This window comes from Humibacter sp. RRB41, from assembly GCF_022761015.1.
In the GTDB taxonomy this organism is placed as follows: Bacteria; Actinomycetota; Actinomycetes; order Actinomycetales; family Microbacteriaceae; genus Humibacter.
This window is the reverse complement of the sequence record NZ_JAKWJQ010000005.1, coordinates 226,708-282,289: the sequence shown is the minus strand read 5'-3', so window position 1 is coordinate 282,289 and position 55,582 is coordinate 226,708. Positions and strand designations below refer to the sequence as shown.

Below are 55,582 nucleotides of genomic sequence, written 5' to 3'. Positions count from 1 at the left end.
TGAACGGCGGATTCGACGGACGCGGCGAGCGTGGCGTGCAACGCGGGCGACGTGTGAGCGCTCAGCGGCACGTGCCAGGCGACGCACTGTTCGGCGGCATTGCGGAATCCGGTGACGCCGCCGCATCTGGTGGCATCCGCCTGTAAGACGTCGACGGCGCCCGAGCTCAGGAGGGCACGAAAGTCGGCTGGCACGTACCCGTACTCACCTGCGGCGATCTGCATTCGGGCCGGCGCCCGGTCGCGCAGCAACCGAAGCCCGTCGCGGTCATCACTCGTCACCGGCTCCTCGAACCAACTCACGTCGGCAATGCTCGCGAACCGTTCCGCGAGCGCGAGCGCCTGCTTGCGGTCATACGCACCGTTCGCATCCACGAACAGCCCGACGTCGCCGCCGATTGCGTGGCGGGCGGCACGCACACGGGCCGGATCCGATGCGGCATCCGTCCCCACCTTCATCTTGACGGCGCGGATGCCGCGATCGGCCCACCCGCCGAGCTGCCGTGCTAATTGGGTGTCGGTGTACCCGGTGAACCCGCCGCTGCCGTACACCATCACCCGGTCGCGCGCCCGCCCGAGCATGTCGAGCAGAGACACGTTCAGGAGTCGGGCCTTCACGTCGTGTAGGGCGACGTCCATCGCCGAGATGGCGCTGGCAGCGATGCCGCGCCAGCCCATGTTGCGAAGGGAGCGGGCCATCGCCCAGAACAGCTCGGTCGTCGACTTCGCATCAGCGCCCATCACGATTGGCGCGAGGACGTCGCGCACGACGCGCAGCGCGGCAGGGGACGTGTACGCATAGCCGAGGCCTCCGCATCCGCCCGCCTCCAGCTCGACCACGAGAACACCGGTCGAGTCCCACCCCGCGGTGCCGTCGGATTCCGGCACGGGTTCACCGTCGTACGTGGTCGGAATCACGTAGACGGTTGCCCGTACCGAGCGAATGGTGCTGTCACCGGTCATTGATCGCTCACTCGTCTTTGTCGCGGCCGAGGTGCAAGGCACCTTTGACGCGCTCGACACTCTCCGCCGCGAGCGCTGCCGCCGAGTCCTTGATCGCATCGAGCTCGAATGGATCGCCCTTGAGCAGCGAGAGACCGGTGTTCTTCGCATACTCCTTGGTGATGTGCGCTGGAAGTGGCGGGATGTTGCGGCTCACGATCGCGTCGATCAAGGTCACTCCATCGTGTGCAAGAGCGGTCTCGATGGCCGATGCCACGTCATCGTCCTTGTCGACGCGGACACCCTGGAAGCCGAGGAGGCGCGCGTAGCCCGCGTAGTCGACCGATTCGACGTCCTGCGCGGTGCGCCAGACCGGGTTGGCATCTTCGGTGCGCATCTCCCACGAGACCTGGCCGAGGTCGTCGTTGTGCATCACCAGCACAACCAGTTGCTTGTTCTCGAAACGGTCGAGGTACTTCTTCACAGTTATCAGCTCGTTCATGCCCAGCATCTGGAACGCGCCGTCGCCGATCGTGCAGAACACCGGGCGTTCAGGGAAGGCGAACTTCGCCGCCACCGCGTACGGCATCGCTGCGAGCATGGTCGCCAGCCGTCCGGAGAGGTCACCGCGCATGCCGCGCCGCAGCCTGATGTGGTGGGCGTACCAGTCAGCTGTGGTGCCGGCGTCGGCCGTGACGACCGCATCCGGCGGTAGCCGCTTGTTCAGCTCGTGGAAGAAGCGACGCGGGTTCGCACCGTCGTCGTAGGAGACCATCGCCTCGGCCTCCTCCTCCTGCTCCCAACCTGCCATCTCGTCGGCGATGCCACGTTGCCAAGAGAGGTCGTTCTTGCGTTCGAGCATCGGGATGAGAGCCTCCAGCGTCGACTTCACGTCCCCCCATAGGTTCACCTCGGTCGGATACCGCAAGCCGAGTTGCTCCGCCTTCAGGTCGACCTGGATCGCGCGGGCCGTGCCGCTCTTGGGCAGGAACTCGCCGTAGGGATAGTTGGAGCCGAGCATGACGAGGGTGTCGCATCCGTTCACCTGGTGCAGGCTCGGCAACGAGCCGAGCAGCCCGAGTTGCTGCGTGTGGTGCGGAATGTCGCTGGGCACGACATCCTTGCCCCGCAGTGCCGTGACGATTCCCGCGCCCGCGAGTTCGGCGGCCCTGAGCACCTCGTCGGTCGCGCCGCGGGCACCCGCGCCGACCAGGAAGGTCACCTTCTCGCCGGCGTTGATGATGCCGGCTGCCTTGCGCAGATCATTCGCGGGAGGCGTGATGGCCGTGGATGCCGGCACTGTGCTGGAGCGCGACACCCAATGCGCCATCGCGGGAGCGACGGCCTTCATCGCCTGCACGTCGTGCGGAATGATCACGACGGCCGGCTGTAGGCGCAGCCTAGCCGTGCGGAACGCCGTGTCGATGACAGCGTCCACCTGGGCGGGGCTCGCGATCGTGTGCACGTAGCACGCAACGTCCTGGAACACCCGTTCGAGATTGCTCTCCTGCTGAGTGAACGTGCCCATCGCATCGAGCCCCTGCTGACCGACGATCGCCACCACCGGTTGATTGTCCATCTGCGCGTCATACAGGCCGTTCAAGAGATGGAAGCCACCCGGGCTCGACGTCGCGACGCACACACCCACTTCTCCGGTGAACTTCGCGTACGCGGTCGCCATCAGGGCACAGATCTCCTCATGAGTCGGCCGGATGTATTCGATCCCCTCCCCCTCGCTCTCCGCCCTGCCCAGCGCGCCGTCGAAGGCACCGATACCGTCACCGGGGAATCCGAAAACCGGTGCCACACCCCACGTCTTCAGCCGTTGGATGATCGCGTCGCTGACCGTCGTTGCCATGTTGTTCCTCCTGTTGCGCTTTCGTTCTGCTTCGTCGCGCCGATCTCATCGGCGTGCGAGTCCTTGAGCGGCACGCGCCGCGATGGCCATGATCGTCAGCGCCGGGTTCGCACTGCCCTGGGTGGGCAGTACGCTTCCGTCGGCGACGTAGAGATTGGGCACGGCGAATGTGCGGCAATCGGCGTCCACGACGCCGTGCTCCTCATCTGTCGCCATCCGTGCACCACCTACGAGGTGTGCGTACCGCTTGATCGTGATCACCTCGTCGGCGCCCGCAGCCTTGAGCATGCTCTCCATCACCTGTGTCGCGGCTTCCACCAGCTGCTTGTCGTTGTCGCACTGGCTGTAGGAGAAATGCGCGACAGGGAGGCCGTTGCGATCGGTCTCGTGCGCCAACGTCACCCGGTTGTCGGCCAGCGGAAGAAACTCGCACAGCGCGCCAAAGCACGCCCAGTGCACGTAGTCGCTCATGTAGTTGCGGAACTCCGCCCCCCAGCGGCCCTGGGCCATGACATGCTCCGCCCAAGTGATCGGCAGCGGCGACACGGTCTGAATCGAGAATCCCCGCTTGTACGGCTTAGTCGGATCGGTCTCGTAGAACTCCTCGGTGCTCACCTCGGGCGGTGGCGCCTTGTACATGCGGATCTCTTCGTCGAACCTGCCGGCCGTCTGCGGAGCGCCCTGCACCATGAGGTAGCGGCCGACCTGGTCGAAGTCGTTGCACAGACCGTCGGGAAACCGCGCCGACGCGGAATTCAGCAGCAATCTCGGCGTTTCGATCGAGTACCCCGCGACGATCACGACGGAGGCCCGCTGGAAACGTTCGCGCCCGTCGCGCACGTACCGCACACCCGTGGCACGACCGGTGAAGGCATCCACCTCGATGCCCGTCACCATGCAGTCCGGGCGTACCTCGGCACCGTGCGCGAGGGCATCCGGAATATGCGTGATGAGCGGCGACGCCTTCGCGTTCACCTTGCAGCCCTGCAGACAGAACCCCCTATAGATGCAGTGCGGGCGATTCCCGAAGCGGCCGTTCGTGATGGCGACCGGTCCGACCTTGGCACGGATGCCTGCGCTCTCGGCCCCGCGCAGAAACACCTCGCCGTTGCCGCCGACGGGATGCGGCCGGTAGGGGTAAACGTGTGGGTCGCCCCATGGCCAGTCCTCACCGGCGACCGGCAGCTCCCCCTCGATTCGCTCGTAATACGGCTTCAGGTCGTCGTAGCCGATCGGCCAGTCAGCCCCGACACCGTCGTCGCGCAGGGTGTGGAAGTCGCTGGGGTGGAAACGTGGCGTGTAGCCGGCGTAGTGCACCATCGAGCCCCCCACGCCGCGCCCCGAGTTGTTCGAGCCGAGCGGCACCGGGTCCGCACCACCGATCTCTCGCGGTTCGGTCCAATACAGCTGGTGAGACGCCGCCTCGTCGCTGACCCAGTCATCCTCCGGATCCCAGAACGGCCCGACCTCGAGGACTGCCACTCGCCAGCCGTACCTGGCGAGCCGCTGCAGCATGGTCGAGCCGCCCGCGCCCGCGCCGACGATGACGGCGTCGAGTTCGTCGTCATCGTCGAAGCGACGCATTCCCTCACGCAGCCTCGCGTCGAACGCACCACGCTCCGTGAGCAGCCAGGCCGACTCGTTACGCTCGCGAACGGTCACGCTTCGCCCCTGGACTTGCCAGGGCGAAGCGGGTCGTCATTCGAACGAGCATCCGAAACCTCATACGGCTCCCGCTTGTCGACACCGGGCGCCTTGTAGCCCCGCGGATAAGCAGGACCAGGAAAGCCGATCTCGTTCCAGACCGAAGGATGCGCGTAGAACGCGGTCGCGGCATAACGCGTCCACAAACTCCACACTCGCGCAGGCGGCAGGTCGTGCCAACGGTCGCGGTCGTCGGTACGGACCGTCTCCATCAGCTCACATTGGTCGTCGTGATTGCACTCCGCGAAATCGTGGCCGAAACGATCGTGGGCATCCGAATTCAGTGCCGCGAGGGATGCCCGCCACGCGTCCCCGTCAACCGGCATGGAGTCGTAGTGCCAGCCATCGGTCTGATTCTCCGCCAGGCGCGCGTCGACCATGCGCACCACGTCGACGGTCTCGTCCCCTGGCTCCGCACGCTGCCCGACGAGACGGTCGAGCAGACATTTCGCCGTTGCCTCCTCGAGCTGGGTGAAGAAGCGCACCGCCGGCAAGCCGTGCAGACGCACCTGCATTGCTGCACGAGTGGCGGCATCCCAATGCTTCTGCTGCGACATCACGTCGAACCCCGGAAAACGGCCACCGCCGTCCTCGGATGCCAGCGGGAGCGGACGAGAACGCATGCGTTTGCGCGTCATTTCTCCCTCCGCAGCACAGCGGCCAACATGCCCATCCCGCCGACGAGCGTCACGAGAAGCGGCGCCATCAGCGGCGGACCCATCTCCATGTTGTAGCGGAAGTTCTTCCACCCGCCGGGTTTCTGATGGATGCCCCGCGCATGCAGCCACACACCCTGAATCCCGTTAGCGACAATGATCGCCGCCGCGATAGGCAACGCCGTCTTCGCCAGTCGATGGCTCGCAAAACCAGCGACACCCGCCGCGACACCGATCGGCCCGGTCACCATCGGCGCCCACATCCAAGGACTACCGAAGCTCGCCTTGTCGTGCTCGAAAAAGATCTCGGCCGTCGTGACGGCCGCCCCACCCGCCGTGAGCGCCGAGAGCGTGCGCTCGAACCTGCCGTGCCGCACGTCGTGCACCAACCGGTCGACCCCATAAACGGCCCCGGCTGCCGGATGCCGTTGAAAGTGACCGACCCGACCCAGGCGAGAAGATGCTGTTTGATTCACCCTTGCATTGTCGGAACCTACAGAAGCACGTGTCGAGTACTTGCGTCTCGGCCCTCAGAGTTGTACGGCCAGACTTCAGGCGCGACAGTTCCTGCTATCGGCCACGGAGTCTGGCCAGTTCGAGGTCGTTGCCGCGCGTCGTCGAATTCTTGGGCATCAGAGCCGTCCCGTCTGCGGTGAAACCTTCGTCAGCGCGGCGGCTCCCGGTTCTCCGCGCTGACCATCCAGGAGTACTGTTCGAGCCGCTCGATGATGGCGTGAAGGACGTCTGCGCTAGTGGGGTCCTCGGCGTCGACTTGATCGTGTACGCCACGGATCGTGCCGACGGCTGCGTCCAGGCGGCCAGTCATCAGATCGGCCACTTCTGCGGTGTCCCTTTCACCGTTCGGGTACGCCGGAAGCGTTGTCGTGGCGGCGACCGTGTCGACGCGACCGTCAGGGACCGCATGCAACGCTCTCAGCCGCTCGGCGATCGTGTCGCTGAATAGGCGGGTGGCGTCGACGATCTCATCGAGTTGCAGGTGAAGGTCGCGGAAATTCTTACCCACGACCGACCAATGCGCCTGCTTACCTTGCAACGACAACTCGAGGAGGTCGACGAGTACGGCCTGCAGACTTTTCGTGAGCTGCGCGGATGCCGCGAAGCCCTTCTCCGCGTTCTCGCGCCGCGCGCTGTGGGCGCCGCCGCCGCGCGGCAACGTCGCAGTGTGTCCTTCGTGACTCATGAGCGTCCCTTCGCTTCGATTTCCGGCTCCGTCGAAGACGTGCCGACCTTGTCACTGAACACGGCAGTGACACCGTCGTAAAGCGCTTGCGATCGGCTTGCCTGCGGCGGACAATGCGATCCTGACCGAGAATTCCAAGACCCGAGAGGGTCGGCGGAAAGACATATAGCCAGGACGAGATGTTCGGACAACCCCTGTACGCCTTGGTGGTCGCGCTCTTACGCTGACCTCGCCCGGGGACAGCGGCCGGGTACTCACGAGGACAGGTCTGAGGAGCGGCGATGTCGAAAAATCTCGAGCGAGAGGTGCAGCTTGACGCCGTGTCCGGTCGGCGGCTGAGTTCGGTGGTGGAGCTTCCGGACCAGATCGGGCGGTTCGCCACGGTCGCAGCCGCATCTGGATCGGAAGCAGGAGTCGGAGTGCTCCTGGCGCTGCTCCCGGGAGCCGAAGATGAGGTTCCCCTCCCTGGCGAGGGCGATACTCTCTTGCGCTTCTCGATCATGGCTTCGGTTGCGAGCATCGACGTGACGGCCGCTCGCGTATTGGAGCCGCACCTGGACGCGATAGCCATCCTCGCGGAGGCCGGTGTTCCACGAACCGGGGCGAACACAACGTGGGGCGTGTTCGCCGCTGAATCCGCCACGGGACGCTTGCGGGCAGATCCGGTGGACGACGGCTGGCGCTTGAGCGGCGTGAAGCCGTGGTGTTCGTTGGGTGAGCGGCTGGACGCTGCCCTTGTGACCGCGCACACAGGGGAATCCACGCGTCGCCTCTTCGCCGTCTCGCTGCAGTCCGGCGACGTTCGGTCCGAGCATCACTCCTGGGTTGCTCGGGGACTGAGTGACGTCGACAGCGGACCGTTGCAGTTCAGCAACACCGAAGCCCAGCCCGTCGGTTCTGACGACTGGTATCTGGCACGACCGGGCTTCGAATGGGGTGGGATCGGGGTCGCGGCAACCTGGTGGGGAGGCGCAGTTCCGCTCTGCGACGCAATCGTCACCTCGGTCAGGAGCAAAGGCCCCAACCCACTGCTGGAAAACCGGGTCGGTGCACTGTGGCAATGCATGCATGCTGCACGAGTGATGATCGAGCGAGCCGCCATGCTGATCGACGACGGCGCCCGTTCTCGCGACGAATGGGCCGCGATCGCACATGCCGTGCGCGGGGCGACTGCGGCAGCCGTTGACGAAGTCCTGGATGCGGTGCGCGACATCCTCGGACCGGCAGCGATCTGCACCGACGAAACAATCGCGAGCAGATCAGCCGACCTCGAGATCTACACAGCCCAGTATCACCGCCTGCGCGACCCGGCATCGATTGGCCGTCGAGTCCTTGCCGACAAGGTGTCATGGTGAAGTTCGACCCCCGGACAACGATCACGGATGCGGCGACCTGGGAGTCGCTGCCCGTGTGGGAACGAGTTCCCGAATCAGACCCAGGCACCGTCTGCGGGAGGGGCCTTCTGGTGTGGTCGGCCCACCCGGACGATGAGACTCTCGGAGTTGGCGGCCTGATTGCCGAGGCGCACCAGCGGTCGCTACCGGTGCACATCGTTGCCGCCACGGGTGACGAAGACAGGGTGCGCGAATTGCATGCGGCACTCTCGCGGACGCACCCCGAAGCGACCGTCTCGAGCCTGGGATTGCCCGACGGCAAACTTCACGAACACCAGAGTGTCTTGGCCGACTCCATCGCCTCGATCCTCGACGCCTACCCCGACCGGGTGATCCTGACACCGTGGAGCGAAGACCGGCACGGAGACCATCGCACACTCGGCCAGCTGGTGCGATCGATGGCGCATGACCGCAAACGACGCGTCTTCAGCTACCCGGTGTGGCTGTGGCAATGGGGTGAGCCGGGCGATGTTCCATGGAGGGACCTCATCGCGGTCCCCCTGAGCGAATACGGCAGTCGTCGAAAGGCTGAAGCCCTTGTCGAGTACGCATCGCAGTTGAAGGGCCAAGACCCTGTTCTGAGCGACAAGTTTCTTCAGCACTCACACTCGCCACGCGAAGTCTTGATCGTGGAGCCGACTCCCGCGGACCTGCATTTCGAACATCTTCACGCGACCCGCGCCGATCCCTGGAATGTGGAAAACAGCTGGTACGAGAGACGTAAGCGACGACTGTTGGTGGCGACGTTACCGCGCGATCGGTACCGGAGCATTCTCGAGCTCGGGTGTTCCACAGGGGTGACCACTCGTGCTCTCGCAAAGCGGGCCGACGTGCTGCTCGCCATCGACGGTTCATTCTCGGCAGTGAGCGCGGCACGCGACCGCACGAGATTCCTGTCGAACACGAGAGTTGAACGGATGCGTCTCCCGCTCCAATGGCCCGAAGGGCACTACGACCTCGTCGTGGTCTCCGAACTGGGGTACTACCTCGACAGTGTGGATTGGCAAGCGCTCTGCACGTGCATGCTCGCCTCGCTTGAACCGGACGGAGAAGTCCTCGCGTGCCACTGGAACGGAATGGCTCCTGACTTTCTGCAGTCCGGTGAACGTGCGCACCAGCTTCTGGCCGAGGCTGTCGGGCACGCCGCTGACATTCGGCATCATGACGACGAGTTTGTGATCGAACTCTTCAGGAAGAAGGCCGCATGAGTACCTGCGGACGATTCGTCGTCGTGATCCCGGCTCACAACGAACAGGACACCCTCGACGATTGCCTGGCGTCGGTGACGAGCGCTGCGCACGCCCTCAGGGAGGCATCGGTCGACATCGTGCTCGTTCTGGACGACTGTGACGACGGGTCAGCTGAAATTGCCCGTCGGCACTCGGAGATCGAGGTTCTGACCATCACGGCTGCCAGGGTCGGCGCCGCTCGCGCCGCGGGAGCCACTTATGCCCTGGTCGGTTGCTCGCCAGACGATCTCACGCGCACGTGGCTGGCGACAACGGATGCCGACTCCGTCGTCCCCGTCGGATGGCTCGTACATCATCAACGCATCGCGCACGCGGGAGCCGACGCTCTGATCGGTGCCGTCGTGCCGCGACTAGACGAGCTCGACCCGGTTCGCGCCGGACGCTGGCGAGCATCTCACCCGCCGGGCGCCACGCTTGGGCATGTCCACGGCGCGAACCTGGGAGTTCGGGCCTCTGCATATCGCGCAGCAGGCGGATTCCCTTCCATTGGGGAGGACGAGGACGTCGATCTCGTGCGCGCACTGCGAGCGGCAGATGCCAGCATCACGGAAACAGAGGACGCCCCCGTCGTCACCTCCGCACGACTGAAAGGTCGAGCACCGCACGGCTACGCCGACTACCTCGCCGCGCTCGCATGACTCGAGTCTCCGACTCGAGCAGGCTCGCCGGCGTTCATCGCGCGAAGCCAGAATCACGATCAGCCTTCGAATGCAACCCGGTGCTTTCTCGATTGGAGCGCGGTAGCAATGACCTATCGCGCCTTCGCTTCTTGACTGGACGAGCGCGGTACCGAGACGAAAGTGAACCCAACCCGAGCGAGGACGGTACTCATGGACGATGCAGCTGGAGACATCAGGCAAGACGCACTGAACTCCGTGGCCGAGCGAGTCCACGACGAAGCGAACAAGGCCGCCTCTGCCGCCGATTCCAACGTGGACAACTCCGCTGAGTCCTGGCGGCAGGGGGCGCCCGACGACGTTCACGCAGTCGTCCAGCCGGTGGGTGATGTCGGTGATCGGGCGACGGTCGCCGTGAACCGACTTCCTCGATGGGTTGTCCCCGTCGTGGCCATGGTCGCCGCGGGTTTGGGCTTCGCCGCAGGCGTGATCAGTTCGAGACGCAGATAGCTCGGCCTCAGATGTCGAAGTGATTGAGAAGCTTCCGAGCAGACTCCCGAAGGAGAGACCATGACGTCGCACGATCCCGTGCATCCAACGACGACTCACTCGACATGGGGTGCCGGGCGTCCACGTCTGCTGGTGTCCGGGCCGAACGAACGATTCGAATTCGAATTGAGTGCTGACATCGTCAAAATCGGCACAGCACCGGACGCGGAGCTCAATCTCGCCGGTACGAAAGCGTTGCACGCCGAGGTCCGCCACGAAGCCGACGATGAATACGTTTTGTTCGTACACGGCAGCGCCGAGACCGAGGTAGAGCCCATCCCCTTGAGCCCCGGCGATGACGGCGCGGTAGTACTCCGCACGGGATCTCATTTCGCCTTCGGAGACTGGTCGCTGGTGTTTCAGCGCGACGAATTCGCCGATCATGGAAGGCCGTACGGCGGCAGAGAGGGTGGCGAGAGCGACGTGCAGCGGAAGCAGCCACCCCGACCGGACTATCGCAAGCAGTAAGGCGATGTCTCACCGCCACCCGCGCCAGGGCCACTGACTCACAAACATCTAAGAGGTAAAGCATGAAGAAGTTCCTCATTGTCGTAGGTATCGTCGTCGCGGTCGCGGCGGGCTATGTCGTGGGCACGAAGGCCGGCCACGGTCGTTATCAAGAAATTGCTGCCGCCGCGAACTCGGTCTGGAAAGACCCTGCCGTCAAGAAGGCACTGACGAAGGCGAAGAAGAGAGCGAGGAAGTCCCTTGACCGTGCAACCAACAAGTTGCAATGAGCAAGCTGGGCAAGGCACACAATGGCTGAAGCGGCATCGCACGCGAGTTCGTCGACCGAACGCGCGTTGATCAGTGCCACCTTCGACGACGAAGAAACCTCCCGCCGCGTATTCGAACGCATTGGGGAGCTGCATCGCGCGGCGCTTCTGAATCTGACTGGCCTCGTCTGGATCGAGGTGGCCAGGGACGGCCACCTCGACATGACGACGGCGCCGCACGACAACACAGCACCCGAGCGCGAAACGGATGCCGCGACCTTCGCCCAGATTCTTGGCTCGTTGCTCACCACCCCCTTGCTAGGCTCCGCGGTCAGCGGAACCGTCGAAGCCGTCGTCGACCGCATCGCAGAAGACGACGACACCCCCGAGGAGGAGCTACGCAAGCAGGCAGCTCGCATCCTCTCGCCAGGCAAATGGGCGGTCGTCGCCTACGCTTCCCAGGTCGCCGAGGCTGCAATACGCACCGATCTACACGATGACGTCCCCGAGCTCATGGTGCGGGTGATTGGCGCCTCTGCCGCGGCCGGACTCGCAGACGATGCAGGCGTCTCACCTTGAACCTGCCCTAAAGACTCGTGACTAAAGGGATCGTCCTGCTGATCATCGCCCCGATCGTCTTCTTGATCCGCTTGCTCACCGGGCGAAAGCGCGTCTAGAGCTACCCGATCGGTCGGAACCACTGTCACGGGGTGCGGACATCGATCTCACGTCGTGCGGCGTGCTGCATGGCATGGGTGGAATCCATGCTGCCCCACCCCGGGGACGCCCTGGAGCGGTTATTGACGGCTCCCACGGATAGCGGCTGTCACATCGTTGGCAGATATGCCAAGCATGTCAACGGGATGTCGTGAGTGGTCGCTGTCGCATAGCTTCGAGGCATGGAAGAAAGAAGAGATCGCACTCGGTCGAATATCGACGGGCTACCGACAAGGACCGTCGCCCAGGTCATTCACTATGGGAAGCGGAGATTCATCCTCGATCAGGGGCTGGGCAACGAGACGCTCACTCGGATTCGAGACCTGTTGCGCGGGGGCGCGAGCGACATTGTCGCTGTTGCGCACAAAGACGGTCTGAGTTGGCTCGTCATTGGCCCGGGCGTACCCCTGACCATTGACGAAATAGCTCCCGAAGAAGATCAGAGCGATCACAAGGCGCTCAAACAACTCGGTCTCGCATAGGGCGTGTTGCTAAACCCTGTTTGCACCCCGGTGGAGGGGAGCGGCGAGGCAGCGGGCGGAGTGGTAGTTGCGGGCGATTTTGTCGGATCGCATCGCGGTGCCGCGCCACTGATTATGCTCACCTCGACATTGCGGACCCCGTTCGGTAACTACAGATTGGCAGTTATGTGTGCGCTCAGCCTTCCGCGCGGGCGGATCTGTCCCGACGGCTGAAGAGCAGCGTGATGCTTACCAACGCGAGCCAGGCTGGAAAGAGAAAGTCGAGTGGACCCGCAAACGCGCCAGTGATGACGAGCAACACACCAAGCACGAATCCGACAAGGGCAAGCCATCTCGGAAGTGCTCCGAAGCGCAGGCCGAGGTTCGACGTCGCAGCCATGAACACGCCGGCGAACCTGGACGCACCGATCCCCCGGAGCCCGTGCCAGAGGCCGTGCGCGAGCGCAACAGTCGAATCGCTGAGGCTCTCCTCGCCGCCAAACTGAACGACCAAGGTCGGAGCGGCCGCGCACACCGCAGCAGTCGTCGCGAGGATTGCGAACACGAGGCCACTGCCGAGAAAGACGGTCGCATAGAACTGGTCTTCGCGCTCAGCAAGCCGTCGACGAATCACCGCCATGAACCACAAGAACCCGACCATGCCGACCACGCCCAAGTCCAGCCCAAATTCCACCAGCGAGCGATTGCGCGCATCACCGTGCCAACTGAGATCAGGACCGGCTGTGCCCACGCCCGGCTGGCGTTCGATCAGATACATCGACGCCGTCATCAGCGCCGCAGCAGCAAGACCCTCAAGAGCCGCCCCCACGTGAGACAGTGACTGACGAGCCCTGCCGAGGGCACGAAAAAGGCCACTTCCGGCTAACCCACGGCCCTCGGCCATGCCGCCTACGCTACTAGAGCGTGTCGCTAACCCATCCGAGTGTTCGTCGGCGACTCTTGAAGGCGCGTCTCGCGATGTGATCTCCGATGAGGTGTGGGCCGTGATCGGCCCGGTGTTCCCGACTGCGGCGACGGGGCGCCCGCCGGTGGATCGACGCCTGGTCGTGGAAGCAACCGCCTGGCATTACCGAACCAGTGCGCCGTGGCGGGATACACCCGAACGGTTCGGGAACTGGAACATCGTCTACAAGAACTTCGACCGATGGTCCAAAGCCGGAGTGTGGGCGGGTGTCCTTGAGCACGCCCAGTCCCTCGCGATGGCGAACGAGGACCTGAACTGGGTAGTCTCGATCGACTCGACGATCGTTCGGGTCCACCAGCATGGCGCGACCCTTCCGCGCACACGGGGGCTCGAGCGAACTACAGGAAATTCGGCCTCGAACCTCCTGATCACGCGATCGGCCGCTCCCGCGGCGGGCTGACGAGCAAGACGCACTTGGTCTGCGACGGCAAGGGGCGAGCATTGGCGCTCGTCATCACGAGTGGGCAAGTCGCCGATACGTCGATGCTGACCGAGACCCTCTCCCAGATCCGCGTCCCCGCATCATTGGCAGGCCGCGCACCCGGCCCGACCGGGTCCTCGCCGACAAGGGCTACCCATCCAAGGCGAACCGGACCTGGCTACGCGGACGCGGCGTCGCTGCGACGATCCCCGAACGCGCCGACCAGATCGCCCACCATCGCAAACGCCCTGGGCGGCCGATCGACTTCGGCCCCGAACAACGACAGCGCTACCGCGGTCGCAACGTCGTCGAACGCTCTTTCAACAAGCTCAAGCAGTGGCGCAGCATTGCGATGCGATCCGACAAGACCGCCCGCAACTACCACTCCGCCCTTTGCCTCGCCACAGCCCTCCACTGGATGCAAACAGGGTTTAGCAACACCGCCTAGAGGAAGAAGGTATAGCACCACGGGCTTCTACGGCGAACTGATAGACGTCGACTATCCCGACGGATTGTCGATGGGTGTCCCGGACGCGTCGGTGTCGTGTTCCCGGTCGACCTCGTCCGGGTCAACCACCCGGTCGTCCGTACCGACATTGCCGTCCGGTGAGACGCCGCCCGATGCGGTGTCTTCGTGGTCTGTTTCGGATCTTGATCCGTCTGGGATGTTCTCAGCATCAGGATGCTTCTCGACATTGGTCATGGCAGAAAAGTACGTCCGGCGCCTGATTTTTCCCACGCCTTGACAAGTGCTGTGGTCGGCTTCACGATGCCCTGCCTGTGGCTATGTCAACCTCAGACGGCGCCACCATGACGGCTACATTCGGCCCGCCTCGGTGCGTGATCGTGCCTTCGGTCGAGCCGTAGCCGTCGAGGCTGGAGAAGAAGTCGACAGTCAAGGTTGCGCTCATGGGTGTTCTCTTCTTCTTGACACCTCAGGAGGCGCCTTCACTACTGCGTCGAACGCGACCGCCCCGATTCGACACGACCCGGGAAATTCTTCTCGGTGATCTACCGTCGGCGGCATGGGTCGCGGCATCCGCTGCCTTCACAAGTCCGGGCCACCGACGACCGAACCGGAAGTACGCGAGGCCGCACTGCAGGTCCGTAAGGTCAGCGGTTCGGGATGCCCCTCCCGCGCGAACGCCGAAGCGTTCGACCGCGCGATCGACGCGACCTCTCGGATCCTGGAGCTACGAGCGGCGTTTCTGCTGTCGGGGTGTCGTCGAGGGCACCGTCCGGTCGGCGGTTTCTTGCATTCGCTCATGTTTTTCCGCCGGCGTGCTTGCCGCGATGATCTGTTCCGCTTCTTCCTCAGTCATCACGATCATGCCGCGAGTGCCGTGAGCGGACATTGCGAGAGCCGCCAACCAATTGCGGTTCAGTGCCGGAGGCTTGTCCGTCGCATAGCGGAACTCCAGCGGGATAGCCGAGGAGAGCCACAGGCTCACCCTGCCCGAACCTGTCGACGCCGGGTCGGTCCAGCTGAGCAGAAAGCACTCCTGGAGCCGAAGCTTCTGAGTGATCGCGATCTTCAGATGAGCGAGCGCTCGGTCATCGAAGCGGTAACGGGCCGAACCGGCGTAGATGAGGTCCCCCATGGAACCATGATGCACCCGCACAAGCGGACTGAAACGGGTCTGTTGCATGGATGGGTGACAGTTTTGGTTAGGCCGCGAGGGCCGAGGTTTGGTTCATGATGGTTTCGAACTCGATGGAACGCCGGTTCAGGACGTTTCTTCTGCAGCAGAGCGAAGAAGGCCTCCATGGCCGCGTTGTCACCGCACGACGCGACTCTGCCCATCGATCCGACCATCCGGTGATGGCGGAATTCGCGCAGGAACTTCCGGCTGCGGAATTAGCCGTATTCAACCGGTCGTCGCAAACGGTTGTTTGTGAGGTCGATCACAGTTGGCCTTCGAGGGCCTCGGCAGGGGTGCGCCAGTCGAGGATCTCTCTCGGGCGTTTGTTTACTGCCGCGCTGCCAAGGACTACTCCTCGAACAGCAAACCGGGAGAAAAACCCTTACCACGCTTCGGACGTACGCGCACCCGATTGCGGCAATCATTTGGAGACGCTCAACTGCGTCACGAATGACCATCAGATGGAGGGGATCACATGCAGCTCAGCGGTAAGACGGCCATCGTCACCGGCGGCAACAGCGGTATCGGTGAGGCGATCGCGCGCACGCTCGCAGAGTCTGGCGCTGCCGTAGTGATCGACTACGTAGCCAGACCTGCCGATACCGCCGACCTGGTGAAGGACATCACAGCAGCGGGCGGTACAGCCGTGGGCGTCGAGGCAGACGTCTCGCGCACCGACGGCATCCAGTCGCTCATCGACGCTGCCGTGCGGGAATTCGGCGGGCTCGACGTCATGGTCAACAATGCCGGTATCGAGAAGCGTCAGAGCCTGCTCGAGACTGATGAGGAGAGCTTCGAGACTGTCATTGCCGTCGATCTCAAGAGCGCGTTCTTCGGAACCCAGCTCGCCGCTAAACAATTCATCGGCCAGGGTCGCGGCGGCGTCGTGGTGAACGTATCGTCGGTGCACGAGGACTGGCCGATGCCCGGAAACATCGCATACTGCGTCGCGAAGGGCGGCATGCGGATGCTCACCCGCACCGCCGGAGTCGAGCTTGGACCCCAGAACGTGCGCGTCGTCAACGTGGCGCCCGGAGCCGTCGCCACTCCGATCAACACGAAAACTCTCGAGGACCCAGAGCAACGCAAGAAGCTCGAGGACGCCATTCCGTTGCGCAAAGTCGCCGATCCGTCGGCCATCGCGGATGCGGTGCTCTTCGTCGCCTCCGACGCCGGCCACTACCTCACGGCCACCACGGTGTTCGTCGACGGCGGCATCATGCAGGCGAGCGTGGGCCTGTAACCATGACACGCATCCAAGACCGCCTGCCGTTAGGGATCCAGAACTCACGGAGGGCATGACTAATGAAAACCCCCATCCACATCGTCATCCTCGGTGGCGGCTACGCCGGCTTCCACGTCGCGAAGAGCCTGCGCAAGGATGTCCTCGCTGGTCGCGTTCGTGTGACGGTTGTGGAGCCGCAGCCCTACCTCACCTACAAGCCCCTTCTCCCGGAGGTCGCCGGCGGCGAGACCGACCCACGAGATGCGACGGTCACGCTCCAGCGGCCGCTGCGCCACGCGAACCTCATCTCGGGCGAAGCGCTCTCGGCCGACTGCGAAACGCGCACGGTCGTCATTCGCACCGAAGACGGGGTCGAACGGCCAATGTCTTACGACCACGTCGTGTTCGCTCTCGGGTCCATCACGAAAGCACTCCCCATTCCCGGCCTTGAAGATTTCGCCGTGGGGTTCAACACACTGGAAGAGGCTGTATACCTGCGAAATCAGGTACTCGACCGCATCCGCTTCGCCGCGACCGCTGCAGACGCGAACCGACGCAAACGCGCGCTCACGTTCGTCTTCGTCGGCGGCGGCTACACCGGCGTCGAGGCGATAGCCGAGCTGCAGGAACTGGCAAGGCAGGAGCACGCCACATTCCCCGAGCTCGCCGACGAGCCCATGACTTGGCTTCTCGTGGAATCGGCCGACCGCATCGCTGCCGAACTCAGCAAAGACCTGTCCCAGTGGACGTTGGACACCCTGCGCAGCCGCGGCATCACAGTAGCCCTCAACACTGAGGTGAAGTCATGCGAAGACGGCGTCGTTGAGCTAAGCGATACGCGAAAGTATCCTGCTGACTCGATCGTCTGGTCGGCCGGAGTCGCACCCAACCCGGTGCTGGACAACATGAAGGTCCCGAAGGGAGCTAAAGGGCACGTCCAAGCGAACGCATGCCTCCAGCTGGTCCGTGACGACGGCACCGTCGTCACGGGTGGATGGGCGCTTGGCGATAACGCCCAAGTGCCGCAACCTCGTTCCGGCGCCGAACCATCGTACTATCCGCCGAATGCGCAGAACGCGTTGCGCCAAGCACGCCTGCTTGCGGGGAACCTCCGTCGGCAATTGAACGGCGAGTCCCTGCTCGAATACCGTCACGAGTCGCTCGGCACGCTCGCAAGCTATGGCGGGCGTGAGGGCGCTGCCGTGATCAAGGGCGTCCACCTGAGCGGCATGCCGGCCTGGGCCGTCGACAAGGTTTACCACGCAATCGCAATCCCAACCCTGAGCAAGCGCATCCGACTGGTTCTCGGCTGGCTCGCCAACGCTCTCACCCGCCGCGACCTCGCTTCAACCTCCGCCGTCCGCACACCACGCCGACCGTTCCAACAAGCGATGGCCGCCGCCCGAGCTCACGCGCACCACTGAAGGGTCGTACTTGTCACCGAATCCTTCGGCCGTTCCGCATGTCAGTCATCAGGCTCCGGGCTGCGTGATTCGGCCACTCTTTCGTTTCCAGGTGCGCCCACTGCGACTCGCGTGACGAAAGTGTGGTCGCCTAGCGAGCGCGTCTTGGTGCCAGATCACTGCGCATGCCCACCCGCCTTGAGCACGGTCCATTGGGAAGCTGCGGCGAAGACGGATTCAGGGCACACCTCTCGCCCCAATTTCCGTTGAAATCTTGGTTGTTCGAGGCTCGTGGCAAAGCCGCCCAGACGGATGTTTCATTCATAGCCGTTGAATAGTGCCCAATCGTACGGTGCGACCGGCACCCGAAACCGGTCGCACCGCGGAGCGGCCCCATCGGCCCAGCGGCAAACAATCTGAGAACGCCTCATCACTCTCGCCCTACGAAGCATCACACCCGTCATTCGCTGATGCAAACGGGTCTGCCTAATTCACGCCGGCGATGGTGATCCAGTGCAGGTTGAGCACGATCCAGAGGGCGATCAGGACGAGTGCGACGACCGCGATCGTCACGTTGAGTCTGCCGACGATCATCGCTACCACGAGCACGATGAGCAGCACGATCGCGAGCGTGAGGGAGCCGAACGGTACTCCAGGAATGAAGAGTGAAAGCAGGAACAGCGCCGCGACGATGATCTCCACGATCGCGAGCACGGAAGTGCCGCGACCTCGCGCACGCCGGATTCCGTCGATCACGCCCAGGACTCCGGCGATAATCGCGATGATGAGCAGCCAAGACAGGGTGAACATGTCCGCCTTTCGGTAAAGTCCCGCCGCGGCTGTCGCGGACGGGCGCCTCGGACCCAATACGGAGGTGCCGTCGGCCTCGCCAGGTTAGCGATGAGACCGACCAGTCGAGAATCGTTTCTCGGGCCCCTTGCGCACCTGCATCTCGATCAGCTAAAAGCCGGGCGTTCGATCGCGGACAGGGACTATCCTGCGTCTCGCTGTCTGTTCTTCAGCCCGCGGGCATGAAAGCGGGATAGTTCAGAGCCACAGAGACGCGCTGTCCTTTTTCGTGTGTGAGAAGGCGAACCTGTTCTGCGGTGAAACGGTCCCGATCGAATTGCGAGGCGAGGTCGCGTCGAGAATGCCGTCGATTTGACACGAAGCTCGCTGCCGCATACGGTTTCCATCCGTAAGGTGCAGCGGTCCTCTTCAAAGTCGATCGCGTCGGGAATTCCGGCCGGCATGGCGACCCAAGAGTGGCGTCGTCTAATTCTCTAGAAGTTAGAGAGTGCTTTGCCATGCCTGAAAGAATCCTTACCTCCACCGCGCGTTGGTGGGTCTTCGCGGCAATCCTTACCGCAGACGTGCTCGATCTGTTGAGCACTACGGTCACGAACATTGCCGCCCCGTCGATCGTTACGCAGTTGCATGCGCCACAATCACTGGCTCCGTGGCTCGGGTCCAGCTACGCACTGGCACTCGGCTCGATCCTGGTGATCGGTGGTCGATTCGGGGACAAATACGGCTACCGCCGGCTATTCCTGATCGGCCTTGTCGGGTTCACCGCGGCGTCACTGCTCTGCGCCCTGGCGTGGGATCCGGTGAGTATCGTCACCGCTCGCGTCGTGCAGGGCGCGTTTGGCGCACTGCTGATCCCGCAAGGATTCAGCATCCTCATCCGCGTGTTTCCCCGCGAGCATTTAGGTCGGGTTTTCGGTCTTTTCGGACCGATCATGGGTCTGAGTTCCATCAGCGGTCCGGTGTTGGCTGGGCTGCTCATCCAGGCCGATCCGTTGGGGCTGGGGTGGCGCTCAGTGTTCTTCATCAACGTGCTGCTGGGCATCACGTTGATGATCGTCAGCCTCACACTGCTGCCCCGGTACGAGGGTCGGCCGAGCATTCGTATCGACGCCGTCGCTGCAGGACTGCTGATGGCGGGAACGCTTGCCGTGCTCGGTGGAATAATCCAGGGAGCAAACGGCGGCTGGAGCGCTCTACCAGTCGGAGCTATCGCCGTCGGTGCGGTGCTGCTCGCCGTCTTCGTCGTGCATCAGCGACGCAGCACCAACCCTCTGCTTGCCCCCGCGCTGTTTCGAAACCGGAGCTTCGTCGCCGGCCTGATCGTCGGTGCCGTGTTCTTCGCCGCGGTCGCGGGACTTCTCTACGTCACATCCCTGTACCTGCAAGAAGGCCACCACCTCAGTCCCCTTGAGGCGGCAGGAACGATGGCCCCAATGTCGGTCGGGATCATCGTGGCATCGTTCTCAATGCGCGGTCTGATTGACCGCCTTGGTCGCCGACTTGTCGCGCTCGGACTTGCGCTCGTCGGGTTGGGAACGATCAGCTATCTGATTCTGGTGATGACGATCCCGGACACCACATGGCTACTGGTGTTCCCCCTGCTCGTCTGCGGCCTGGGCATGGGCTGTTGTTTCGGCTCGATATTCGCCGTGGCACTTGGAGACGTCGACGAGGAGCAGGCGGGCAGCGCCAGTGGGACCTTGAACGCTGTGCAGCAAGTGGCCAACTCCGTCGGATCAGCTGTCGTATCGACCGTCTTCCTGGCCACCATCACCATGGGTGTGCAGCACGCCGCGTCAACGAGCCTCATCTTCGTGCTCGTGGCAATCGTGCTCTGCGCCTGCTGTCTTCCTCTACTACCCCAAAAGGCCACGGCCGACAACTGGGGATGACCAACACCGCGGAACCTCTCGGTCGTCGGCTCGTCCCAACGGAGGGAAACCCACCGGGCAACCCGCTCAGGTGCGAGAAGCAGCGGTGGATAGGAAGGCGTTCCACTATCGCTACCTGCCGCAGTGATCTCCGGCCGGCCGGGCAACTCAGCAACCTAGTCGAGCCGCAGTGCGGGTGGCTCGCCCTCCGTCGCGTAAGCCGGTCCCGCACCGTGCTTTGGCTGCTGGCACCAACTGAGCCGCGCGCAGCGACCTCCACCAGACGTTGCTGAACAGGGGCGTTACCGCCAGTCAAGACTTACCGATCCTGACGCCTGGCAACGAACGCCCGCCCACGGTTGGTGGGGGCGCTTTTGCCTTTGAGGGTTACCTGAGTCGATCCTGCGCCACCCTTCACAGCTCCCAGAGGTTGCCGCTCGACAATAGGTATCAGGTCGTTGCAGCCACCCGAAGACTGCGAATCACCTTGGTTGTGTCGGGACCCGAACCGGTCACAACCTGCTCGCCCCGCCCGCCTCACTCGAGGTCGGGCGGGGCGCTTTCGTTGTGCGCTGACTGTGGGGTGCGGGGCCCTGACCCATCCCGTCACGGGCCCCGCGCACCGGCTTGTGGGGATGTAGGTCGCCTCCCTAGAGAACCGGCCCTTTGCCTTTCGAGCCGAGTCCTCCTGGAGTGCGTCCCAGCCGGATGACATCACGTTATTCAGCGACAGGTATTGGCCGGCACCCCTTGACATTTCGCCATACTGTCGATCGGCATGGTTGTCGCGTTCACGCGTTTCGGCTGGGGCCATGCGCGGGCGATTGGCGATGAATGAGGAAGTCGACCCGCTGATCAAGGAGTACGTCTCGGCCGGCGGCGATGGCTTCCGGGACTGGCGGCCCGGCTACTCCTACGCGCGGACTGATCCAGTCGCGATCGTGCGAGAGCGCGTCGACCACGACAGCGGCAAGGTGCGTCACACAGTCGACCCAGCACTGTGGAACGTCCACCGTCGTTCATGCGCCACTCGAGGCGTCCGAACTTCAACGTCCGCATCGAGACCGTCACCTCGAACCGTCTCTGGAAGGGTGCGTTCGCACCCAAGGACTGTTGCCAGGCCTCCAAGATAAGCGGAGACGCAATGAACTCGCGGGGACAAGCCACGATCGGGGTGGTGGATCAGACCGGCCGGGCCGTCTCAAGCTGCTCATGCGACTGAGACGCTGGCATATACGGCTCTTCTGCAGTTCCTGCGTGAGTTGTATCGGGCGACTATTGTCTCCGGCAATGTCAGGGTTGCTCGTCAGGGCGCTGCGTTTGCTGGCGAGTGGGCTTTTCTGGTGCCGTGGCAACCATCTTCTCGAGAAACCGGATTACGGTCTCACGCTCGGATGATGTGAGTGATGCGGCGACGTCGAACCGGTGGGAGTGCAAGCGCCCTACTCCGTCCCTTACGCGCTCGTGCGTTTTTTGTGTGATGGAGATAGCCAAGGCCCGACGATCGGTGGGGTGGGGGGATCGTTGAATGTGTCCTGCGGCTTCCAGGCGGTCCAGGACCTTCGTGGTTGAGGCGGTAGAGATGCGAAGGTGTTCGGCGAGCATTCCCGGCGTGACGAGAATGCCCTGGTTCTTTGAGGCGACAAGGAATCGGAGTGCTTTCATGTCTGTCTCGTTGAGCTTCATGTCGCTTCGTGAGCGGAAGCTAATCTCCTGTTCCGATTCGCGCCAGTTGCGAATGCCGCTCAGCACGCGGACGATCTGCGTGATCTCCGCCTCCGTGAGGCCGGAGTAGTTCACCAGTTCTTGGTCCGGGTCGATCACCCGTGGGTCGAGCATCGCGTCATCGTCCCTACGTTTCTCCTGCGCGTGCATGGCTGAATTGTAAGCCTGAGACTTATTGCTCGCTTTTCTAGTTGTTTGCCAAGCTCGCTAAATGCTGGAATGCTGGGCCAGTGGGAGAGAACGGGGAAGACGATGTCGTGTTGCTGGATGAGACGGGCGAACCCATCGGTGCCGCACCGAAAAGCAGCGTGCACAGCGCCGAAACACCGTTGCACCTGGCGTTCTCGTGCTACGTGCTCGACGGCATAGGCCGGGTCCTCATCGCCCGGCGATCACTGCACAAGCGCACCTGGCCAGGGGTATGGTCCAATTCCTTATGCGGACACCCGCGCCCAGAGGAGTCTTTGGTCGACGCGGTGCGCCGGCACGCGCAGCACGAGCTTGGCCTGGTCCTGGTGAACCTGGAAATCGTCTTGCCGGTGTTCCGGTATCAAGCCATCGACGCCTCCGGAATCATGGAGAACGAAATCTGCCCCGTTTATTTCGCCTTGGCAGCCAGCACAGTTCGGACCAACCTCGACGAGGTGATGGAACACGTCTGGGTCGAACCCTCTGACCTGGGCGAGGCGATACGGCGGACCCCTAGCGTGTTCAGCCCCTGGCTCGTACGGCAAGCAGAAATGATGCCGTTGCTCGGCGGCAGCGGCTCAAGCCGATGGGATGCCGACGATGAGGATGACGAAGGGCTGCGTCTCCGATGACTGATGTCGCGCCTCGCAGGCGTTGGATCAGCCTGGTCTTCATCAGCATCGCCGTCGCCATAATCATCGTCGACTCGACGATCGTGAACGTGGCGATCCCTTCGATCGTGCGGGACCTCAAGATTAGCTCCACCCAGGTTCAATGGGTGCAGGAGAGCTACACCTTGGTCTTCGCCGCCCTGCTCCTGGTCTTCGGTGCAGTTGCGGACCGTTATGGTCGCCGACTCTTGCTACTCCTCGGAGTAAGCGTTTTCGTGCTGGCATCCGTTCTGGCGGCACTAGCGCCCACCGGCGACCTTCTGATCGCCGCCCGTGTCGTGCAGGGCGTGGGCGGTGCAATGGTGTTGCCCACAACCCTTTCGTTGATCAACGCCACGTTCCGCGGCAAGGAGCGGGGCATCGCGTTCGCGGTGTGGGGCTCCACGATCGGCGGGATGGTGGCGGTTGGACCACTGCTCGGAGGATGGCTCACCACCTACTTCTCATGGCGGTGGGCGTTCGGAATCAACGTGCCCCTCGGCATCGCCATCATCATCGGCGTTCTTGCCGTCGTCAAAGAATCCAAGGCGCCAGGACTGGCTCGAAGTGTCGATCTCGGTGGTGCAGTTTTGTCCGTGATCGCCAGCGCCGCACTCGTGTTCGGCCTCATCGAGGGCCGTTCCTATGGCTGGTGGACGACGACGTCGAGTGGCGTTCCCTCACTCGGCGGATGGAGGTGGCCCTTCACCCTCTCTCCCATCCCGATCGCCTTCGCGATTGCGATTCTGTCTGGATTCGCGTTCGTGTGGTGGGGCATGCGCCGGCGTCGCCTCGGCAAGTCGACGCTGCTCGAGTTCTCGCTGTTCTCGATCACCTCGTTCCGCAACGGAAACATCGCCGCGATGATCGTCTCCCTTGGCGAATTCGGCATCGTCCTCTCCCTACCGCTGTGGCTCCAGAACGTGATCGGCTACAACGCACTGCAGACCGGATTCGTGCTACTCGCCTTGGCTGTGGGATCCTTCGTCGCCAGCGGCCTCTCCGGAGTGTTCGGCAACCGCATCACACCGATCACTCTTGTGCGGGTGGGCATCGCGGCCGAAGTCCTCGGCGTGGCAGGACTGGGGTTCACGATCAGCTCCTCCTCGACATGGCTGACCGTCATTCCGTTCCTTTTCGTCTACGGAATCGGGCTGGGTTTCGCGACCGCCCAACTCACCGGTGTGGTTCTCAAGGATGTCCCGGTCGAACTCAGCGGTCAGGGCTCCGGAACTCAGAGCACGGCACGTCAGATCGGTTCAGCGCTCGGCATCGCCATCCTCGGCACCGTTCTCTTCACCTCGAGCGGAGCGGCGCTCAACGCACTCCTGGCCGATCAGACCTCTTTGCCATCAGCGGCACGTCAGCAGGTCTCGGACTCGGTAGTTGTCAGCGCCGGATCTGCGATCCCGGTGCTGAAGCAGAAGAACGAAGAAGTCGGCGACCTCGCGGCAGAAGCATTCAGCGACGGAACGCGCTACGCCGCGTTCACGGCCGCCGGATTTCTCGTCATCGGCCTGGCCGCCACCTTCCGACTCGGCAACAGTAACGCGGCCTCGGGAGAAGACCGAGGGAATGACGCTGACGTATCCGACCGCTCCGACGCGGCGACGGAGACGAACCGGCGACCCAGCGCAGCGAAACACGCCACCTGACCCGCGGACCGGGCACACAGCATCCGATATGCCCGGCCACCGGTTGACGCAGTACAGACAACGATCACCAGAAAGAGACGGCAAGGATGTCCGAACCCAGGTCGAGTACCACCACGAACGTCACCAGGGTGCCGCGCTGGCTGCGAGTCGTGCTGCCGGCGGTTCTCATCGTGGTCTGGCTCGGCCTTGCGGGGTGGGCTCGGAGGAATGACGACCATGACTGAACTTTCCGTCCGCCGGGACGTCGCCGCCTGGATGGGCGTCGTGGTCGCGTCAGGGGGTCTCGTCGTCGTGCTGTGGGTCAGCGTAAGCAGCTGGGACGGTTTGCTACACGCGAACCCGGCCTACCCCGCACTTCTTGCGCTCACGGTCGTGGTCTCTGCCCTTGCGCTGTGGCTCAATCTTCGGCGCCGTGCTCGCCGACGCGGATGGCGGATTGTCGTGCGGTTCGGCGTCGTGATCCTGGGCGTTGGATGGCTGACATTGATCGGGTGGCTTCGACCCTACCCCGCGGTCCAGCCCGCCCTCGCCGCGATGCACTCCGACGCACAGGTTCTCGTGGCCGACACGCCCACCCAGATCGAAATGACACCGCAGGGCACTCACGATGAGGTCGGGGTATTCTTCCAGCCCGGGGCATTGGTCGACGCTCGCGCGTACGCCGCCGTGCTTCGCCCGCTGGCCACGGAAGGGCATCCAGTCGTCATCGCTAAACAACCGTTGGGGATCGCATTCCTGGCGTTGAACGCGTTCGATGCGGCGCGCAATGCACACCCGCAGGTGGCCGGTTGGGTGGTAGGCGGCCATTCCCTGGGTGGAACGGTCGCCGCAATCCAGGCGCACAACGCCCAGCACGACGCCCGTTCGCCCTCGATCGGGCTGCTCTTCTACGCGTCATATCCGGCCAACGACCTGAGCCGCTCACTATCCGTCCCTGTGGAATCCATCTCGGGAACCCGCGACGGGCTGGCGACTCCGCAGAAGATTCAGGCATCCCGCGACGATCTGCCGCCCGACACACGTTTCACGATCCTCGCCGGAGTGTCGCACGCGCAGTTCGGCAGCTACGGCCCGCAACCTGGAGACAATTCCGCCACCATCAGCAACGACCAGGCACGAAAGCTCATCGCCGCGGCGAGCGAGCACTTCATCAACGGGCTTTCCGAGATGGAACAGGGGCGATGATGCGCGTACTGGTCAGAGGTGCTACCGGCTACATCGGGGGGCGGCTCGTACCCGAACTTCTGAACGCCGGGCACGAGGTGCAAGGCGAATCGCCCGTGGACGCAAATCCGTCGCTGACATGATCCGACCGAGCGAGGATGGGAACCTCTCGTGACCAGCCTGGTCTGGATTCGCGACGACCTGCGTCTGGCCGATCACCCCGCTCTATATCAAGCGGCCGCTGACCCGGAAGGACTGATCTGCCTCTACGTCCTCGACGAGGAGACGCCGAGCCTGCGCCGGTCGGGCGGAGCCGCGAGATGGTGGCTGCATCACAGCCTCGCCGCCCTGCGGCAGTCGCTAGCACGCTACGGGGTGCCGCTGACGCTGCGTCGAGGTCGCGCGGAGAGCGTTCTGGGCGATGTGGTGACCGAGGCCGGAGTCGACAGGGTGTTCTGGAACCGGCGTTACGGCGAAGCGGAGCGCACGATCGACGCATCCCTCAAACGATCGCTGAAGGCCGACGGTGTTCAGGTAGATTCCTTCGGCGCGAGCCTGCTGCGTGAACCATGGACTGTCAGTACCAAGACCGGTAGCCCGTACCGGGTCTATTCGGCGTACTGGCGCGCGTGTCGCGAACTGCCGACCCCTCGACTACCTTTTCCGGTGCCCAGCACTTTGGCAGCCGCACCCCGACAGCCCCGATCCGATGACCTCGGCTCCTGGACGTTGCTGCCTCGCCGGCCCGACTGGTCTGGTGGATTTCAGTGGGCACCGGGAGAGGCAGGCGCGATCGCAGCCCTCGCACGGTTTCTCGACGGAGGCGTTGGCGCCTACGCGAAGGGTCGAGACTTCTTCGCAGCAGACGCCACCTCGAACCTGTCACCCCATCTGCGGTGGGGCGAGCTCAGTCCGTTCACGGTATGGCATAGCACGGCAGAGGCCGGGCAAACGGCCAATAAGTTTCTGGCGGAACTCGGGTGGCGCGAATTCGCCTGGTACACCCTCTACCACCACACGGGACTGGTCAGGACGAATATCGACTCCAGATTCGACGCGTTCCCGTGGGACGAGCCGGACCCGGACATCCTCAACGCCTGGCGGACGGGCACCACCGGATTCCCGATCGTGGATGCCGGGATGCGCGAGCTTTGGACGACGGGCAGCATGCACAACAGGGCACGCATGGTCACCGCCTCATTCCTGACGAAAAACCTGTTGTACGACTGGCGAATCGGAGAAAAGTGGTTCTGGGACACCCTGGTCGACGCCGACCAGGCCAGCAGCCCGTTCAACTGGCAATGGGTCGCCGGAAGTGGAATGGACGCCGCACCGTACTTCCGCATCTTCAATCCGCTGACCCAACAGCGCAAATTCGATCCCGACGGCAGGTACGTGCAACGGTGGGCGCCCGACAGCGGCTCCCGAGACCAGATCATCGAGCTTGACGCGAGTCGGAGGAAGGCGTTGAAGGCCTTCCATAGCTTGTGAGGTGTCAGCCTTCCAGACACCCAGCGGAACGGTCATGGCCCGCCGTTCGCATCGCTGGATTGCTTTTCCTCCTACCTTGACCTGGCGTGGTTACCTTACGGTACTATCTTCTAGATAAGCTAGATAGTTGACGAGGAGGCCAATGTTTATGCTGGGTCGTGCGCTGTCGGCACTGCGGCTAGGTCAGGGCTCATGAGTCTCGCCGGGCCCACCATGATGTTGCCTGGCCAACTGGCCGGTGACGTTGAAGCGCGACTGGTCTCCTACTTTGCGGAACAACGAGAGCGAGCCCGCCGCCTCGGTGTACGGTCCCCTGCTTTGGCACCGTTCGAACTGCTGTGGATGGAGGCGAGCCAGTCCGCGCGTGGCGGAAAGAAGCTCCGCCCGGCTCTTGTCGTAGGGGCTTACCGAGCATTGAAGCGTGGACCGGAACGGTTCGGCTCATCGCGCGAGAGCACGGTTGACGAGCATTCCGTCGTGGATGTCGCAGCCGCGTTCGAGTTGCTGCACACCGCCTTCCTGCTGCACGACGACGTCATCGACGGCGACGTTATGCGGCGTGGGCGCCCCAATCTGATTGGGTGCTTCACCACCGAGGCCAGGAACAGCGGCGTGGATGCTGTGACATCGAAGGGGTGGGGCGAAGCGTGCGCGATCCTCGCCGGCGACCTGCTCATCCACGGCGCGCACCGCATGGTGGACAACGCCGGCCTTCCTGAGCATCTGCGAATCGCAGTCCAGGATGCACTCGACGATGCACTGTTCGTCACGGCCGCCGGCGAGCAGGGCGATGTGGGCCTCACGGCGGGAATCATTGATCCCACTTTCGAGAACGCGGTCGCCGTGGCGTCTGCGAAGACAGCCCACTACTCGTTCAGCGAACCGCTGCGTGCCGGAGCGGTCCTTGCGCAGGCCGAACCGGATGTCGTGGCGCTGCTGTCCGACATCGGGGCACTGATCGGCTCGGCATTCCAGTTGCGAGACGACCTTCTCGGGGTCTTCGGGGACGAGGCGACGACGGGCAAGAGTGCCGAGGGCGATCTAGCCAACGGCAAGGTGACCGCGCTGGTGTCGTTCGCTTGCAAGGGTGCGAGCGAGGGCGCCGATTGTTCCGCACGCCGACTGATGGGCGTAGGCGCGGACGACGCGCGAGCGTTGCTGGAAAGGTCGGGCGCGAGAGCCCGAGTTGAGGAACTGATCGAGAGCCACAAGCGGCAAGTGCGGAGGTTGGCCCGTGATCCTCGGCTCCCGGACACAGTGCAGGAACTCCTCGAGGAGTTCCTGCAGCGCGCGACGGAGCGAGAATCATGACGGTCGGCAAGTCAGAGCGCAGACCCGGATTTCCGGCCCCGAAGCGGCGCGACAACGTCACCCGTTCTCACACCGCCCGTGCGCGGCCCGCAGACTCATCACGGTACGCAGAGGCCTTGCAGCCCGCGAGGTCTTCGCATTCACCACATCCCGGCCGTGCAGACACGCCAGTTCCCACCCGCGCCAATCACACCAAGAGCGCACTGGCGCTCTACACGGAGACCGCGGAGCACAGCGCAGCTCAGGTCATCAAGGAATACTCCACCTCGTTCGGTGCCACGACACGACTGCTCTCGCCCGCGTACCGCACCGGGGTGACCTCCATCTACGCCCTTGTGCGAATCGCCGATGAGATCGTCGATGGCGTCGCGGCGCAGGCCGGGCTCGCTCCCCAGGCGCAACGCGCTGCGCTCGACGAACTGGAGAAAGAGACCGAGCATGCAATGGCGACCGGGTTCAGCGCCAACCTCGTGGTGCATGCGTTCGCCCACACTGCCCGGCGGGCTGGCATCCGTCACGACCTCACCGCACCGTTCTTCCAGTCCATGCGAGAAGATGTCGACAAGACCGGCTACGACGCCGACGATCTGAACGCCTACATCTACGGCTCGGCCGAAGTCGTCGGCCTGATGTGCCTCCGGGTCTTCCTCACCGACTCGACCAGCGGCCGAAGGCACGACCCGCAGACGCGCGCGCGGCTGACCGAAGGAGCAAGACGACTCGGCGCGGCATTCCAAAAGGTCAACTTTCTGCGGGACCTGGCCGACGATCTCGACACCAGGGGTCGGGATTACTTCGATCTACGCGATGCCTTCACCGAGGAGACGAAATCATCGCTGGTGAACGAGATCGCCGACGACCTCGCTGCAGCCGCGACCGTAATCCCCGAACTTCCGCGGGGATGCCGCGCCGCGGTGACCGCAGCGCACGATCTCTTCGCCGAACTCAACGATCAACTCCGCGCAATGGCGGCCGACGACATCTTGCAGCAGAGGGTCCGCGTGCCGAACCGACGCAAGGCGGGCATCCTCGCCCTGGCGGTAATGCGGCGCCGACCTCGTGAAGCCCGCGCCTGATGCCGTCAGACGAGACGCAACATGATGGCTCGGGCACCGCCTCGGCCGGACACCGCAGGCGCACTGTGATCATTGGAGCGGGCATCGCCGGACTCGCCACCGCCGCGCTCTTGGCCAGGGAGGGCGACGCCGTGACCGTCCTTGAAACCTCCGACACGGTCGGCGGCCGCGTCGGCACCTGGCAGAGTGATGGATTCCGGTTCGACACCGGTCCGTCATGGTACCTGATGCCCGAGGTGTTCGAGCATTTCTATCGCATGCTCGGCACGGACGTGGCGCACGAGCTGCAACTGGTCACCCTCGACCCCGGGTACCGGCTTTACTTCGAGCCCGACACCGCTGGCGATTCGGCGACCATGGACATCCCGGCCGGTCGCGAGAGGGTGCGAGCGCTCTTCGAACGCACCGAGCCTGGCGCCGGTGCCCGATTGGATGCCTACCTGGATTCCGCAGCGGACGCGTACCGGCTCTCGCTCCAGCGGTTCCTCTACACATCGTTCGAATCCAAACGCGAACTGTTCTCGCGCGAACTCCTGATTCGACTTCCCCACCTGAGCAAGTTGCTCTCGACCAGTCTCGAACGATACATCGCTGCCTCCTTCCATGATCCACGGCTACGCCAGGTGCTCGGATATCCAGCAGTCTTCCTGGGCTCCTCGCCGTCGAAGACGCCCGCGCTCTATCACCTGATGAGCCACCTCGATCTGGACGCAGGCGTGCTGTATCCGCGCGGCGGTTTCCGCCTCATCATCGACGGCATGGAACGGCTGGCCCGAGAAGCAGGGGTCGAGATCCTCACTGGAGCCCACGCCACCGCCATCCTCACGGATCCGCCGACCACCCGGTCGGGCCCGACCAAGCGTTCCGCTCGCCGTCGGCACCGGGCAGCGGTGCGGGGCGTTGCCTACCAGAGCGGCGGCACCGATCACACAGTTGACGCCGACGTCGTTGTCAGCGCGGCAGACTTGCACCACACCGAGACGACGTTGCTGCCACCGAACCTGCAGTCGTATCCGCAGAAGTGGTGGAAGCATCGCACGCCGGGTCCCGGCGCGGTACTCGTGTTACTGGGGGTGCAAGGAGCCCTGCCAGAGCTCGCCCATCACACCCTGTTCTTCACGCGGGACTGGCACGCGAACTTCGGCGCGATCTTCGATGCACCGGCATCGATCCCGGACCCCGCCTCGATCTACGTCTGCAGACCGAGCGCAACCGATGACAGCGTCGCCCCCGCCGGCGAGGAGAACCTGTTCGTGCTGGTTCCGGTTCCGGCGGATCCCACGATCGGTCACGGAGGTGTCGCGGGGACCGGAAGCGAACTTGTGGAACGCACGGCGGATACTGCGATCGCCCAGATCGCCATCTGGGCCGGCATCCCCGACCTGGCCGAACGAGTGGTGGTACGCCGCACGATCGGCCCCGCAGACTTCGCCGACGACCTCAACGCCTGGGGCGGAACGGCGCTCGGCCCGGCACATACTCTGCGGCAGAGTGCGTTCCTGCGCGGCAGCAACGCGTCCCGCCGGGTTGCTGGCCTCTACTTCGCCGGCGGCTCCACCCTTCCGGGCATCGGACTACCGATGTGCCTGATCAGCGCCGAACTCGTCGTCAAGCGCCTGCGCGGCGACCGCACCGCCGGGCCCCTCCCAGAGCCACGCCTCGAAGTCGACATCGCCTCCGGGCTGGAGAGCGTGTGATGGCGTACCTGTACCTGGGGTCATTGTTGGTGGCGTCGGGATGCCTGTGCCTGATCGACGCCCGTTGGCGTCTCTTCTTCTGGCGGGCGCCTGCGCGCGCCGCAATGGTGACGGTACTGGCAGCGTGGTTTCTTCTCATCTGGGACCTCGCCGGAATCGGGCTCGGGATTTTCCTGAGAGGGAGCTCACCGTGGATGACCGGCATCGACCTGGCGCCACAACTGCCGCTTGAAGAACCCGTGTTCCTGCTCTTCCTCGTCTACATCGTGGCGATCATCGGCTTCGGCACCCGACGGATGCTAGACGCCCTGGCACTCCGCGTGCCGGCAGAGTCCCTCTCCCCCGGTGGCGACGAATGACATATCTGACTTTATGCATCGCGTTCCTCGCCGTCTCGTTGCTGATCGCCGCGTGGGCACTGACCCGAGCCGGTCGTCTCCGCAGCACAGCGGATCACATCGCCGCCCCGGGCGAGCGCCGCGCCGAGCGAGCCAGGCTTCTGCGGCGCTGGCTGCCGGTCGCCGCGGTCGGGTTCCTCTCCGTCGCCGTCTTGACGGCAGTCTTCGATTCGTTGCTGATCGTGACCGACATCATCCGCTACGACAGCACCCTGATCTCCGGCATCAGGATCGGGCTGGCACCGATCGAGGACTTCTCCTATCCGCTGGCCGCCGCGATGCTCGTGCCGTCGCTGTGGTCGTTGCTCACCCCCACTGCTTCGCGGGTCGACCGAGCCAACACGTTCCCCGAGCAACAACAGACGGGTGCCGGAAGATGAGCGCGGTCGCGACCACTCCCGGCATCACCCGACGGCTCCTGCTGGCCTCCCGCCCGGTCAGCTGGATCAACACCGCCTTCCCGTTCGCCGCCGCCTACCTGATGACCACGCGGCACATCGACGCGGAGCTCATCATCGGCACCATCTTCTTCCTCGTGCCTTACAACCTCGCCATGTACGGCATCAACGACGTCTTCGACTTCGAATCCGATGCCGCCAACCCGCGCAAGGGGGGGATCGAAGGCGCCCTCCTCGATCAACGCCTGCACCGAAGCACCATCGTGACGGCCGTCGCCGTCTGCCTGCCGTTCGTGATCGCCCTGGTTGTCCTCGGCACTCCTCTCTCCTGGATCGTGCTCGCTGTCAGCCTTTTCGCCGTCGCCGCCTACTCTGTGCCGGGACTACGGTTCAAGGAGGTGCCGTTCCTCGACTCGGCGACCTCGAGCACCCACTTCACCTCGCCAGCCGCCTACGGCCTGATCCTGGCCGGAGCGCACTTCACCCCGCAGCTGATCTGCATCCTCGTCGCGTTCTTCTTATGGGGTATCGCCTCACACGCCTTCGGCGCCGTGCAAGACATCGAACCCGACCGAGCAGGGCGCATCGCGTCCATCGCCACCGTGATGGGCGGAGCGTGGACCGTGCGCTTCTCGATCGGCAGCTGGACGTGCGCCGGCATCCTCATGTTCTTCACCCCTTGGCCTGGCCCCATCGCAGCCGTGCTCGTCGTGCCGTACATCGCACTCGCCACGCCCTTCGCCAAGATCACCGACGAGGATTCCGGCCGGGCGAATCGCGGATGGCGGCGATTCATCTGGGTGAACTACGCCTGCGGATTCCTCGCCACCCTCCTACTCATCGCGTACGCACTGGAAGGAACAGCACCATGACGAGGGCCCGCACGCTGACACAAGTGCGCGGAAGGTGCGTAACAAACGCCTCGCCGACGCATGCCACTGGTGGGCCTTCAACGCGATCACCAGGTCGCCCGGTGCCAGAGCGCACTACGACAGACGTCGCGCTTCGGGCGACTACCACAACGCCGCCCTCCAGAACCTCGCGAACAAGCTGATCGGCCGCCTCTGGTGGTGTCTCGTCCACGATCAGCCCTGGGACGAAAACACCGCCTGGCCGAGCGCCGATACAGCCCAGAACTCCGCGCCGCTTGACAACTCACTCACGTGGGATGTCTATGTCGCAACCTGGTCCGGGCTCGCCTACGTCGCCTTCGTCACCGACGTCATCTCACGCCGGATCGTGCGCTGGAACGTCGCCGCCACGTTGAAGGCCGAGATCCTGCCGTTGCAGGCGCTGGACATGGCCGCCTGGGACGCCGGCGGAGACCTGGCAGGGCTGACCCATCACTCCGACCACGGCTCGAACGGCGGCTTCAAGGAGCCAGCGCAACACCTTCTTTCGGAGGTAGATACGACGGTGTCTTGGGACGATCGGTGCATCGCCTACTCGATGCTCCTCGAGGGTGCGTCAGCGCAGGAAACAGCGCGGCACTTCCGCGTTAACACAGGAGCGGTTGTCGAGTGGGCAAGGCTTGCCGGCATGGTGATTCGTATGGGAGCCGGGGTGGCTTCAAACCCGTCACGACCTCGGAGAGTGTTCCCGATGACCGGATCTTCATCGAGATGGCGATCAATAGGGTGCCCGCCTGGTCGATGCGAGGGATCGCCCGCCATCTTGGAGCGTCGGCATCAACGGTGTCCAGGGAGGGTCGGGCGCCATCAGGTGGAGACGGGCCGTGGCCGCAGGCCGTCACGGGAGTCGAGGTATCACGCCGGTGTCGCCCATCATCACTCGATGCAGTCGCGCCGGAGAAGCCGGCCAAGCAAACTCGATGCGGGCCGCCATTTACGGGCATGCGAGCCAGTGACGGGCCTGCATGCCGAAGGGTGGCTAGGGTTCAAATATGAAGGCGAACGCCGGACGCGGTCCTGCGGATGACATTGGTGCGGGTGGCTCGACGAAGAGTTTTCGGCAGGAGCTCGATGCCCGGAGGTTTACGGTCGTCGATGAGGACTGGGCGGGTGGGGTGCCGGCGCAGTACGGGGTCGCGCCGCGCGTCCGGATTGGCCGCAGCAGGTGGTTCAATCTGCTCTGGCTGGTCCCGATCGGCTTCGCGCTGGCTTTGATCTTGATCGCGGTCGCTCAGGGGCTGCGTCAAATGCCTGAGATCGAGGCGTTCATCAAAACGTATCCGGGTAAGTCGGAGTTGCCGGCGAACGCACCGGTGGGCTTCCCGGCATGGCTGGCCTGGCAACACTTCCTCAACTTGTTCTTCATGATCTTCATCATCCGTGCCGGCGTGACGATCCTTGCCGATCACCCGCGTCTGTACTGGACTAGGCACTCGACCCCCGGCAAGGACTGGTTCCGCATCCAGAAGCCGGTGCCATCCGACCCGCTGTACACGGCGAAGCAGGACTCGATCACCCTTCCCAACGGCGTCGGGCTGCCGGGAAGGCGACATTCGATCGGTCTCGCCCGGTGGTGGCACCTTGGGGTGGATACCCTGTGGCTGGCCAACGGCATCGTGTTCTACGTCCTGCTGTTCACCACGGGTCAGTGGATGCGCCTAGTACCGCTGCACTGGGACGTGATTCCGAACGCGATCGCGGTGGCAATTCAGTACGCGTCGCTGAATTGGCCGCTGGAGGCCGGGTGGACCGACTACAACAGCCTGCAGCTGATCGCCTATTTCGTGACGGTGTTCATCGCCGCACCGCTCGCCTTGATCACTGGGCTTGGTATGTCCCCTGCACTCTCGACCAGGTTCCGGCGCATCAGTTCGGTCTTCAGCATCCAGGTCGCCCGGTCGTTGCACTTCCTCGTGCTGTGCTGGTTCATCTTCTTCATCGTGGTCCACGTCACCCTCGTCCTCACCACTGGGGTGCTGCGCAACCTTAACCACATGTTCGCTGCCCGCAATGATGACTCCTGGGTCGGCTTCTGGATCTTTGCAGCGGCCATGATCGTGCTCATCGCCTGTTGGGTGGCGGCGACGCCCTTCACCTACCGGCACCCACGCATCGTGCAGCGTGTGGGGTTCGCCCTGATCGGACCGGCGCAGCGGCTTTTCGAACACGTCGATTCCAAGCCGGGGCAGTACACCGATAAAGACATCTCCCGGTACTTCTGGCACAACGGCAACTATCCAGACATGGAGGATTTCAGCAAACTTCAGGCGAACGACTTCGCCTCCTACCGGCTGAGGATCAGCGGACTCGTAGAGAATCCGGTCACCCTGACCTTGGCCGATCTGCGCGCACTGCCTTACCACGAGCAGATTACTCAGCACTTCTGTATTCAGGGTTGGTCCGGGGTGGCGAAGTGGGGTGGGGTGTCGATGCAGACGATCCTCGACCTCGTCAAACCAAAACCAGAAGCCAAATGGGTTGTCTTCTACTCGTACGCGCTCGGCCCGGAAGGTGGCCTCTACTACGACGCGCAGGCGATCGAACAGATGAGCTACAAGCTCACAATGCTCGCATATGACATGAACGGGGAACCCGTCTCCTTCGGACATGGTGCCCCGCTACGGTTGCGCAACGAGACCCAGCTAGGTTTCAAGATGGTCAAATGGATCAAGGGCATCGAGTTCGTCGAGCACTTCTCCGAAGTCGGAGGCGGCCTTGGCGGATATAACAACGACCACGAATTCTTTGGATATCGCCAGTCCATCTAGCGTTCTGATTCGTTAGTGCGTTTCATTAGCCGACCGAATCCTCACATCCATCGGACGACTATTACAGCGAATTGACGAATCATGACCCTAGTGCGTCACGCAATGCGGCGGGTGGCTGCTCCGTAAACACCTCTGGGTTGGACCTCGACCGTTTATCGTTCGTCTTACGGGACGCCAGCACCAAGCCGTCGCTCCCAAGCGGGGGTCTCGCCGATCGCGCGCGCCGTCCTCGCGCCCAGCGTGCACAGTCACGCACCGAGGTGGGGCCAAATGTGGCCGTCACGGTGGGGCCATTTCAGGTTGACGTAGCCAGAAGTCCGAGGTCCTTCGCGTAGTGCCGAAGATCCGTCAGTGTCCACTCCTCGTACGGCTGTGATTCGCCGCCCTTGCGACTAACGTGTGTCCGGCCACGACACCCACTGCTTTCTTCGCGCGCTCTGCAGAGAAGCGAGACCCGGGTCGTGCGAACGGCGGCGCTGCCCGAGGGCTCAGGCTCTGCTGCCCGGATCCGGTTCAGGATGCGTGACGCGCGTGTGGTCGGGACGGAAACCGTGCTCGATTCCCCAGAGCACCGCCTTGGTGCGACTGTCGACAGCGATACGGCGATAGGCGCTGCGAATGTAGGTCTTGACCGAGTTGATCGACAGATGAGCCATTTCGGCGACCTCGTCGTTGGAGAGGCCCTGAGTGATCAACGCGAGAACTTCGGCCTCTCGTTGCGTGAGGCCCTCGTCGCGCCCCGGCCAATCACCGGCCACGATGGTTGCGGTCGAGGCTGTCGCATAGATCTCCTCCACACCCTCATGGATCCCCTCGAGGGCTGCAGTGAGCTCTCTCGCGGACACCCCTTTGGAGATGTATCCAGCGGCTCCGTTGGCCAGAGCGGCGTGCACCAGATCGTCATCGGTGTTCCACGAGTACACGACGACCTTCGCGACCAAGGGGTTGGATGCCAGCGACTTCACGCGATCCCGGTCTCCCTGGGGCGATGCGAACGTGTCATAGAGAGCGACATCGACGGAATTGCCCACCTGCCGATTGAGGTCCAGCTCGACGACTTCGATGCGGTCGCTGTAGGCGTGAAGCATGGAGGCGAGACCGCGGACGACGACCTCGTAGTCGTTGATGAGCGCAACGCTGATCACCATTCCTCCAGCATACGGAGGTACGTTCCACCCCTAGGGGTGAAGATTCCACCCCGCCTCTGGCCTACGGTTGCGGCATGGGAACGCTGATCCACGCGCCGGTGCAAATGGAAATGGATGACCGGATTCTGGTCCACCTCGAAACGGTGATCGTGAACAAGTTCCGCCGAGCGGAGCCGTTCCTCCTCACATGGTTGGAGAGCGGCAGCGCAGAGCAAGGCCGACGATCCCTCTGGCTCAGTCCCAGGCATCCCATCTTCTTCTCGTACGCCGGCTCTGGTGCTCCGGCTCTGGACGGAGAATGGCTGATACGGCTGCAGTCAGCGGCGAACACGCCGCGTGGGCTCGTCGTGCTGGGAGACGACGGCCAGCCCGCTGAGGTGCGTACGCGCATCTGAACGCCGACAACATGCCGCCTGTCAAGGGGTTATCTCAACGAGATGGCACGAATAGCCTGTCGTCATCCGGTAGGCACCGTACTTCAGCGGATTCGATCTCAGTTCGGGGGTGGGATCGGTCCCAAGGGAGGCGGGCCGAACACATCAGACGCCGGCGCGCGGGGCTCAATGTCGGGTTGAGCCCCGCAGTTCTCTGTTCGATGTCAGCGGCGCGGTTGCCGGTTCTCAGCGCCGACCACCAAGGATGTGCAGATGGATCGTGAGGAGAGAACCGCGCGGCCGGAACATCGCTGGCCCGTCGTGTTCGCCGTGCTCGTCGCACTGGCGCTGTATACCTTTCTGCCGAGTGGACTCTTCGAGGTTCAGCGGTATGTGGTCGTCGCCATCGGGGTGCTTCTGCTGATCCCGCTGATCATCTTCAACCCGCACCACTACACGAAAGAGACGCGCCTGTCGCGGCTTTGCGAGGTAGGACTCGCGCTCCTCATCGTCGCAGCGAACCAGGTCACGCTCGTGCTGCTGATTGTCCAGCTCGCTCACAAGTCGAATCAGGGCGGAACGCTCCTGCTCGCGTCGTTGCAGGTATGGGTCACCAACGTGATCGCGTTCGCCCTGTTGTATTGGTGCTTGGACCGCGGTGGCCCCGTCGCCCGTGCGGCGCGGCCGCGAGGCGATCTGCAGCGAGCGGATTTCCGTTTTCCGCAGGATGAAGACCATGACACGGTGATCGAGGTCGCCGCTGGATCATCGGCGAAGAGCGATTGGGTTGCTACCTTCGTCGACTACCTCTATTTCTCCCTGACCAACGCGATGGCGTTCAGCCCGACAGACACGATGCCGCTCACCACGCGAGCCAAAGCCTTGATGGCGCTGGAATCCTTCACAGGCTTCATCATGCTGGCTCTCGTTATCGCCCGCGCCGTAGCCCAGTTCGGCTGAACCTGATCCTGTCGGAGCACCGATCACGATCGACTCGCGAATGCAACCCGGTGCGTTCTCAGCGCGGTCCGGGTTACCAAGGATCGACACGCGTCATCCTCATCGTGGCGGCGGCCGCGGTGGACTTCGCCATCGGGGTGACGTGCTCGCAGCAAAGATGAATCATTCACCTCGAGAACCACGAACGACAGAAAAGGAGACGTCATGACCTCCAGTGGCGACATCAACGAGACTCCGCACCCTACGACGACGCACTCCTCCTGGGGCGCGGGGCATCCACGCCTCTTGGTGTCCGGGCAGGATGAACGATTCGAGTTCGATCTGATCAGGGACATCGTCACGATCGGAAGCGGACCGGATGTCCTACTCGAACTTGCCGGCACCAGGCCACTGCACGCCGAGGTGCGTCATAACGTCGATGACGAATACGTTCTGGTCCTGCACGGAGATGCGGAGACTCCGATCGAGCCGGCGCCCATGAGTGCGACGGGAGATGACGGAGCGGTGGTCCTTCGCACGGGGTCCGGATTCACACTCGGCGAGTGGTCGCTGGTCTTTCAGCGCGATGAATACGCGGACCACGGGAGGCCGTATGGCGGAAGAGAGGGTGGCGAGAACGACGTGCAGCGCGAGCAGCCACCACGCCCTGACTATTCCCCGCCGCAGGGCCATCGTCAAGGCGGGCCGAGCGCGGAGTAGGGGTCGACCCGGCCGTGGCCGAACTGGCAGAAGACGCGGATGTGTCGAAGCGAATCGCCGAAGGTGGGAGCGCGACCGAGGCACGCGCGTATGGTCGGGCTCATGTTGATTTTCGTGATCGTCCTTCTCGTGATCTGGGCGATCCTCGCCGTCGTCGGCTTCGCCATAAAGGGCCTCGTCTGGCTGGCGATCATCGGGATCATCCTGTTCCTCGCCACCCTGATCATCGGAATCATCCGCCAGGCCGCCCGCAAGAAGTGACGGTCCATCAGGATTGCCGCGCAACGGGGCGGCAGCGCTGTCGACGGGGTGGGATCAGTGGTCGCGCAGCATGCGGACGACCTCGGCCTTGCTCTTGTGCGAGTATCCGTGGAGTCCGAGATCCTTCGCCCGTTGCCGCAGGTCCGTCACCGTCCATTCGTCGTAGGGCTGCGACTCGCCGCCCTTGCGACTGACTCGTGTTCGACCTTGTTTCGCTGCAGAGTTCGAGATGCGGGCGGCTTTCTCTTCGGATGCGCCATCCTTACGCAGCTCGTCGTACAGCTTGGGATCCTTCAAACTCGGTCGACGTGGCATCGTCGCGCACCCCTTAGATCGTCTCCCCACTTGGAGTTGATCACCGTACGCGTACCCCGTTGTCACCGGAACGGGTTGACGTCAGGAAGTCCGCAAGCTACCCGCGTCAGGGCCGGCAACCCCGCGAGACCGGCTCGTAGGGCCGAGACCGCTTGTCAGCGCAGACGGCGACCTTCCGAAAACGCCGGAATTCCGCGGGACTGTCGCCTTATGTCGGCTTATGTGGAGATGTTCGGACGCGCATCCGGTTGCTGTCACCGAACTTCGACGTCGACCGTGTGCCATCCGCTGGCGCCGTTCGGCGCGGGCGGTGCGACCACGGAGGTCTGCGTAGAGCCGTCCGAGTTCGTCGCGCGCACCTGAAGCGTGTGCTTGCCGCTGACGGCATGCCACTCCCACACCCACTGCCGCCAGGTGTCCACCGACACCGTGTCGGCCAGGCGAGCGTGCTGCCACGGGCCATTGTCGACTCGTACCTCGACGGATCGGATGCCCGTGTGCTGATCCCAGGCGACTCCAGCCACCGCGTAGCGCCCGGCGGTGATGGACGCACCCTCCCGCGGACGATCGATACGAGAAGCGGTCTTGATCGGACCCTTGACCGACCAGCCCTTGTCGGTCCAATAGCCCTGAGCCCTATCGAAGCGGGTCACTGTGAGCTCGGTGAGCCACTTCGTCGCCGACACGTACCCGTAGAGGCCGGGCACGACCATCCGCACAGGGAATCCGTGCTCGAGCGGCAGCGGCGAGCCGTTCATGCCGACCGCGATGAGCGCGTCCGTGCCGATATCCGTCAGCACATCGAGTGGAGTGCCGGCGGTGAAGCCGTCGACACTGCGAGAGAGCACCATGTCGGCGGATGCCTTCGGCCGCGTCTTGGCCAGCAGTTTGCGCACCGGATACCCGAGCCAGGTGGCGTTCCCCACCAGGTCGCCACCGACCTCATTGGAGACGCAGGCCAGCGTGATGGTGTGCTCCTCCAGCGGCAGCGCCAGCAGCTGCGCGAAGGTGAGCGTCAGCGGTTCGCCGACCATGCCACTGATCGTCAGCTTCCACGCGTCCGGATCGATCGCCGGAATCTGCAACGCGGTGTCGATGCGGTAGAAGTCGCTGTTCGGCGTGACATAAGCGGCGAGTCCGCTCAGACGCAGATCGCTGCCCGGGGGAATCGCGGGTGCCGGCTTCACCGGAGCGGGGAGTCGCACGGATGCTCGAGCAGAGGCGATCGCGACGCTTCCGGCGTTGATCGAGCGCGCGATCACCCCAGCGACCACGGCGACCGCGCCGACGCCGATACTGAAGGCGAGAAACGACCGTCGGGTGGAAGCGCCACTGCCCGGCAGGCGCGACGGCTGCGACGCGCGCATCCAGACCCGCAGGCGGTCGATCGTCATCACAAGCACGTACACGCCAACCAACGTGCCCGCCACCGTGGGGAGCAGCCACCAGTACGTCGCATCCGCGCGCGTCATCACTGCGACAAGCGCAATCAGTCCGATCGCGCCGATCAGGATCGCGCCGAACGGGCGCCTGACCAGTTCCAGGATGCCTGCCGCGCCCGCCAGTGCAACCACGACGAGTCCGAGGCACACGAAGAGCACGATCTTGTCTCCGGTGCCGAAGAGCGAGATGACCCAGTCCTTGAACCAGGGCGGTGTGAGGTCGATCACCCACGAGCCGACCGCGAACAGCGGAGAGGATGCCGCACCCACGAACGCAGCCGCGATCTCGGAGACCGCCCAGCCGGCCACCGCGGCGATGAGTCCGCCGGCTGCCGCTGTGACGTACAGGGCGCGCCCGCGTGGTGCGGGGGCGACGGTCGACATGAGCCACAGCATAGGTCGGCGACCCGATAGATGACCCGTGGGCGAGAATGGGCCAATGGCATCAGGATCAGAGCGCACGAACGTGATCGTGCGCTACTTCGCTGCAGCGGCCGACGCCGCCGGCCGCGAGGAAGAGTCGCTCGCGTTCGACCCGCCAACGGTGGGCGCGTTGCGTGACCTGCTGATCGGGCGATACGGCGAGGCGATGGGGCGGGTGCTCGCATCCGGTTCGTTCCTCGTCGACGGAGTCGCCACTCGCGACGCCACGCGGACCGTGCAGGCGCGCGTCGACGTGTTGCCACCGTTCGCCGGCGGCTGAGGCACTCACGCCGTGCCGCACTCGGAGCAGGATGGAGAGATGACGACTTCTTCCGACGGACGGCTGCCACTCACGCACGTGCGAGAGGACGGTTCCTCGCACATGGTCGACGTGGGCGAGAAGCCGGTCACCGCTCGCCGGGCGCGCGCTGAAGCGACCGTGATCACCCGGCCGGATGTGGTGGCCAGCGTTTTCGACGGCTCCCTTCCGAAGGGAGAGGCCATCGGAACCGCTCGGATCGCGGGCATCATGGCTGCGAAGCAGACGTCGAGCCTCATCCCGCTCTGTCATCCCCTTGCCTTGACGAACGTCGACGTCGAACTGGTGGCCGCCGCTGACCGGGTGCTGATCTCCGCATCGACCGCGACGACGGCGCAGACCGGTGTGGAGATGGAAGCCCTCACGGCGGCGAGCGTGGCCGCTCTGACCCTGTACGACATGATCAAGGCCGTCGACCGGGAGGCGGTCATCACGGGCATCCGTGTGGTGGAGAAGAGTGGCGGCAGAAGCGGCGACTGGAGCCGCAACGCGACGACCCAAGACGACGGCCGATGATGGCCACCGTTCGCCGTGCCGTCGTCATCGTCGCGTCGACCACTGCCGCGGCCGGGACGGCACAGGATGCCACGGGCCCGGTGATCGTGCGCTGGCTCGCCGAGCGTGGCTGGACGACCACCGGGCCCGTCGTGGTCGCCGACGGTGCGCCGGTCGTGGCGGCACTGAACGCCGCGATTCGGGACGACGCGACGTTGGTGATCACGACCGGAGGCACGGGGCTCGCGCCGGATGACGCGACGCCGGAGGCGACACGTGCGGTCATCGACCGCGAGGTGCCCGGCATCGCCGAGGAACTGCGCAGGAAAGGCTCGGAGCACACGCCGCTTGCGCTGCTCTCGCGCGGGATCGCCGGAGTCGCCGCCCGCACGCTGATCGTGAATCTTCCCGGGTCCTCGGGAGGCGTGCGCGACGGCCTGGTCGTGCTCGACGGCGTGCTCGACCACGCCGTCACGGTGATCGCCGGCGCTGCTCGCCATGGCGAACGAACCAGCACTGACTCGAATGCGTAACAAATAGGACGTATTGAACCGCTGATGCGGCACTAACGTCGTAATCCATGACGTACTACCGCATCAGTGAGGCGGCCGAGCTACTCGCGGTCAGCGACGACACGGTTCGTCGCTGGATCCGTGACGGACTCGTCGTGGGAGGCACGGACGACGCCGGCAGGCAGGTGATCGACGGACCGGAACTGGCCAGGTATGCGACCGAGATCGCACGAGCTCCGGCAGACACCACCGAGGTGCTGCGCAGCGCTCGAAACCACTTCGCCGGCATTGTGACCAAGGTCGTCAGCGACCCGGTGATGTCTCAGGTGGAACTGCAGTGCGGCACTGCACGAGTGGTGTCCCTGATGTCAACCGAGGCCGTCCGCGATCTGCGGCTCGAGGTCGGTTCCCGCGCCGTGGCCGTCGTCAAGGCGACGATGGTCGTCGTCGAAGCAGCGAAAGAGGAGAACGGATGAATCGCACGACCCCGCCGATCGGCTCGACCCGATCAGTCGGACAGCGTCTCGAGCGCACTGGACGGCGCAGGATGCTGATGGCTCCGACCCTGCTGGTCGCCGCCGTGGTCGCGCTGGCCGGATGCTCCGGGCAAACCGCGGGGGCCGCATCCGCTTCGCCCGCGGCATCCGGCGCCAGCGCGAAAGACACCCTGAAGGGCGAGCTCACTGTCTACGCAGCCGCGTCTTTGACGGCGTCGTTCAACGATCTTGCCGCGAGGTTTCACACCGCCCACCCGAACGTCACCGTGAAACCGATCGACTACGACGGCTCGCAGATCCTCGCGACGCAGATCGTGCAGGGCGCTCCCGCCGACGTCTTCGCCTCGGCCGATCAGAAGACGATGGCCACGGTGCAGAAGGCCGGGCTCGCGGCATCCGCGCCGAAGGTCTTCGCGACGAACACGCTCGAGATCGCCGTGCAACCCGGCAATCCGAAGAAGATCCGCACCCTTTCGCAACTGGCGGCGTCGGGAATCCAGACCGTTCTGTGCGCACCGGCCGTTCCGTGCGGTGCAGCCGCGCAGACGCTGCTGACGGCGGATGGCGTGAAACTCACCCCCGTGAGCGAGGAGCAGAACGTCACCGCGGTCATCACGAAGGTGTCGACTGATGCGGCGGATGCCGGGCTGGTCTACGTGACAGACGTCAGGGCCGCGAAGGGAAGCGTCGACGGGGTGACGATCCCCGACGCCGACAAGGCGATCAACAAGTATCCGATCGCCGCCGTGAAGAACGCGCCGGACGCCGCTGTCGCCAAGGCCTTCGTCTCATACGTGCTCTCCTCCGCCGGTCAGAAGGTGCTGCACTCGTACGGATTCGGAGCCCCGTGAGCGGTCCGCGCTGGCTGATCGCGCCCGCCGTGTTGGGGCTGGCGCTGATCGTGCTGCCGCTGATCGCACTGATCGCCAAGCTGGACTGGACGTCTGTTCCGGCCGCGATCCTCTCCCCCGAGGCCCTGTCCGCGTTGACTCTGTCGCTGATCACCGCGGCGGCAGCGACGGTGGTCTGCATCGTCCTCGGTGTGCCGCTCGCTCTGCTCATCGCGCGAACGACGTCACGGGCGGCCGGCGTGCTGCGTGCCGTCGTGACCCTTCCCCTCGTACTGCCGCCGTTGGTCGGAGGCATCGCGCTGCTGTTCCTGCTCGGCCGCACCGGGCTGGTCGGTGCATCGCTCGACGCCGTGGGCGTGCGGATCCCGTTCACCACAGGAGCCGTCGTCATCGCACAGTCGTTCGTGGCGATGCCGTTCCTCGTGATCGCGGTCGAGGGGGCGTTCCGCACGGCAGGTGTGAGGTACGAGCAGGTGGCGGCGACATTGGGGGCCTCGCGGTGGACGACGTTCCGCCGCGTCACCCTGCCGCTCGTCGGCCCGAGCCTGGTGGCGGGGATCGTGCTCTGCTTCGCCCGAGCGCTCGGCGAGTTCGGCGCCACGGCACTGTTCGCCGGCAACCAGGAGGGCGTCACACGCACGATGCCGCTGGCCATCTACACGGCGTTCAACGGCGGCGGCATCGGACAGGACACCGCCATCGCTCTCTCACTGCTGCTGGTCGTCGTCGCGGTGCTCGTGCTGCTCGCGATGCGGAGCTGGCGAGAGGACGTCGGCCTGTGAGCACGCCGCTGACGGACGTCGGTTCACGCCTGGTCGTCGACGTGCTGGCACGACGCGGCGCCTTCGTGCTCGACGTCGCACTGGAGATTCCGGCCGGACGTGTTCTGGCTGTACTCGGTCCGAACGGATCCGGAAAGTCGACGCTGCTCGACGTCGTGGTCGGGCGTCTGCAGCCGGAACGCGGTGACGTGCGCATCGGCGAGCGCACGCTGTGCGACGCGGCGTCGGGCGTCTCTGTGCCGCCTGAGCACCGCAGAGTGGGACTGCTCAATCAAGCACCGTCGCTGTTCCCGCACCTGTCCGCGCTCGAGAACGTCGCCTTCGGTCCTCGTGCGTCGGGATCATCACGTCACGACGCCCGCGCCCGAGCAGCCCAGCTCCTTGATGCAGTCGGGCTGCTCGGCTACGAGGACCGCCGCCCGGCGAAGCTGTCCGGCGGCCAGCAGCAACGCGTCGCCCTCGCCCGCGCACTGGCCGCCCAACCGGATGTGCTGCTGCTCGACGAGCCCTTCTCCGCGCTCGACGTGACCACCGCCGCAGACATGCGGATGCTCACGGCCGAGACTCTGCACGGTACCTCCACTACCGCGGTGATCGTCACACATGACGTGGTCGACGCACTGTCACTCGCCGACGACTGCGTCGTACTCGACTCCGGGCGCGTCGTAGACGGCGGCAGGATCGGCCGAGTGCTCGGGATGCCCCGATCCCCGTTCGTGGCGGCGCTGGCGGGGATGAACTTTCTCACCGGCACCCTCCTCGGCGACGGCCTGCTGAGGACAGACGACGGGCGGATGCTTCGAGCCCGTGATTCAGAGTCGGTGCGCGCGGGCGAGCGCGCCTTCGCGGCGTTCGCACCGTCATCCGTCGGCATCGCCCGCGACGACAGGCATCTGCCGGAGGGCGAATCCCGACTGGACGCCGTTGTCGACCAGTGGGAACGGGGCGTGGGCGGCGTGCACGTTCGTCTCGTCGGAGCGCTGAGCGCGGACATGAACCCTGCCGAATTCGCGGCGCTCGGGCTGAGGCGAGGAGAGCCGGTCGTGCTGCACGTTCCCGCGGCCGCCGTCTCCGTGTACCCGGCCGACGGAGGCGCACCGACGCGGTGACGAACCGAGACCTCCGCGTCGGCGGTCGCGGCGTCGGAAGGTTACGGTGAACGCATGGGCGCAGAACGCATCGGCGATCGCATCGGCGATCTGCGCGGTCGCGCGCTCCGCGATCTGCGCATCTCGCTGACCGATCGCTGCAACCTGCGTTGCGTGTATTGCATGCCTCGCGAGATCTTCGGCCCAGACCACGTCTTCCTGCCGCGTGAACGCCTCCTCACGTTCGACCAGATCGAGCGCGTCGCCCGCGTCGCAGTCGGCGGCGGAGTGACGAAGTTGCGCCTGACCGGCGGCGAACCTCTGCTCCGTCCCGGCATCACCGATCTCGTCTCGAGGCTGAGCCGTTTGCGTCGTCCTGACGGTGGCGCCGTCGACCTTGCGCTCACGACGAACGGAACCGCACTCGCGCGTCTTGCCGCACCCCTCCGAGATGCGGGGCTCGATCGAGTGACGGTGTCGCTCGACAGCCTCGACGACGAAGGCTTCGGACGGATCAGCGATACCAGGATGCCGCTGGGTCGGGTTCTCGACGGCATCCGCGCGGCTCAGGCGGCGGGCCTGCCCGTCAAGGTCAACACCGTCGTACGGCGGGGCCTCAACGACGGGGAGATCGAGTCGATCGCCGAGCACTTCCGCGGTACAGGAGCCGTCGTGCGCTTCATCGAGTACATGGACGTGGGAACGACGAACGGGTGGCGGCTCGACGATGTGGTCCCGTCGGCGGAGGTCGTCGAACGAATCAGGCGACGACATCGGCTCGTTCCGGTGGCGGAGCGCGGGAGCGCCACCGCATCGCGGTTCCGCTATGCGGACGGCTCAGGCGAGATCGGCGTCATCTCCAGCGTCACGGAGGCGTTCTGCGGCTCCTGCACCCGTGCACGGCTGTCGGCCGACGGCCACCTGTTCACGTGTCTCTTCGCGTCGGACGGCGTCGATCTGGGGCCGGCAGCGGCCGAGAGCGACGACACCGTCGCCGAGGTTCTGTTCGGCGCGTGGCGCAGGCGCGACGACCGCTACTCCGAGCTCCGCGGTGCGGAGACCGGCGACCATGATCGCGCCCGGGTCGAGATGTCCTTCATCGGGGGCTGACGGCGGTTCACCCGAGGCCGACACCTGCTGAGGCCGGACCCGCGCTCCCGTGATCGAGACCGACCCATTCGGACGCTCCGTCGTCGAATCGCTGGCGCTTCCAGATCGGCACCCCCGCCTTGATCTCGTCGACGAGGGTCGCACAAGCGGCGAACGCCTCCGCACGGTGAGCGGACGCGACGGCAGCGATCAGCGCCACGTCACCCACGACGAGATCGCCGACCCGATGAGCCGCCGCCACACGCAACCCGGTCGCATCCGCGACACGCCGGCAGCACTCGTGCAGGAACCGCTCAGCGTCGGGATGCGCCGAATACTCCAACGCCCTCACCCGCCGGCCGGAGTCGTGGTCGCGCACCACCCCGAGGAACACGACGATCGCGCCATCTGAGGCCGTACCCACGGCATCCCGCACCGCTGCCTCGTCGAGCGGCTCCGCTGTGATCGTCGCAAGGATGACCGGATCGACGTTCGCGACGTTCGCGACGTTCGCGACGTTCGCGGCGAGTGCAGCGTCGAGGGCGAGGATGCCGCCCTCCAAGGACAGCAGACCGGGTGCCCCCGCCTCGGCGAGTGCCAGCACGGCACGACGGGATCGCGCGCCGATGGTGCACACAACCACCACGCCGGAACCGTTCAGCTGCGCCGCCGCGAGGCGCGCCGCATGTTCGGACAGCCGCGGCGACCGTGGGTCGAGCTCATCCATCGGCATGATCAATGCGTCGACGAGGGGCCGCAGCGCGCGTTCCTCGTGGGTGCGCACGTCGACGAGCACGGGCGGATGCTCCGCGCCGAGCTGGGACAGCAGGGACTCGGCCGTGACGGTGGCGACGGCATCCGCTCGTGCGCCGGACGTTCCGCCCGTGGCATCCACGTCGTCGTGCAGCCCCGTGACCGGCGGTGCATCCGGGCTGCGGTCGAATGAGATCTCGCGCACGCGTGCGGTCCGCGCGTCGTACGAGAGCATGCGACCGACGAGCGGAGCGCCGACGCCCACGATGAGCTTCACGACCTCCGCGACGACGAGCCCACCGATGACGGCGCAGACCGATGGGAGCACGCCGCCGATGGCGCAGTCGAGCACGTCTTCGGGTTCGGGTGGCACGGGGAAGAGATCGCGGTAGGTCGGACCGGTCGGCCATGACACCCCGACCTGCCCGTCATAGCGCAACACGGCTCCCCAGACGAGTGGGACCGAGGCGAGCACGGCCGCGTCCGAACAGAGGTATCGGGTCGAGAAATTGTCGCTGCCGTCGATCACGATGTCGTAGTCGCGCAGTAGACGCTCGGCATTACCGGCGTCGAACATCAGTTCGTTGGCGATGAAGCGCACGCCGGGATCGATCGCCGCGACTGCCTCCGCCAGCGATTCGACCTTGGGTCTGCCGATGTCCGTCACGCCGTGGGCGGTCTGCCGGTGCAGGTTGGACAACTCGACACGATCGGGATCCACTACGCCGATGGTGCCGACTCCCGTAGCAGCCAGCGCTGGGACGATCGCACTGCCGAGGCCGCCGGCTCCGATCACCAGTACGCGCGCCGTCGCCAGCTTGCGCTGGGCGTCCGTGCCGAAGCCGGGCAGGGCGATCTGCCTGCTGTAGCGCTCCCGTGCCTCGGGTGTCAGGTCGTCGTCGACGAGGTATGAGGCGTTGCCCTCGCGCGCTCGATCGTGCGGGACCATGGCTCGCCTCCTGCTGGTTCGTGGCGTTCCACGATCCTATGAGGCTGGACCGGGAACCGCCGTGCCTCCGTTCCCGCTTCAGCACGCTTACCGTTGTGTCATGACCGCCTCCGAACAGCGTGACGCCGAGCAGCTCACCGTCGAGGAGTGGCAGGAGCTGGTGCTGGCGGCGTTCGAGCCCTCAGCATCGGAGACGGTGCCGCTCGCCGAAGCCCTGGGACGCACGATCTCCGCGGACGTGCGCACGCGGCATCCGGTTCCGCTCTTCGACAACTCCTCCATGGACGGCTACGCCGTGCGGTATGCGGACCTGCAGACTGCGACTGCGGAGCATCCGATCGAACTGACCGTGGTCGCTGACGTGCCGGCTGGATCGGGCTCCGACCCCGACCTGCCGGCAGGCTCGGCCGTGCGGGTGATGACGGGGGCGCCTGTCCCCTCCCAAGCGGATGCCGTCGTGCCGGTCGAAGACACCGTCGAGCATCGCGAGGCCGGGCGCTGGGTGACACCGATGGATGCCGCACCCACGGTGCACGTCACGGTCCCGCCGTTGCCGGGACGGTTCATCCGCCGCACGGGTGAGGATGCTCCGGCCGGCGCTGTCGTGCTTGCTGCCGGAAGCGTTCTGACGCCACGCGCCCTTGCCTCCGTGGCGGCGGCCGGTTTCGGGGAGATACCGGTGGCCAGACGACCGCGCGTCGCCATCGTCTCGACGGGGAGCGAACTCGTCGACCCCGGCCAGGTGCCGGCACGGGGGATGATCCCCGACTCGAACACGGCTCTGCTCGCTGCGCTCGTCGTCGAGGCGGGCGGTGCGGTGACGCATCGCTCCGTGGTGGGCGACGACCCGGAACCGCTGCTCGACCTGCTCGACGCGTTCGACGCGTTCGACGCGCGCGACGTCGACGTGGTCGTGCTTTCAGGTGGGGTCAGCGCCGGCGCGTTCGACGTGGTGAAGGAGGCTCTGTCCGGCACAGTCTCCGGCGACAACCTTCGTCGAGGCGCCGGCGGCCGCTCTGTGAGGTTCGCACGCCTGGCGATGCAACCCGGCAAGCCCCAAGGGTTCGGAGTCCTCGGCCCCGGCATCCGTGCATTCTGTCTTCCCGGCAACCCGGTGAGCGCGGCGGTGTCGTTCGAGCTGTTCATCAAGCCGGCACTGGCGAGGATGCTCGGCCGTCTGGTCACTCTGCCCACGGTGCTCGAGGGCGTTGCCGCAGTCGGCTGGTCGTCGCCTGCTGGCAGGCGACAGTACATCCCGGTCGTCGTGCAGCCCGGCAACACGTTCAATGCCATCCGCGTTCGGCCGTCGGCGGCCGGTGGATCCGGCTCGCATCTCGTGGCGAGCCTGGCCGCTGCCGATGGTGTGGCCGTCGTTCCCGAGAGAGTCGTCGAGGTGCGGCCGGGAGATGACGTCGGTGTCATCCTCTTCGCCTGACCGGCGCCTCGGTGTTCCGCAGCGGCGGCGGCTCGGCGATACTGAGACCGGCGACGCTCACCGGCATTCACACGGAAAGGCGGGACGGCAGATGGCTCTCATCACTCGCGGATTCGGCAGCAAGACTCACGGGCGCGACACCCGTCTCCCGCCAGGTCAGACTCAGGTCGACGACTGGCCGGTGCTCACGGCCGGCGCAACACCCGAGATTGCGCAGGAGATCTGGGAGTTCACGGTCGGGACGGAAGACGGCAAGACCGTGCGTTGGGACTGGGACTCTTTCCGCGCGCTCGGACTCGAGGACTTCACCGTCGACATCCACTGCGTCACGCACTGGTCGAGACTCGGGATGCCGTGGCGCGGCGTGTCTCTGGACCGCGTCTTCGAGCACGTGGAGACCTCGTACGATTTCGTGATGGCCCACAGCTACGGCGGCTACACCACCAACGTGCCGCTGGAGGAATTGCTCGACGGACAGGCTTGGATCGCGTTCGAAGCAGATGGGGAGCCGCTCGAGGCGGAGCACGGCGGCCCCGCTCGTCTCGTCGTTCCCCACCTGTACTTCTGGAAGAGCGCGAAGTGGGTGCAGGGACTGGAGATGATCGCCCAGGATGAGCCCGGATTCTGGGAAGAGCGCGGCTACAGCCTGCATGGCGATCCCTGGACCGAAGAGCGCTATTCGTGATCGCCCACGCGGCGTGGCACGTCGCCACGGTGTCCGCGACCCATCCCGAGACACCGAGTGCCCGGCGGATCGTCCTCGACATTCCCGATTGGCCCGGCAACCTGGCCGGACAGCACGTCGACGTCCGTCTGACCGCGGAGGACGGCTATCAGGCCAGCCGCTCGTACTCGATCGCATCGTCGGGAGACGCGCCGTCCATCGAGCTCGCCGTCGACCGGGTCGCGTCCGGCGAGGTGTCACCGTATCTCGTAGACGACCTGATGGTCGGCGACCAGCTCGAGGTGAGGGGGCCCCTGGGGGGCTGGTTCGTGTGGAGGCCGGATCCCGCGCACAGACCCGTCCAACTCATTGCCGGCGGCTCGGGCGTGGTCCCGATCGCCGCGATCGTGCGGGCACATCGAGCGGCGCTGGACGTCACGCCCTTGCGCCTGCTCTACGCCGTGCGCACGCCCGACGACGTCTTCTTCCGCTCCGAGCTCGACCGGGAGGCAGCCGATCCCGGGCCAACAGCCGTGCACGTCGACTACGTGTTCTCCAGGCGCGCCCCCGATGGTGCACCGAGGCCCGCAGGACGGCTCACGCGCGAACTGCTCGGCGAGCTCGTGCTGCCGCCCCAGCAGAATCCGCTCGTCTTCGTGTGCGGATCGACCCCGTTCGTCGAGCGCGTGCTCGGCTGGCTGAAAGAACTCGGACACGAAGTCGACGACGTGCGAGCCGAGCGGTTCGGAGGTGCCTGATGCAGAAGCTCGACGGTAATGTGCTGGCCGGCCCGTTGTCCGAGGTGATGACAGGGGACGCCACCTCGGCTCACGCCCGGTGCGTTCACTGCGGCGACGTGGCCGTCATCGCGCAAGCGGTGGTCTACGCCGACGGCAGCAGATTCGTGGCGCGGTGTCGCCGGTGCGACAGCGTGCTGCTCACCATCGTCGAAGCCGGCGACGATGTGCGGCTCACGATGACAGGCGTCACCGCGTTCACCATGCCGGTCTGAACCGGTCCGCTCACCAGCCGGTGAACAGCAGATGCTGCACGAGCAGAGCCATCGTCAGCTGTACTGCGAGGCCCCAGCGGCGCCAACGAGCGGAAAGCAGCGCGGTGCCCGCGAGCATCCAGGGCTCGAAGGGGAGCCAAATGCGCTCGACCTCCGCCTTGCTCATGCCCGAGATGTCGGCCACCAGCACGCACGCCAGAGCTGCGAGCGCGAGAAGCACGACCACGCGTGTCTGACTCGGAATCCTGTTCACCACGCTCCGGCCTCTGGCGAACGCCGCGGCCACGGCCGAGCCGACCACGGGACCGGCGCTGAAACCCAGCGCCGACAGATTGCCCCATATCCAGAACGAGTACGGCCGATACTTCTGCACACCGTCGTAGTAGCGACGAACGAGCACGGGGTACGCCTGCCACCAGACGAAACCTCCTGCGGCGAACGCCAGCACGACCGCGAGTGCTGAACCTGCCGCCCACGGCAAGGGTCGCCACGATCGCGCGGCCGCAAGCACCGCCAGAGCGAGGACGCCCAGAACCGGGAGACCGTACGACATCATCACGCAGTACCCGAGCGCCAGCCCTGCCACCACGGCCCAGGCAATGGATCGCGATCGGCTCGTAGAGCGCGCCGAGAATGCCAGGCAACACAGCCCCCACGCGGCGAGAGAACCGAACACGGCGTCGGCCGACACCGCCATCCACACCGCCGCGGGCCCGAGTGCGATGATCGGCGCCGCGCGACGTGCCGCCGTCCCTGCACCCAGCCTGTGCAAGGTCACCAAGACGGCGACAGGGGTCGTTGCAGCGATCACGATGACCACCGTTCCCGCGGCGAGACCGCTGCCCAGTCCGAGCCGCACGAGAGCGACGAAGAAGAACAGTGCTCCCGGCGGGTGGCCCGCGATGTGCACAGGCCAGTGATCCGGGCTGTGCAACGGGATGCGAGAGACGTACTCATGCAGCACGGCGATCGGGTCCGTGACAGCGCGCGCCGTGTTCAGGTACTCGTAGCTCGTGTCGAGGATGTGGCCGACGCCTGCGAGACCGTCCACGGTGGCGAGCGCGAGCATCCAGGCCAACCCGTAGCCGAACGTGAGCAGCAGCAGCCAACGCCACCGTTGGCGCGCCGCCCACGGTGCGAAGACGACAGCGCCGGCGGCAAGGACGATCGCGGGAATGCTGCCTGGTCCGATGCGGGGCATCCACCGCGCGTGCAACGGTGGGAACGACTGCACATGGACGTCCCACCCCGTGAGGAACGGCACGAGGATGCCCGCTGCCATCACCGCAAGGGCGGCGGTGAGGCCAAGTGCCGCGGTGCGTGAGCGCACAGGAGGCAACTCGTCGTGACCGTCTTGCGACGCGGTGGCCGTGACACCGGACCCAGCCGGCCCCTCCGCCGCATTCATCGGTGTGCCACCGCCGGGCGCAGAGCAGCGGTCGCGAAGTCGCGCACGCCGTCGTCGAAATCCATCTGGGCGCGGAATCCCAGTTCTCGGCGCGCACGATCTGCAGAAGCCGTGATGTGGCGCACGTCGCCGAGCCGGAACTCGCCAGTGACGACCGGAGCAGGACCGCCGAAGGCCCGACTCAACGACGCAGCGAACTCGCCTATCGTGTGCGGCACACCACTGGCGATGTTGAACGCCCGCACGTCAGCGGGCTCCCGGCGTGCTGTCCACTCGATCGCAGCGATGTTCGCCGTCGCGACGTCGGCGACGTGCACGAAATCTCTGCGCTGTGCGCCGTCTTCGAAGACCCTCGGCGCCTCGCCGCGCTCCAACGCCGACCGGAACAACGACGCGACGCCTGCGTACGGTGTGCCGCTGGGCATCCCTGGACCGTAGACGTTGTGATAGCGGAGCATCGCGGCGACTCCACTGGTGGCACGGACCCATGCGCGCACCAGGTTCTCCTGTGCGACCTTCGTCGCGGCGTAGACGTTGCGGGGGTCGAGGGGCGCGTCCTCGTCGATCGACTCGGGGGTCATCGGTCGACCGGTGCGGGGTGACGGCGGCTCGAAGCATCCAGCGGCCAAATCGACGGGCGTACGCGCCGGTGCCGTGGTGATGCCCAGATCGTCGCGATACCTGCCTTCCCCGTACACGACCATCGACGAGGCGAGCACGAGTCGGCGAATCCCTCTGCGCGCTGCCTGTGCCAGCAGCACAGCCGTGCCGAGTTCGTTGCTGCCGACGTAGTCGGGTGTGTCGTCGAAGTCGACACCGAGGCCGACCTTGGCCGCCTGATGGCTGACCGCATCGACGCCGTCGAGAGCATCGAAGACGGCGGACGCATCTCTCACATCGGCGTGGACCAGTTCGACATCTGCTGGCAGTGGCCAGCTCGACCGCTCATCGGGTTGCGCGTGCACGTCCGCGCGAAGTGAATCGAGCACCCGAACGTGCCACCCGCGATCGACAGCCGCCGCGACGATGTGAGTACCGATGAATCCCGCTCCCCCTGTCACCAGGATGCGCGGCATCAGACGAGCGCCCCTGCGGCCAGGACGCGAAGAACGGCATCGTCCGGCACCCGCGACGGCGTCGCATAGTCACGCGGCACCGCGATCGCGATCGCCGCGATCGCCGACCGGATGCGCTGCTCGGCTTCGGCCATCCGCCGCAGAACCACGGCGGGATCGACGGCGTCTTCTGCGGAGTCGCCCGCGTCGGAGTCCGTGACGAACGACACGTTGACCAGACCGACATTCAATTCTGCGGCGAGCGCAGCCTCCGGATACTGCGTCATGTTCACGATGTGCGCGCCGAGCGACCGGTACCACCGCGACTCGGCGCGGGTCGAGAAACGTGGTCCTTGGACGACGACGGACGTCGCCGACGGGTGGACCTTCTCGCCAAGGCCCGCGAGGGCATCCGTCGCGATCGTGCGCAGCTGGGCGCAGTACGGGTCCGAGAACGGGAGGTGCTGAACGTCTGCACCGTCGAAGAAGGTGTCGGCTCTTCCCGATGTGCGGTCGATGAGCTGGTCGGGCACGACGAACGTGCCGGGTGCGATGCGCGGCGACAGCGATCCGACCGCCGACGAGGAGACGATGGCGCGCACGCCGAGCGACGCCATCGCCCATACATTCGCACGATAGGGAACACGATGCGGCGGCAGCGTGTGGGCGATTCCGTGTCTGGCGAGGAATGCGACACGCACGCCGTCGAGGTCGCCGATCGTGATCGGCGACGATATCGGGCCGTACGGCGTGACCACATCGACGGTCTCCGACCGATCTCGGTCCAGCAGAGAGTAGAGACCCGACCCGCCGAAGACGCCGACCATGGGCGCCGGGATCGAGCTGTCCGTGGTGTCGAGTGCTGTCATGACATCCCTTCTTCCCCCTCACTCTCCGGGCTGTGAGCGGGCGGCGGATCCCCCAAGCGCTTACGGTCCGGTGACGGATCTGCTCGCCGACGTGGATGTCTGCAGACGGTAAGGATTCCGCCGTTCTGGGCCGCGCGACGCACGCCGAGACTGAAGCAGTGACCCATCTCACCGAACGAGTGTCGGAGCGTCTGGCCGCGGGTTCCAGGCTGGCGCAACTGTCGCTGCGCTCCTCCGCGCGCACGAAGCGAGCGGCCGTGGTCCTCGGACGGCTCTTGGCTCTCGCCTTCGTCGTGTGTTTCCTCACCGGCCTGTACAGCCATCTGC

Annotated in this window: 59 protein-coding genes and 4 pseudogenes (2 of these 63 running past the window's edge); 43 read left to right on the top strand and 20 right to left on the bottom strand. The window is 65.1% G+C overall.

Annotated elements, in window-relative coordinates; all coding sequences use genetic code 11:
- The 6 genes from MJ603_RS15015 to MJ603_RS14990 form a co-directional block, all read right to left on the bottom strand.
- On the bottom strand, positions 1–962 hold the 5' portion of the coding sequence (locus MJ603_RS15015; protein WP_243064546.1) for an enolase C-terminal domain-like protein. It extends 166 nt beyond the left edge of the window; only the first 962 of its 1,128 coding nucleotides appear in the window; its start codon is at positions 960–962; the stop codon falls past the left edge of the window.
- 7 nt (positions 963–969) lie between these two features.
- Entirely contained in the window at positions 970–2,799 is a 1,830-nt protein-coding gene (locus MJ603_RS15010) for a thiamine pyrophosphate-requiring protein (protein WP_243064545.1), read from the bottom strand.
- A 45-nt stretch (positions 2,800–2,844) separates the two neighbouring features.
- On the bottom strand, positions 2,845–4,461 hold the full coding sequence (locus MJ603_RS15005; protein WP_243064544.1) for a GMC family oxidoreductase: 1,617 nt from the start codon (positions 4,459–4,461) through the stop codon (positions 2,845–2,847).
- Positions 4,458–5,141 (bottom strand): gluconate 2-dehydrogenase subunit 3 family protein, encoded by a 684-nt coding sequence (locus MJ603_RS15000; protein ID WP_243064543.1) that lies wholly within the window; start codon positions 5,139–5,141, stop codon positions 4,458–4,460. The genes MJ603_RS15005 and MJ603_RS15000 overlap by 4 nt, the downstream gene beginning before the upstream one ends.
- The gene (locus MJ603_RS14995; protein ID WP_243064568.1) at positions 5,138–5,545 is read right to left on the bottom strand and encodes a hypothetical protein; all 408 of its coding nucleotides are present in this window, start codon (positions 5,543–5,545) and stop codon (positions 5,138–5,140) included. The genes MJ603_RS15000 and MJ603_RS14995 overlap by 4 nt, the downstream gene beginning before the upstream one ends.
- 278 nt (positions 5,546–5,823) lie before the next feature.
- A complete protein-coding gene (locus MJ603_RS14990) occupies positions 5,824–6,360 on the bottom strand; it encodes a Dps family protein (protein ID WP_243064542.1) in 537 nt (178 codons plus the stop codon).
- Between the two features lie 281 nt (positions 6,361–6,641).
- Between MJ603_RS14990 and MJ603_RS14985 the strand changes: the two genes are divergently transcribed.
- The 8 genes from MJ603_RS14985 to MJ603_RS14950 all read left to right on the top strand — a co-directional run bounded on the left by MJ603_RS14985 (position 6,642) and on the right by MJ603_RS14950 (position 12,085).
- Positions 6,642–7,715 carry a hypothetical protein gene (locus MJ603_RS14985; RefSeq protein ID WP_243064541.1) on the top strand — a complete coding sequence of 358 codons (1,074 nt, stop codon included), beginning with the start codon at positions 6,642–6,644 and terminating at the stop codon, positions 7,713–7,715.
- On the top strand, positions 7,709–8,962 hold the full coding sequence (locus MJ603_RS14980; protein ID WP_243064540.1) for a bifunctional PIG-L family deacetylase/class I SAM-dependent methyltransferase: 1,254 nt from the start codon (positions 7,709–7,711) through the stop codon (positions 8,960–8,962). The genes MJ603_RS14985 and MJ603_RS14980 overlap by 7 nt, the downstream gene beginning before the upstream one ends.
- Entirely contained in the window at positions 8,959–9,642 is a 684-nt protein-coding gene (locus MJ603_RS14975) for a glycosyltransferase family 2 protein (protein WP_243064539.1), read from the top strand. The genes MJ603_RS14980 and MJ603_RS14975 overlap by 4 nt, the downstream gene beginning before the upstream one ends.
- Positions 9,643–9,834: 192 nt before the next feature.
- Positions 9,835–10,131 carry a hypothetical protein gene (locus MJ603_RS14970; protein WP_243064538.1) on the top strand — a complete coding sequence of 99 codons (297 nt, stop codon included), beginning with the start codon at positions 9,835–9,837 and terminating at the stop codon, positions 10,129–10,131.
- A gap of 60 nt (positions 10,132–10,191) precedes the next feature.
- The gene (locus tag MJ603_RS14965; protein WP_243064537.1) at positions 10,192–10,638 is read left to right on the top strand and encodes an FHA domain-containing protein; all 447 of its coding nucleotides are present in this window, start codon (positions 10,192–10,194) and stop codon (positions 10,636–10,638) included.
- A 62-nt stretch (positions 10,639–10,700) separates the two neighbouring features.
- The gene (locus MJ603_RS14960) at positions 10,701–10,907 is read left to right on the top strand and encodes a hypothetical protein (protein WP_243064536.1); all 207 of its coding nucleotides are present in this window, start codon (positions 10,701–10,703) and stop codon (positions 10,905–10,907) included.
- A gap of 21 nt (positions 10,908–10,928) precedes the next feature.
- Complete coding sequence (locus tag MJ603_RS14955; RefSeq protein WP_243064535.1) at positions 10,929–11,465, top strand: hypothetical protein; 537 nt, start codon at positions 10,929–10,931, stop codon at positions 11,463–11,465.
- Between the two features lie 320 nt (positions 11,466–11,785).
- Positions 11,786–12,085 carry a hypothetical protein gene (locus MJ603_RS14950; protein WP_243064534.1) on the top strand — a complete coding sequence of 100 codons (300 nt, stop codon included), beginning with the start codon at positions 11,786–11,788 and terminating at the stop codon, positions 12,083–12,085.
- Positions 12,086–12,260: 175 nt separating this feature from the next.
- Here the strand turns inward: MJ603_RS14950 and MJ603_RS14945 are convergent, their stop codons facing one another.
- On the bottom strand, positions 12,261–12,968 hold the full coding sequence (locus MJ603_RS14945) for a hypothetical protein (protein WP_243064533.1): 708 nt from the start codon (positions 12,966–12,968) through the stop codon (positions 12,261–12,263).
- A 76-nt stretch (positions 12,969–13,044) separates the two neighbouring features.
- Here MJ603_RS14945 and MJ603_RS14940 point away from each other — a divergent pair.
- Positions 13,045–13,918: pseudogene (locus MJ603_RS14940) on the top strand (IS5 family transposase).
- A gap of 51 nt (positions 13,919–13,969) precedes the next feature.
- Here MJ603_RS14940 and MJ603_RS14935 read toward each other — a convergent pair.
- Positions 13,970–14,173, bottom strand: a complete 204-nt coding sequence (locus tag MJ603_RS14935; protein ID WP_243064532.1) for a hypothetical protein — start codon at positions 14,171–14,173, stop codon at positions 13,970–13,972.
- Positions 14,174–14,234: 61 nt separating this feature from the next.
- Positions 14,235–14,381, bottom strand: a complete 147-nt coding sequence (locus MJ603_RS14930; protein ID WP_243064531.1) for a hypothetical protein — start codon at positions 14,379–14,381, stop codon at positions 14,235–14,237.
- Between the two features lie 114 nt (positions 14,382–14,495).
- Between MJ603_RS14930 and MJ603_RS14925 the strand changes: the two are divergent.
- A pseudogene (locus tag MJ603_RS14925) lies at positions 14,496–14,642 on the top strand (DUF2277 family protein); the annotation flags it as partial.
- Positions 14,643–14,663: 21 nt separating this feature from the next.
- On the opposite strand, the gene MJ603_RS14920 reads toward MJ603_RS14925, so the two are convergent.
- Positions 14,664–15,071: a hypothetical protein gene (locus tag MJ603_RS14920; RefSeq protein ID WP_243064569.1), complete on the bottom strand. Its 408-nt coding sequence runs from the start codon at positions 15,069–15,071 to the stop codon at positions 14,664–14,666.
- 118 nt (positions 15,072–15,189) lie between these two features.
- Positions 15,190–15,328, bottom strand: a pseudogene (locus MJ603_RS14915) (IS3 family transposase); the annotation flags it as partial.
- Between the two features lie 260 nt (positions 15,329–15,588).
- Here MJ603_RS14915 and MJ603_RS14910 point away from each other — a divergent pair.
- Positions 15,589–16,356: a glucose 1-dehydrogenase gene (locus tag MJ603_RS14910; protein ID WP_243064530.1), complete on the top strand. Its 768-nt coding sequence runs from the start codon at positions 15,589–15,591 to the stop codon at positions 16,354–16,356.
- Between the two features lie 62 nt (positions 16,357–16,418).
- Positions 16,419–17,762, top strand: a complete 1,344-nt coding sequence (locus tag MJ603_RS14905; protein WP_243064529.1) for an NAD(P)/FAD-dependent oxidoreductase — start codon at positions 16,419–16,421, stop codon at positions 17,760–17,762.
- Between the two features lie 465 nt (positions 17,763–18,227).
- Here the strand turns inward: MJ603_RS14905 and MJ603_RS14900 are convergent, their stop codons facing one another.
- Positions 18,228–18,551 (bottom strand): hypothetical protein, encoded by a 324-nt coding sequence (locus MJ603_RS14900; RefSeq protein ID WP_243064528.1) that lies wholly within the window; start codon positions 18,549–18,551, stop codon positions 18,228–18,230.
- A 455-nt stretch (positions 18,552–19,006) separates the two neighbouring features.
- On the opposite strand from MJ603_RS14900, the gene MJ603_RS14895 reads away from it, so the two are divergent.
- Positions 19,007–20,443, top strand: coding sequence for an MFS transporter (locus MJ603_RS14895; RefSeq protein ID WP_243064527.1), 1,437 nt, complete (start codon positions 19,007–19,009; stop codon positions 20,441–20,443).
- Between the two features lie 1,272 nt (positions 20,444–21,715).
- Here the strand turns inward: MJ603_RS14895 and MJ603_RS14890 are convergent.
- Positions 21,716–22,297 carry a MarR family winged helix-turn-helix transcriptional regulator gene (locus MJ603_RS14890; RefSeq protein WP_243064526.1) on the bottom strand — a complete coding sequence of 194 codons (582 nt, stop codon included), beginning with the start codon at positions 22,295–22,297 and terminating at the stop codon, positions 21,716–21,718.
- Between the two features lie 107 nt (positions 22,298–22,404).
- On the opposite strand from MJ603_RS14890, the gene idi reads away from it, so the two are divergent.
- The 13 genes and pseudogenes from idi to MJ603_RS14830 all read left to right on the top strand — a co-directional run bounded on the left by idi (position 22,405) and on the right by MJ603_RS14830 (position 35,855).
- The gene (idi, locus tag MJ603_RS14885; protein ID WP_243064525.1) at positions 22,405–22,968 is read left to right on the top strand and encodes an isopentenyl-diphosphate Delta-isomerase; all 564 of its coding nucleotides are present in this window, start codon (positions 22,405–22,407) and stop codon (positions 22,966–22,968) included.
- Positions 22,965–24,641: a DHA2 family efflux MFS transporter permease subunit gene (locus tag MJ603_RS14880; protein ID WP_243064524.1), complete on the top strand. Its 1,677-nt coding sequence runs from the start codon at positions 22,965–22,967 to the stop codon at positions 24,639–24,641. The genes idi and MJ603_RS14880 overlap by 4 nt, the downstream gene beginning before the upstream one ends.
- 86 nt (positions 24,642–24,727) lie before the next feature.
- The gene (locus MJ603_RS14875) at positions 24,728–24,865 is read left to right on the top strand and encodes a hypothetical protein (protein ID WP_243064523.1); all 138 of its coding nucleotides are present in this window, start codon (positions 24,728–24,730) and stop codon (positions 24,863–24,865) included.
- Positions 24,858–25,826 carry an alpha/beta hydrolase gene (locus MJ603_RS14870; RefSeq protein WP_243064522.1) on the top strand — a complete coding sequence of 323 codons (969 nt, stop codon included), beginning with the start codon at positions 24,858–24,860 and terminating at the stop codon, positions 25,824–25,826. Before MJ603_RS14875 ends, MJ603_RS14870 begins: the two co-directional genes overlap by 8 nt.
- Positions 25,823–25,909: pseudogene (locus MJ603_RS18880) on the top strand (NAD-dependent epimerase/dehydratase family protein); the annotation flags it as partial. The gene MJ603_RS14870 and the pseudogene MJ603_RS18880, both read left to right, overlap by 4 nt.
- 67 nt (positions 25,910–25,976) lie before the next feature.
- The gene (locus MJ603_RS14865; RefSeq protein WP_243064521.1) at positions 25,977–27,296 is read left to right on the top strand and encodes a deoxyribodipyrimidine photo-lyase; all 1,320 of its coding nucleotides are present in this window, start codon (positions 25,977–25,979) and stop codon (positions 27,294–27,296) included.
- Between the two features lie 192 nt (positions 27,297–27,488).
- Positions 27,489–28,607: a polyprenyl synthetase family protein gene (locus MJ603_RS14860; RefSeq protein WP_308220606.1), complete on the top strand. Its 1,119-nt coding sequence runs from the start codon at positions 27,489–27,491 to the stop codon at positions 28,605–28,607.
- 116 nt (positions 28,608–28,723) lie between these two features.
- Positions 28,724–29,683, top strand: a complete 960-nt coding sequence (locus tag MJ603_RS14855) for a phytoene/squalene synthase family protein (RefSeq protein WP_243064520.1) — start codon at positions 28,724–28,726, stop codon at positions 29,681–29,683.
- Entirely contained in the window at positions 29,683–31,380 is a 1,698-nt protein-coding gene (gene crtI, locus MJ603_RS14850) for a phytoene desaturase family protein (RefSeq protein ID WP_243064519.1), read from the top strand. The genes MJ603_RS14855 and crtI overlap by 1 nt, the downstream gene beginning before the upstream one ends.
- Positions 31,380–31,739, top strand: coding sequence for a lycopene cyclase domain-containing protein (locus MJ603_RS14845; protein WP_243064518.1), 360 nt, complete (start codon positions 31,380–31,382; stop codon positions 31,737–31,739). The genes crtI and MJ603_RS14845 overlap by 1 nt, the downstream gene beginning before the upstream one ends.
- Positions 31,736–32,158: a lycopene cyclase domain-containing protein gene (locus MJ603_RS14840; RefSeq protein WP_243064517.1), complete on the top strand. Its 423-nt coding sequence runs from the start codon at positions 31,736–31,738 to the stop codon at positions 32,156–32,158. Before MJ603_RS14845 ends, MJ603_RS14840 begins: the two co-directional genes overlap by 4 nt.
- Positions 32,155–33,048, top strand: a complete 894-nt coding sequence (locus MJ603_RS14835; protein WP_243064516.1) for a prenyltransferase — start codon at positions 32,155–32,157, stop codon at positions 33,046–33,048. Before MJ603_RS14840 ends, MJ603_RS14835 begins: the two co-directional genes overlap by 4 nt.
- A gap of 1,031 nt (positions 33,049–34,079) precedes the next feature.
- Positions 34,080–35,855 (top strand): molybdopterin-dependent oxidoreductase, encoded by a 1,776-nt coding sequence (locus MJ603_RS14830; RefSeq protein WP_243064515.1) that lies wholly within the window; start codon positions 34,080–34,082, stop codon positions 35,853–35,855.
- Positions 35,856–36,343: 488 nt separating this feature from the next.
- Here the strand turns inward: MJ603_RS14830 and MJ603_RS14825 are convergent, their stop codons facing one another.
- A complete protein-coding gene (locus MJ603_RS14825; RefSeq protein ID WP_243064514.1) occupies positions 36,344–37,003 on the bottom strand; it encodes a response regulator transcription factor in 660 nt (219 codons plus the stop codon).
- A gap of 74 nt (positions 37,004–37,077) precedes the next feature.
- Between MJ603_RS14825 and MJ603_RS14820 the strand changes: the two genes are divergently transcribed.
- The 4 genes from MJ603_RS14820 (at position 37,078) to MJ603_RS14805 (ending at position 39,297) form a co-directional block, all read left to right on the top strand.
- A complete protein-coding gene (locus MJ603_RS14820) occupies positions 37,078–37,398 on the top strand; it encodes an ATP-dependent DNA ligase (RefSeq protein ID WP_243064513.1) in 321 nt (106 codons plus the stop codon).
- A gap of 252 nt (positions 37,399–37,650) precedes the next feature.
- Positions 37,651–38,337: a hypothetical protein gene (locus MJ603_RS14815; protein ID WP_243064512.1), complete on the top strand. Its 687-nt coding sequence runs from the start codon at positions 37,651–37,653 to the stop codon at positions 38,335–38,337.
- 204 nt (positions 38,338–38,541) lie between these two features.
- Positions 38,542–39,036, top strand: coding sequence for a hypothetical protein (locus tag MJ603_RS14810; RefSeq protein ID WP_243064511.1), 495 nt, complete (start codon positions 38,542–38,544; stop codon positions 39,034–39,036).
- Positions 39,037–39,138: 102 nt separating this feature from the next.
- On the top strand, positions 39,139–39,297 hold the full coding sequence (locus MJ603_RS14805; RefSeq protein WP_243064510.1) for a hypothetical protein: 159 nt from the start codon (positions 39,139–39,141) through the stop codon (positions 39,295–39,297).
- A gap of 54 nt (positions 39,298–39,351) precedes the next feature.
- On the opposite strand, the gene MJ603_RS14800 is transcribed toward MJ603_RS14805, so the two are convergent.
- Both MJ603_RS14800 and MJ603_RS14795 read right to left on the bottom strand, forming a co-directional pair.
- Positions 39,352–39,612, bottom strand: coding sequence for a Rho termination factor (locus tag MJ603_RS14800; RefSeq protein WP_243064509.1), 261 nt, complete (start codon positions 39,610–39,612; stop codon positions 39,352–39,354).
- A 254-nt stretch (positions 39,613–39,866) separates the two neighbouring features.
- The gene (locus MJ603_RS14795; protein ID WP_243064508.1) at positions 39,867–41,438 is read right to left on the bottom strand and encodes a molybdopterin-dependent oxidoreductase; all 1,572 of its coding nucleotides are present in this window, start codon (positions 41,436–41,438) and stop codon (positions 39,867–39,869) included.
- Positions 41,439–41,493: 55 nt separating this feature from the next.
- Between MJ603_RS14795 and MJ603_RS14790 the strand changes: the two genes are divergently transcribed.
- From MJ603_RS14790 to moaA, 8 genes are all read left to right on the top strand, one after another.
- Positions 41,494–41,757, top strand: a complete 264-nt coding sequence (locus tag MJ603_RS14790; RefSeq protein ID WP_243064507.1) for a MoaD/ThiS family protein — start codon at positions 41,494–41,496, stop codon at positions 41,755–41,757.
- A 39-nt stretch (positions 41,758–41,796) separates the two neighbouring features.
- On the top strand, positions 41,797–42,312 hold the full coding sequence (gene moaC, locus MJ603_RS14785; RefSeq protein ID WP_243064506.1) for a cyclic pyranopterin monophosphate synthase MoaC: 516 nt from the start codon (positions 41,797–41,799) through the stop codon (positions 42,310–42,312).
- A complete protein-coding gene (locus MJ603_RS14780; protein ID WP_308220605.1) occupies positions 42,309–42,824 on the top strand; it encodes a MogA/MoaB family molybdenum cofactor biosynthesis protein in 516 nt (171 codons plus the stop codon). Before moaC ends, MJ603_RS14780 begins: the two co-directional genes overlap by 4 nt.
- 47 nt (positions 42,825–42,871) lie before the next feature.
- Positions 42,872–43,279 carry a molybdopterin-binding protein gene (locus MJ603_RS14775; RefSeq protein ID WP_243064505.1) on the top strand — a complete coding sequence of 136 codons (408 nt, stop codon included), beginning with the start codon at positions 42,872–42,874 and terminating at the stop codon, positions 43,277–43,279.
- Positions 43,276–44,151: a molybdate ABC transporter substrate-binding protein gene (gene modA, locus MJ603_RS14770; protein ID WP_243064504.1), complete on the top strand. Its 876-nt coding sequence runs from the start codon at positions 43,276–43,278 to the stop codon at positions 44,149–44,151. The genes MJ603_RS14775 and modA overlap by 4 nt, the downstream gene beginning before the upstream one ends.
- Positions 44,148–44,933, top strand: a complete 786-nt coding sequence (locus tag MJ603_RS14765) for an ABC transporter permease (RefSeq protein ID WP_243064503.1) — start codon at positions 44,148–44,150, stop codon at positions 44,931–44,933. Before modA ends, MJ603_RS14765 begins: the two co-directional genes overlap by 4 nt.
- Positions 44,930–46,042 (top strand): sulfate/molybdate ABC transporter ATP-binding protein, encoded by a 1,113-nt coding sequence (locus MJ603_RS14760; protein ID WP_243064502.1) that lies wholly within the window; start codon positions 44,930–44,932, stop codon positions 46,040–46,042. The genes MJ603_RS14765 and MJ603_RS14760 overlap by 4 nt, the downstream gene beginning before the upstream one ends.
- A gap of 69 nt (positions 46,043–46,111) precedes the next feature.
- Positions 46,112–47,131: a GTP 3',8-cyclase MoaA gene (moaA, locus tag MJ603_RS14755; RefSeq protein WP_374230941.1), complete on the top strand. Its 1,020-nt coding sequence runs from the start codon at positions 46,112–46,114 to the stop codon at positions 47,129–47,131.
- Between the two features lie 7 nt (positions 47,132–47,138).
- Here the strand turns inward: moaA and MJ603_RS14750 are convergent, their stop codons facing one another.
- Positions 47,139–48,812 (bottom strand): ThiF family adenylyltransferase, encoded by a 1,674-nt coding sequence (locus tag MJ603_RS14750; protein ID WP_243064500.1) that lies wholly within the window; start codon positions 48,810–48,812, stop codon positions 47,139–47,141.
- 100 nt (positions 48,813–48,912) lie between these two features.
- Here MJ603_RS14750 and glp point away from each other — a divergent pair, with 100 nt between their 5' ends.
- The 4 genes from glp (at position 48,913) to MJ603_RS14730 (ending at position 51,923) form a co-directional block, all read left to right on the top strand.
- A complete protein-coding gene (gene glp, locus MJ603_RS14745) occupies positions 48,913–50,247 on the top strand; it encodes a gephyrin-like molybdotransferase Glp (RefSeq protein ID WP_243064499.1) in 1,335 nt (444 codons plus the stop codon).
- A gap of 91 nt (positions 50,248–50,338) precedes the next feature.
- Positions 50,339–50,932 carry a molybdopterin-dependent oxidoreductase gene (locus MJ603_RS14740; RefSeq protein ID WP_243064498.1) on the top strand — a complete coding sequence of 198 codons (594 nt, stop codon included), beginning with the start codon at positions 50,339–50,341 and terminating at the stop codon, positions 50,930–50,932.
- Positions 50,929–51,669 (top strand): ferredoxin reductase, encoded by a 741-nt coding sequence (locus tag MJ603_RS14735; protein ID WP_308220604.1) that lies wholly within the window; start codon positions 50,929–50,931, stop codon positions 51,667–51,669. Before MJ603_RS14740 ends, MJ603_RS14735 begins: the two co-directional genes overlap by 4 nt.
- On the top strand, positions 51,669–51,923 hold the full coding sequence (locus tag MJ603_RS14730) for a DUF6510 family protein (RefSeq protein WP_243064497.1): 255 nt from the start codon (positions 51,669–51,671) through the stop codon (positions 51,921–51,923). The genes MJ603_RS14735 and MJ603_RS14730 overlap by 1 nt, the downstream gene beginning before the upstream one ends.
- A gap of 10 nt (positions 51,924–51,933) precedes the next feature.
- On the opposite strand, the gene MJ603_RS14725 is transcribed toward MJ603_RS14730, so the two are convergent.
- The 3 genes from MJ603_RS14725 to MJ603_RS14715 are packed head-to-tail and all read right to left on the bottom strand — an operon-like array spanning position 51,934 to position 55,255.
- Positions 51,934–53,331, bottom strand: coding sequence for a hypothetical protein (locus MJ603_RS14725; RefSeq protein ID WP_243064496.1), 1,398 nt, complete (start codon positions 53,329–53,331; stop codon positions 51,934–51,936).
- On the bottom strand, positions 53,328–54,407 hold the full coding sequence (locus tag MJ603_RS14720; RefSeq protein ID WP_243064495.1) for an NAD(P)-dependent oxidoreductase: 1,080 nt from the start codon (positions 54,405–54,407) through the stop codon (positions 53,328–53,330). Before MJ603_RS14720 ends, MJ603_RS14725 begins: the two co-directional genes overlap by 4 nt.
- Complete coding sequence (locus tag MJ603_RS14715) at positions 54,407–55,255, bottom strand: MTAP family purine nucleoside phosphorylase (protein ID WP_243064494.1); 849 nt, start codon at positions 55,253–55,255, stop codon at positions 54,407–54,409. Before MJ603_RS14715 ends, MJ603_RS14720 begins: the two co-directional genes overlap by 1 nt.
- A 158-nt stretch (positions 55,256–55,413) precedes the next feature.
- Between MJ603_RS14715 and MJ603_RS14710 the strand changes: the two genes are divergently transcribed.
- On the top strand, positions 55,414–55,582 hold the 5' end (the start) of the coding sequence (locus MJ603_RS14710; protein WP_243064493.1) for a hypothetical protein. The gene runs 401 nt beyond the window's last position; 169 of the gene's 570 nt are visible here — the first part of the coding sequence; it begins with the start codon at positions 55,414–55,416; its stop codon lies beyond the right edge, outside the window.

Coding starts and splice junctions, on each gene's coding strand:
- MJ603_RS14790 (WP_243064507.1), top strand. CDS start 41,494: ATGGCATCAGGATCAGAGCGCACGAACGTGATCGTGCGCTACTTCGCT.
- MJ603_RS14935 (WP_243064532.1), bottom strand. CDS start 14,173: ATGACCAATGTCGAGAAGCATCCTGATGCTGAGAACATCCCAGACGGA.
- MJ603_RS14740 (WP_243064498.1), top strand. CDS start 50,339: ATGGCTCTCATCACTCGCGGATTCGGCAGCAAGACTCACGGGCGCGAC.
- MJ603_RS14775 (WP_243064505.1), top strand. CDS start 42,872: ATGACGTACTACCGCATCAGTGAGGCGGCCGAGCTACTCGCGGTCAGC.
- moaC (WP_243064506.1), top strand. CDS start 41,797: ATGACGACTTCTTCCGACGGACGGCTGCCACTCACGCACGTGCGAGAG.
- MJ603_RS14815 (WP_243064512.1), top strand. CDS start 37,651: ATGGATCGTGAGGAGAGAACCGCGCGGCCGGAACATCGCTGGCCCGTC.
- MJ603_RS14955 (WP_243064535.1), top strand. CDS start 10,929: ATGGCTGAAGCGGCATCGCACGCGAGTTCGTCGACCGAACGCGCGTTG.
- glp (WP_243064499.1), top strand. CDS start 48,913: ATGACCGCCTCCGAACAGCGTGACGCCGAGCAGCTCACCGTCGAGGAG.
- MJ603_RS14930 (WP_243064531.1), bottom strand. CDS start 14,381: ATGAGCGCAACCTTGACTGTCGACTTCTTCTCCAGCCTCGACGGCTAC.
- MJ603_RS14845 (WP_243064518.1), top strand. CDS start 31,380: ATGGCGTACCTGTACCTGGGGTCATTGTTGGTGGCGTCGGGATGCCTG.
- MJ603_RS14910 (WP_243064530.1), top strand. CDS start 15,589: ATGCAGCTCAGCGGTAAGACGGCCATCGTCACCGGCGGCAACAGCGGT.
- MJ603_RS14975 (WP_243064539.1), top strand. CDS start 8,959: ATGAGTACCTGCGGACGATTCGTCGTCGTGATCCCGGCTCACAACGAA.
- MJ603_RS14720 (WP_243064495.1), bottom strand. CDS start 54,407: ATGCCGCGCATCCTGGTGACAGGGGGAGCGGGATTCATCGGTACTCAC.
- MJ603_RS14920 (WP_243064569.1), bottom strand. CDS start 15,071: ATGGGGGACCTCATCTACGCCGGTTCGGCCCGTTACCGCTTCGATGAC.
- MJ603_RS14870 (WP_243064522.1), top strand. CDS start 24,858: ATGACTGAACTTTCCGTCCGCCGGGACGTCGCCGCCTGGATGGGCGTC.
- MJ603_RS14725 (WP_243064496.1), bottom strand. CDS start 53,331: ATGAATGCGGCGGAGGGGCCGGCTGGGTCCGGTGTCACGGCCACCGCG.
- MJ603_RS14880 (WP_243064524.1), top strand. CDS start 22,965: ATGACTGATGTCGCGCCTCGCAGGCGTTGGATCAGCCTGGTCTTCATC.
- MJ603_RS14800 (WP_243064509.1), bottom strand. CDS start 39,612: ATGCCACGTCGACCGAGTTTGAAGGATCCCAAGCTGTACGACGAGCTG.
- MJ603_RS14900 (WP_243064528.1), bottom strand. CDS start 18,551: ATGTTCACCCTGTCTTGGCTGCTCATCATCGCGATTATCGCCGGAGTC.
- MJ603_RS14825 (WP_243064514.1), bottom strand. CDS start 37,003: ATGGTGATCAGCGTTGCGCTCATCAACGACTACGAGGTCGTCGTCCGC.
- MJ603_RS14945 (WP_243064533.1), bottom strand. CDS start 12,968: ATGGCCGAGGGCCGTGGGTTAGCCGGAAGTGGCCTTTTTCGTGCCCTC.
- MJ603_RS14990 (WP_243064542.1), bottom strand. CDS start 6,360: ATGAGTCACGAAGGACACACTGCGACGTTGCCGCGCGGCGGCGGCGCC.
- MJ603_RS14835 (WP_243064516.1), top strand. CDS start 32,155: ATGAGCGCGGTCGCGACCACTCCCGGCATCACCCGACGGCTCCTGCTG.
- MJ603_RS14960 (WP_243064536.1), top strand. CDS start 10,701: ATGAAGAAGTTCCTCATTGTCGTAGGTATCGTCGTCGCGGTCGCGGCG.
- MJ603_RS14840 (WP_243064517.1), top strand. CDS start 31,736: ATGACATATCTGACTTTATGCATCGCGTTCCTCGCCGTCTCGTTGCTG.
- MJ603_RS14715 (WP_243064494.1), bottom strand. CDS start 55,255: ATGACAGCACTCGACACCACGGACAGCTCGATCCCGGCGCCCATGGTC.
- MJ603_RS14860 (WP_308220606.1), top strand. CDS start 27,489: ATGAGTCTCGCCGGGCCCACCATGATGTTGCCTGGCCAACTGGCCGGT.
- MJ603_RS14970 (WP_243064538.1), top strand. CDS start 9,835: ATGGACGATGCAGCTGGAGACATCAGGCAAGACGCACTGAACTCCGTG.
- MJ603_RS14890 (WP_243064526.1), bottom strand. CDS start 22,297: ATGCACGCGCAGGAGAAACGTAGGGACGATGACGCGATGCTCGACCCA.
- MJ603_RS14730 (WP_243064497.1), top strand. CDS start 51,669: ATGCAGAAGCTCGACGGTAATGTGCTGGCCGGCCCGTTGTCCGAGGTG.
- MJ603_RS14750 (WP_243064500.1), bottom strand. CDS start 48,812: ATGGTCCCGCACGATCGAGCGCGCGAGGGCAACGCCTCATACCTCGTC.
- modA (WP_243064504.1), top strand. CDS start 43,276: ATGAATCGCACGACCCCGCCGATCGGCTCGACCCGATCAGTCGGACAG.
- crtI (WP_243064519.1), top strand. CDS start 29,683: ATGCCGTCAGACGAGACGCAACATGATGGCTCGGGCACCGCCTCGGCC.
- MJ603_RS14980 (WP_243064540.1), top strand. CDS start 7,709: ATGGTGAAGTTCGACCCCCGGACAACGATCACGGATGCGGCGACCTGG.
- MJ603_RS15010 (WP_243064545.1), bottom strand. CDS start 2,799: ATGGCAACGACGGTCAGCGACGCGATCATCCAACGGCTGAAGACGTGG.
- MJ603_RS14965 (WP_243064537.1), top strand. CDS start 10,192: ATGACGTCGCACGATCCCGTGCATCCAACGACGACTCACTCGACATGG.
- MJ603_RS14780 (WP_308220605.1), top strand. CDS start 42,309: ATGATGGCCACCGTTCGCCGTGCCGTCGTCATCGTCGCGTCGACCACT.
- MJ603_RS14985 (WP_243064541.1), top strand. CDS start 6,642: ATGTCGAAAAATCTCGAGCGAGAGGTGCAGCTTGACGCCGTGTCCGGT.
- MJ603_RS14830 (WP_243064515.1), top strand. CDS start 34,080: ATGAAGGCGAACGCCGGACGCGGTCCTGCGGATGACATTGGTGCGGGT.
- MJ603_RS14905 (WP_243064529.1), top strand. CDS start 16,419: ATGAAAACCCCCATCCACATCGTCATCCTCGGTGGCGGCTACGCCGGC.
- MJ603_RS14805 (WP_243064510.1), top strand. CDS start 39,139: ATGTTGATTTTCGTGATCGTCCTTCTCGTGATCTGGGCGATCCTCGCC.
- MJ603_RS14820 (WP_243064513.1), top strand. CDS start 37,078: ATGGGAACGCTGATCCACGCGCCGGTGCAAATGGAAATGGATGACCGG.
- MJ603_RS14875 (WP_243064523.1), top strand. CDS start 24,728: ATGTCCGAACCCAGGTCGAGTACCACCACGAACGTCACCAGGGTGCCG.
- MJ603_RS14795 (WP_243064508.1), bottom strand. CDS start 41,438: ATGTCGACCGTCGCCCCCGCACCACGCGGGCGCGCCCTGTACGTCACA.
- MJ603_RS15000 (WP_243064543.1), bottom strand. CDS start 5,141: ATGACGCGCAAACGCATGCGTTCTCGTCCGCTCCCGCTGGCATCCGAG.
- MJ603_RS14810 (WP_243064511.1), top strand. CDS start 38,542: ATGACCTCCAGTGGCGACATCAACGAGACTCCGCACCCTACGACGACG.
- MJ603_RS14950 (WP_243064534.1), top strand. CDS start 11,786: ATGGAAGAAAGAAGAGATCGCACTCGGTCGAATATCGACGGGCTACCG.